This is a genomic window from Pseudofrankia coriaricola (assembly GCF_001854805.1).
In the GTDB taxonomy this organism is placed as follows: domain Bacteria; phylum Actinomycetota; class Actinomycetes; order Frankiales; family Frankiaceae; genus Pseudofrankia.
In genome coordinates this window covers 1-57,671 of the sequence record NZ_MBLO01000257.1, presented here as the reverse complement: position 1 = coordinate 57,671, position 57,671 = coordinate 1, and the positions used below count along the sequence as shown (strand labels likewise).

Genomic DNA, 57,671 nt, shown 5'->3' with positions numbered 1-57,671 from the left:
GGCTGCGGCGCACCGAGCTCGGTGTGCTGTTCCAGTTCGGGCAGCTGGTCTCGGAGCTGTCCGCGGCGGAGAACGTGGCCCTCCCACTTCTGCTGGCCCGCACCAGCCGCCGCCGCGCCCGCACCGCCGCCCTGTCCTGGCTCGAGCGGCTCGGTGTCGCCGAGGTGGCGGACGCGCTGCCCGGGGAGATGTCCGGCGGGCAGCGGCAGCGCACCGCGCTGGCACGCGCGCTGGTCACCGAGCCCCGGGTGCTGTTCGCCGACGAACCCACCGGCGCGCTGGACACCCTGGCGGGCGAGCAGATGCTGGGGCAGCTGGTGCGGCTCGCGACCCAGCAGAGGACGACGGTCGTCCTGGTCACGCACGATCCGAAGGTCGCCGGCTACGCGCACCGCGAGATCACGCTGCGAGACGGCCAGATCGACCCGACCGGGCTCGGCCTCGCCGGCGCCGGGCTGGCCATGGTGGACACCGAGGGCGTGGGATGAGGCCCGGAACGCTTGTGCGGCTGGCGTCCGTCGGCAGCCGGGCCGATGCCCTGCGCGTCGCGCTCACCGCGTTGTCCGCGACGCTGGCGACGCTCGCCGTTCTGACCGCCGCCACAGTGCTGGCCATCCCCGAGCTCGCCGGCCCGCTCGCTGGCACGGCGGCCAACAACACGACCTACCGGAGCGCCCTGCTGAACGAGCCCGGCCTGCGGCCCGGCGTGGTGATCGCCCTGATGCTGCTGACCATCCCGGTGCTGGCGCTCGCGGGCCAGTGCGGACGCCTCGGGGCGCCGGCCCGCGACAGAAGGCTGGCCGCGGTTCGGCTGGCGGGCGCGACCCCTGGTCAGACCGTCTCGCTGACTGCCGCGGAGACCGGGCTGGCGAGCACGCCCGGCGTGGGTATCGGGTTCGCGGCCTATCTGGTGGGCCGGCGGGTACTGGACCGGCCGAACCAGGACGGCCGGCTGCCGCTGCCGACGGATGTTCTGCCGCCCTGGCCGGCGTTGCTCGCGATCGCCCTGGGGCTACCGCTCGTCGCCGCCCTGACGGCGGCGCTCGTGCTGCGGCGGGTCCGGGTCACGCCGTTCGGCGTCGTGCACCGGCAGCGGCTCCCGGCTCCCCGGCCGTGGCCAGCCTTCCTGATCGTGCCGGGGGTGGCCTGCTTCGCCGTGTTGCGACCGCTCCTGCGGTACGCCGAACGCCACCGGCTCGACGTGCCAGAGGGCGCCTTCATCGCGCTCCTGTTCGCGGGCGCGCTGGCCGCACTCGTCGGGCTCCTGCTGGGCACCGGCTGGATCTCCCACGTCGCCGGCCGGGTTCTGCACCGGGTCGCGCGCCGGCCAGCCGCACTGCTCGCCGGGCGCCGGCTCATCGCGGACCCATGGGCCAGCAGCAGGGTCTTCGCCGCGGTGCTCGCCTGCGTCCTGTTCGGCGGCGGCGCGGCGGGGATGCGGGCCTACTTCGCCACGGAGGCCGACACCCGGCGGGCCTACGACCAGTGGTGGACCGTCCAGCAAGGATTCCGATACACGCCGGGTGGCGATGATTCCTCCCTACGGGACATGGACCTGGTCTACGCGGCGGTGCTGGTGGGTCTGACGATCGCGACGCTCGGCCTGCTGGTCGGCCTCGCCGAGGGGATCGTCACCCGCCGCCGGACCTACGCGGCCCTGGTTGCCTCCGGGGTGCCTCGCGGCGTTCTCGCCCGCTCGATGTTCTGGCAAACCCTTACACCCGCCGTGCCCGCGGTGCTGGTAGCGCTGGCGGTCGGCGTGACGATGACCTGGTCGCTGACGATCGAGGCGAGTACCGGAGGCCAGGTCGGGACGCTCCCGGGCGGCCCCACCGCCGTGGCACCCGAGCTCACTCGCGGGGTCCCGATCCCGTTCGCCGACCTCGGGCTTTTCGCCGGCGGCACGATCCTCGCGATCGTCGCGATGACCGGCCTCGCCCTGCTCTTCCTCCGCCCGAGCGTGTCCACGGAGGAGCTGCGCACCACGTAACGCGACGCTGACCTCGCCCGCCGGTCTGGCGGACGAGGTCAGCGGTGACGACGTGCCACCGTTGTCCCCGCGGTCATCTGTCCCCGCGGTCGCCGCCCGCCTGGGCGCACGGCGACCGCGGGAATCCGGTCACCCGATCAGATGGTCAGCGGGTCAAACGACTACTTGGCGCGGACGTAGGTCTTCGCGTTCGGGCCCTCGTAGAGCGGAGCCACGATCTTGAGGCGGACGTCTGCGGTCGCGTCTGGCTTGACGACGAAGGACTGCCTGGTCGGGGAGATGCCGGGCTTCGAGTAGTCCAGCTTGCCGGTCAGGCCACCGGTGTCCAGCGTGGTCAGGCCCTTCTTGGCGGCGACGATACCGGCGGGGGTCAGGTCGCCGGCGGCGCAGGCCGCTTCCAGGATCTTGGCCATCACGGTCGCGGTCGCGTAGCCCGTGGAGAGCGCGGGGGTCGGGATCGCGTCGGCCTTGCCCACCGCCTGCCGGTAGGCGGCCAGCACGGTGGCGGCCTCGGCCGTCGGGAGGGTGCCGTTCCCGCCGGCGAAGTAGAACCGGTCCAACAGGACGTCCTTCGCGTCGCCGGTCAGCAGGTCCGGCGTGTAGGTCGGGCCGTTGCCGAGGAGCGGCACGTTCAGGCCCTGGGTCTTGGTCGCGGCCGCGAGCGCGGCGGTCTGCGTCGGCGTGCCGGTGATCGCGATGACCCCGACTCCCTGCCCCTTGAGGGCAGTCACCTGCGAGCTCAGGTCGTTCTGTAGGGGGCCGACCTTCTGCTCGAAGACCTGGGACCCGTTCTGCGCGGCCCAGTACTTCACGCCGGCGTCGGCGTTGATGCCGTACTCGCTGTCGTGGTAGATGTGGCCGATCTTGACGCCCTTGGAGATGACGCCCTTCTCGAGCAGGTAGTCCAGGCCGTTGATGGACTCGACGTCATAGGTCGAGCCGACGATCGCGTAGTTCGGGTTGTCCGAGAGGGACTGCGACCAGGCCAGTGGGATCCCGACCAGGTCGTCGGCGGTGAGGTCCTCGGACAGCGCGGTGGCGATGGCCGAGCCGAGCACCATCTGCATCGCCGCCACCTTGGGCTTCATGGCGGCGTACGCGGTGGTGGCCTTCTGAACGTTGTAGCCGCTGTCGGCGTTCTCCAGCTTGACGGTGTACGTCCCGCAGATCCCGCCGTTCTTCTGGTTGTAGTCCTTCCAGAAGAGGTCATAGGCGATCGCGAGGTCCTTGCCGCTGGCGGCGAAGAATCCGGTCACGTCGTTGAGGTTGCCGAGAGTGAGCTCGGTTCCGCTGATCCCTTGGCCGGTCTTGACGACCTTCGCGCTTCCGCTGGCCGCGGGCGCCGCGGGTTTGTCGTCGTCGCCCTTGGTACTGCAGGCGGCGGCCAGCAGGGTGACCACCGAGAGGCCTAAGGCCAGCGAGACGCGGCCAGCTGACCGCCATCGCGGCCCGCGGCCCCGCCCAGCCATGACTGGAGACATAGAGGTTCCCTTCTTCCCCCGGCTCACCCGAATGGCGAGTCCGACACACGGCGTCTGGCAGGTTCCGACCCGGTGGTCCGTCAGCCGCCGGAGGTCGCGTCGGCCGGCGCGCCCACCGGGACGGATGTGGCGGCGCCGGCCGCGTCCACGTCGGCGGTGCCGCCCGCCGAGGCGCGTTCGCCGCGCGGCGGAGCGGTCCCACCGCCGTCAGGTGGTAGCCCGTCGTCTCCACGGCGCAGCGCCGCGGCGCGGCGGCGGCGCACCAGTGCGTAGGCGATGCCGGCGAGCCCGCGCGGCTGGAAGAGGACGAAGAGGATCACGGCGATGCCGTAGGCGTACTTGGCCGCCTCCGCGGAGGTGACGCCGCCGCTGCCGGGCTCTGCCAGGAACGGCAGGCTTTCGCTGTACTGCTCGAGCAGCAGGGGCAGCCCGATGACGAAGACCGCGCCGGCCATGGCGCCGCCGACCGAGCCAAGACCGCCAAGCAGGATGATCGCGAGGTACTGGATCGAGACCTCGACGGTGAACGACTCGGGCGCGACGCTGCCGATCGACAGGGCGTACAGCACCCCCGCCAGCCCCGCGTACATCGAGGACACGAGGAACGCCCTGGCCCGGTAGCCGGTGACGTCGATGCCGGTGACCGCGGCCGCGATCTCGCCGTCCCGGACCGCCCGCAGCGCCCGCCCGGGCCGAGACCGCAGCAGGCCGTAGGCGAACCAGGCCGCGAGCACGACGAGGACGAGGCCCAGGTACCACAGCCGCTCCGCGCGCCCGAACGGTACGCCCAGCACCTTGAGGCCGGAGTTGTCATCGTCGAAGACGAACCCGAACAACGAGAAGTCCGGGGTGCGCCGGCCGTTGTAGCCGCCGGTCAGCGGGGACGCGGAGTTCAGCACGTGCTGGCCGACGAACACCAGCCCCAGCGAGGCGATGCCGAGGTAGATCCCGCGCAGCCGCGCGGCGACCGGGCTGAACAGCAGGCCTGCTATCCCGGAGATCAGGACGGCGAGCACCATCGCGAGAAGCGGTGGAAGGCCGAGCCCGCCCAGGTGACGGCTGCCCAGCGTGCTCGGCTCGCTCGCCAGCCAGCAGTAGCTGATCGCGCCGACGGCGAGGAAGAAGGCGTGCCCGAGCGAGAGCTGGCCCGTGGTGCCGACGAGGATCGTCAGGCCGATCGCGCCGATCACCGCCGCGAAGATCGAGAAGCCGACCCGCAGCCAGAACTCCTCCAGATACAACGGCAGCGCCGCGAGGATCAGCAGGGCCACCAGCAGCGACACCAGGAGGAGCCGGGTGGCCAGCGCCGCGCGCGGCCCGTGGGAGACACGAACGTCAGACACGGGTCAGCTCCCTCGTGCCGAACAGGCCGGCGGGACGCGCCAGCAGGACCGCCAGCATCAGGACGTAGGGCACGGCCCCGCCGAAGTCGCCGCCGAGGAACTGCAGATGTTCGGCATAGCCGGCGATCAGGGACTGGACGACGCCGACGAGCACTCCGCCCGCCAGCGCGCCGGTGGTCGAGTCCAGGCCACCGATGATGGCGGCCGGGAAGGCGAGGAACGCGACGGTGCGGATCGACGGATCCAGGCCGGGCGTCGGGCTGCCGGTCAGGAAGACGGCGGCCACGGCCGCGAGCCCGCCGGCGACCAGCCAGGCCAGGGCGCTGACCTGCCAGTGCCGGATCCCCATCAGCGCGGCCGCCTCCGCGTCCTCGGCGCTGGCACGCAGCGCCACTCCCCAGCCGGTGAAGCGGAACGCGGCAAGGAACGCCAGGATCAGGACGGCCGCCGTCCCCATGGCGATCAGCCGGTTGTAGGAGAGGCCGACGCCGCCGACCGAGAAGGCTCCGGTCCCCCAGGGCTGGTCCAGGGAGAGCACCCTGGAGCCGATCCGCCGGGTCAGGTCGGTCGCGATCACGATGTCCAGGCCCAGCGTCATGATCGTCAGGGCGGCGACCTGCCCCTGGCTGGCCAGCCCCGTGCCCCGGCCCACCCGGGAGAACAGCAGCCGTTCGAGGACGACGGCCAGCAGCGCCGTCCCGGCGACGCCGATCGCCACCGCCGCGGCGAACCCGATCGACGGCACGAGCCGGGCGGTCACATAGGCGCCCACGAAGAGCATCGAGCCGTGCGCGAAGTTGAGCACCTCACTCGCCTTGAAGATGATCACAAATCCGAGCGCGATGAGCGCGTACACCGCGCCCTGCGAGATCCCGTTGACCAACAGCGAGACGAACGTCGTCACGGCTGCTCCTTCCCTGTGCTGACCGCGACGGTTCCGACGTCCCCGCCGTCCGCGGGCGGGTCCTTCGCCTCCGCGCCAGCGCCGGCGCTCTGGGTGCCGGTACCGCGCACGCCGGTGTTCTCCTTTTCGGCGCTCTCCTCCGTGGCGCCGCCCTCGGCTCTGTCGCCCGCGGAGCTGGCGCCTTCGGGGCTGGCGCTCGCGGGGCTGGCGCTCGCGGGGCTGGCCGCGGGGTCGTCCTCGTCGCCGGTGCCGAGATAGGCGCGGATCACGGCCGGGTCGCGGCTCACCTCGGTCGGGGTGCCGTCGGCGACCACCCGGCCGAAGTCGAGCACCGTGACCTGGTCGGCCAGCGACATGACCATGGTCATGTCGTGCTCCACCAGCAGGACCGTGATCCCGAGGGAAGCCCGGATCGCCCGGATCGTCGCCGTCATCTGGGCGGTCTCCACCGCGTTCATGCCGGCGACCGGCTCGTCCAGCAGCAGCACCCGCGGCTCCGTCGCCAGCGCCCGCGCCACCTCGACCCGCTTGCGGTCGCCGTACGGAAGGATTCCGATCGGCACGTGCAGGCGCTCTCCGAGGTCGAGGAACTCGGCGATCTCGCGCGCCCTGGCCCGGTGCAGCCGCTCCTCGTGGCGCGCCGAGGGGATCCGCAGGCCCGCGCTGAGAAAGCCCGTGCGCATCAGGTGATGCCGGCCGATCATGATGTTGTCGAGCACCGACTCGTACGGTGAGCCGGCGAGGTTCTGGAACGCGCGGCCGACCCCGAGTGCCGTGACCCGGTGCGGCCGCTGTCCGGTCAGCACCGTGCCCCCGAGCAGCACCCGGCCGGACGTCGCCCGGTACACCCCGGAGATGACGTTGAACAGCGTCGACTTGCCGGCGCCGTTCGGCCCGATCACCGCGTGGATGGTCCCTGGCTCGGCCCGCAGTGACACGTCGGCGAGCGCGGCGAGCGCCCCGAAGCGAACCGTCACACCCTCGACCGCCAGCGGTTCGGCCACCGCCAGCGAGTCGGTCACCTCCGTGGCCACGACGTCGCTCACTGTGCCTCGGGTTCGCTCCGTCGCCGCACTCGCTCCGCGGCCGTCCTCGTCCCTCGGACGACCACTCCGCTCGATTGCTCCTGCGCTCACTTCGGCTCCCCCGCGGGCACGCCGCCCTGGTCAGCTGCGGCACCGACCCGGCCCCGGGGCCGGGGCAGGAGCCGCCGGGCCGGCGACGGCTGCCACCGGGACAGCGTCCGCGCCGGGCTCGCCGGCCGCGGGGGTTCGGGATCCGGAGATGCGGGGCTCGCGGGATCACCGGGGGCGGGAGGTGCGGCGCCCGGAGCGGCCTCACCCGCCACCGCCAGGTAGCGCCGCGCGACCTCGTCGGAGGCTGCGAGCTCGGCCGACGGCCCCGACAGCGATGTACGCCCGAGCTCCAGGACGTAGGCCACCTCGGAGAGCGCCAGCGCCATGGCGGCGTTCTGCTCGACGAGGACGACCGAGACGCCCTGGGCGTTGATCTCCCTGATCGCCGCGCCGATCTTGCCGATGATCTGGGGGGCGAGCCCCAGCGACGGCTCGTCGAGCAGCAGCATCCGGGGCGCCGACATCAGGCCGCGCCCGATCGCGAGCATCTGCTGCTCGCCGCCGGACAGCAGCACGGCCCGGGAGTCGCGCCGTTCGGCCAGCAGCGGGAAGAGCTCGTAGACCCGGTCGCGGGCCTGGGTGCGGGCCGCCCGCCCGCGCACCGACATCCCGCCCGCCCGCAGGTTCTCCTCGACGGTCAGCCGGCCGAAGATCCGGCGTCCCTCGGGCACGTGCACCAGGCCTAGCCGGACGATGTCCGCGGCGCCCCGGCCGGCGAGGTCCTGACCGTCGAACCGGAGCGCGCCGGCGGTGACCTTCCCGCCGTGCATCCCCAGGGTGCCGGACACGGTACGCAGCAGCGTCGACTTGCCGGCGCCGTTGCTTCCCAGCACCGCGACGACCTGCCCTGTGCCGACCGACATCGTCACGCCGCGCAGCGCCCGGACCACGCCCGCATAGACAACCTCGAGTGAATCGACGACTAACAACTCCGGCTGGCTTCCAGCAACCACGCAGGACCTCCGCGGCACCCAGGACCCGTCAATCCAAAGATCAACGAGAGACAGTTGCACAATGAAACGTGTCGCAGGTCACCAGGATTGCGGTATCAGGCCGACAACACAAGCGACTCGGGCAAACACGCACAGCGCCGGCCAGGCCGGGCAACCGGCCGCCCGACTCGCGCCGGCCGAGCCAGGGCAGGCCGAACGTCCGGCCTGCCCAACCCGCGCCGACAACGGAACGGAGCCGGGCGTGAAACGGGTGGTCGCACCCGTCGCGACCCCGCCAGCGAAGATCGGCAAGCTGATGGAGACCGCGCGCCGAGACCGCCAGGGGACTGTCGCGAGTGAGCAGCCGGGCACCGCGCGTTGCCGTTGTCGCCCGCGCGAGACCGATCAGTGCGAAAGCAGCCGACCCAGGTCGGCACGAAACGCATTCACGACACCACCAGTGACTAGTACGACACCCGAGTAGCTGTGCCGTGGGTCACAAGAATCACCGCATGCGGCGGCAAGCGCAAGTGATCCGGAGCGGTGAGGCGCGAGACCGCCCGGCCGTCGGTCACCAACGGGCGAACGGCCACCCGTCACACCCGCACGGCCCGCGCAGGCATCTGACACGTTCGGCGCGCGGCCCGCCGCTCCCGGATCCGTCGGAGATCGCTGGCCGGGTATGCGTATCGACGCGGCGCCTGGCCAACGAGGACTCGCGGAAGCGGCTTGGTGCCGCTTCCACCAAGATTCGGCCGGTGGCATCGCCGCGCCGCGGGCTAGACCAGCGGTTCTGTGTCCGGATCCGAACCGGCGAGGGTTCGGAGTCCGGATCCGGATACAGCCCCGGCGATCCCCCGGGCCGAGGGCGGGCGAACGTCGCCGGGGACGGCCCTAGCCGCGCAGCGGGCGGCCGAACTTGTCGCGGACGTTGCCGGTCAGCATCATCACGCCGTCGATGAGCGACCAGATACCGAGGCCGCCACAGGTGAGCAGCTGGGCGACCGCGATCCCATAGTCGCCCATGTACCAGCGGCCGGCACCCACTCCGCCGAGAAGAAGCTGCAGCAGACCGGCCGTCAGCTTGTCCTTGTCCGAGAGCGGCTCACCGGTGATCTGGTGCCGGCCGAACGGCGCGGACGGGTCGGCTCCGTACGGGTAGCCGGGCCCGTAGCCAGGAGCCGGCGGATAGCCCGGGGCTGGCGCGAATCCGGGGCCTGGCGGATAGCCCCCCGGCTGCGCATACCCGGCATTGGGGTCGGCGCCGGGCGGGTAGCCCCCGGTGGGCGGGTACCCCGCGTTCGGGTCCCCATAGCCCGGGGCGGGCGGATATGCCGCGTTCGGATCCCCATAGCCCGGGGCGGGCGGATATGCCGCGTTCGGATCCCCGTAACCGGGGGCAGGCGGGTATCCCTGGCCGGGCTGCGGGTAACCCGCGCCAGGCGGCGGCTGATCGGGCCCGGGCTTCGCGAACGGGTCCGGCATCTGGCCAGGCGCTGGGGTCGTCATAGGGGCTCCAAGTGTTCCCGGACTGGGCGGAACCGTACCAGCGACGATCCAGGCGCAGTGCGGCGCCGTCCCCGACGCGACACCGAGCCGTACGGACGACCAACAAACGGCTATCGGTACGGAAGGCGCACTACCGGGCCACATCCGCGGTGGCGCGTCCCGCCGGTCGACCGTGGCTCACGGTGACAAGGTCACCGCGAAGAGGGGCCGGTGCCGAACGGACATCCCGGCCGACCCGACAGACAGCCGGTGGCCGGAGCTCACGCATGGACAACCTCTCGGTGATCCCAGCCGCACGCGGCGAGCGGCCGCCCCCGCCCGGCTCGCCGACGGTACCGGTCACGATGAACCGCCCGACCACCACGAGGCACGTCGCCAGTGCGACTGCCGGCACCGACGCGGCTACCGGCACCGACGCGCCCGTACCGTCGCCACCGCGCGACCGGACTCTCGCCGACGCCGACGCCGACGCCAATGCCGAGGCGCCGACCATCACCATCGCCCTGCCGATGCCGAGACGCGACGAGTCCTCGCGGGTGAGGGGCGGGCCGCCCGCGGACACCGTTCCCGACGCCGGCAGCGCGTCGGACCCGCGTCGGCCGCCCCGTGCGCGCGGCGGCGCCACGGCGGCGCGGCGCGCGGCGGCGACGGCGTCCAGCTCGGCCAGGGCGACGTTGGAACCGCTGGGCGGCCGGGTCGAGCACCTGCTGCGCGAGCGGCTCGGGGTGACCCTTCGCACGCCCGGTCGAGGCGGCCGGATCTTCCTGACGATAGCCGGCGGCACGGTCATCCTCATCGCCCTCGGCTCGGTGGTGCTGGGCATCGGCGGCGGGCCGGCGGCGCTGCGCCCGCTCACGCCGGCCACCACCACCGCCCCGATCGCGACGACGAGTGAGCCCCGCCAACCGGTGAACGAGGTGGCGGGTATCCCGATCACCGCCACGCGGACCTACCTGCTGACCTCCTACGCGCCCGGCCGTGGCTACCGGAGCCGGGTGGAGGCCTCGCCGCGCGAGCTAGCCGTCGGTCGGCAGTACCGGCACCTACCCCGCCGCGGTGACGACCACATGTCCACCGCGGAGATCGTCTTCCCGCTGCTGCCGGCGCCGGCGGCCTGCGTGAGCCGGGTGGAGCTGCGGCTCACGCTGCTCGGGACCGAGGGCGACCTGGACAACGAGGGGCCCTACCCGCTGGCCGCCTACCCGTCGGCGCTCACCGGGCTCGCCGCCGGGAAGGTTCCGGCCAGGGTCCCCACGCTCGACCTGGTCGCGAACCGCCCGCGTGGCAGCCTCGACTGGACCCGCTACGACGGGACGCAACCGGCCGGCGACCTGGCTGCGCCCGACCAGCCCGCCGACGACCTGGCGGCGGCCGATCGGCCCGCCGGCGGCGATGCCACGAGACAGGCGCCGCCCGCCGGGCCCCGAGAGGTCAGTGCGGATGTCACCGAGCTCTACCTGCGCTGGGTCGCTGGCATGCCGACGGCGAAGGGAGAGATCAGCGTCCCGCTTGGCACGCCGCTGGTGCTGGCCGTGCGCCCCGCCTTCACCAACATTCTCGGCACCTGGCGGCACACATACGGCGGCAGTGACACCAGCGCCCCGCCACGCCTGGTCTGGAACCGCCTCGTCCACTGTCCTCCCCGACCGGCGGCACCTTCCCCACCGATCGCGCCCTCCCACCGATCGGCTAGGTAAGGCACGAAGCAGGCGACGCGTTTCAGGCGTCGATGCTCAGCGCCGCGATCCGGTCCAGGTGCTCGCCGGCGTCGCCGAACGTGCCCACGAGCCGCTTGGCCCGCTTGTAGAAGAAGTGCGCCTCGTGCTCCCAGGTGTAGCCGATCCCACCGTGATACTGGATCATGGCCCCGGTCGCCCGCTCGGCCGCGTCGTTGGCCTTGGCCTTGGCGACCGCGACGGCGAGCGCGGCGTCCGGTAGCGCGGCGTCGACGGCGTGCGCCGCGTAGAGCGCGGCGTGCTCGGCCATGAGGACGCCGACATGCAGGTCGGCGAGCGTGTGCTTGATGAACTGGAAGCTGCCGACCGCCTTGCCGAACTGGACTCGGGTCTTGTCGTACTCGATGGTCCTGGTCAGCGCGGCCCGGGCGGTGCCGACCAGGTCGGCGGCCGCGAGGACGGCACCGCGTCGGCTCAGCTCGGCGAGGACGGCCGCGTTCGACTCTGGCAGCCGCTCGCCGGCGGCGCCGTCGAGGGTGAGCGCGCCGAGGCGGGTGGTGCCGTCATAGGTGTCGAGCGCCGTGACGGTGACGGACGCGGACGTCGGGTCGACGAGGTAGAGGCCGATCCCGCCATCCGGCTCCTTCGCGGCGACGACCGCCGTCCGGGCGACCCCCGCGTACTCGACCGGAGACGCCGTCCCGGTCAGCCGGGTACCTCCCGGATCGATGTCAGCCGTCACGCCCACCCCGGACTGGTCGAACGAGCCGCCGGGGGCGCGCAGCGCCACGGTGGCGACCAGCTCGCCGGCCGCGAGCGGGCCGAGCACGGCCGCCCGCTGGGCGGGTGAGCCGGCGAGCCGGACGGCCTCCCCCACGAGCACGGTCGGCAGCCACGGCCCGGGCACGGCGCCGGCGCCGAACGCGCGGGCGAGCACCTGCGCGTCGAGCAGGCCGAGGCCCATCCCGTCGTTCTCCTCGGGCACGAGCACGGCGAGCCAGCCCTGCTCGGCGAACGCCTTCCACAGCTCGGCCGGGTGGCCGTCGCCCGCGGTGTCCTCGAACACGGCGCGCACGGCCGTCAGGTCGAACCGGTCGGCGAGAAAGTCGCGGACGGTCTCGGCAAGTGCCCGCTGTTCGTCGGTCAACGCGAAGTACACGGCGATTCCCCCTACCGCGGCAGGCCGAGCACCCGCTCGGCGACGATGTTGCGCTGCACCTGCGACGAGCCGCCCCAGATCGTCACCGACCTGGTCCAGAACGCCTCGAACTGCAGCGAGGCGAGGTCGAGGCCGTCGACCGGGCTGGTGACGACGCCATCCAGGCCGAGCAGATGGTCGAACGTCTCGAAGAGCTTCTGGTAGGTCTCCGACCACTGCAGCTTGGTGATCGACGACTCGGAGCCGAGATCGCGGCCCTGCTCGACCTGGGTGAGCACGTGCATCGCGTGGTAGCGCAGGCATTCCAGCTCGACGAGGCGGCTCGCGAGCTCGCGGCGCAGCGTCGGATCGGTGTCCCGGCCCAGCCGGCGCGCGGCGGCGACGATCTCGTCGTAGCCACGCCGGTACGTGGCGTACTGCGAGATGCCGGACGCGCCGCGCTCGAACGACAGCAGCAGCATCGCGGTCTTCCAGCCGTTGCCGACGCCGCCGAGGCATTCGGACGCCTTCACCCGGGCGTCGGTGAAGAACACCTCGCCGAACTCGCTCGCGCCGCTGAGCTGGCGCAGCGGGCGGGTCTCGACGCCCGGCTGACGCATGTCGACGAGCAGCATCGAGATGCCGCGATGCATCCCATGGCTGCGCCGCGCTTCCGGGTCGCGTCGCGCTGTGCCCGCCTCCAGAGCACCCGATTGATCATTATTTGTGCCGACTGGCGAGATCCCACCCTCTGCCTGCCGGCCCGGGCCCGGTCCCGGCTCGGTACGCACCAGGGTGAACAGCTTGTCGCCGTGCATGGCGTTGGTCGTCCAGATCTTCTGGCCGTTGACGACGTACTCGTCGCCGTCGAGCACACCGGACGTGCGCAGCGCCGCGAGGTCGGAGCCGGCACCCGGCTCGGAGAAGCCCTGGCACCAGATCACCTCGTTGCGCAGCATCGGGCCGATGATGTCGCGCTTCTGCTGGTCGGTGCCGATCGCCATCACCGTCGGCGCGAGGAACGTCAGGCCGAGCGCGTTGGCCGACTGCGGGGCGTGGGCGAGCGCCATCTCCTCGTCGTAGATCGCCTTCATCCCCGGGGTGCCGCCGCGGCCGCCATACTCCGTCGGCCAGGCGATGCCCGCGAAGCCCGCGTCGTGCTTGCGTCGCTCCCAGTCACGGCGCAGCTCGAAGCCCTCGTCGTCGGAAACGCTCCGCCAGAAGCTCGGGTCCCGCCAGGCGGCCGGGATGTTGGCGTCGAGCCAACCGCGCAGCTCCGAGCGGAACTTCTCCTCCTGCGGGGTGAACGTCAGGTCCATGGTGCTCGCTCCGCGACTCGTCGGTAACGTCGACTCGTTAGCAATGTTGACTCGTTAGTAACATGACGGCGGATCAGGTGGCAGCTGACGGGCCCGTCGCCGGCCGTGCCGCGCCCCTGCGGGCCGCCGCTCCGTCCGGACGGGGCATCTGCGGGTCAGGTAGCTCGTTGTAGCGCGCGAGCAGGCGGCCGAAGACGGCCAGGTCCTCGTCGGGCCAGCCGTCCAGGCGGGTCTGCATCCGGGCGCGCAGCACCTTGTCCACGGCGTCGAGCGTCGCCTGGCCGACGACGCTGACCCGGACGAGCTGGACGCGGCTGTCGGCGCGGTCGGGCTCGCGGTCCACCAGGCCCGCGGCGACCAGCTCGCTCAGCTGTCGGCTCACCGTCGACTTGTTAAGCCGGAAGAAGGCGACCAGGTCGGCGGCCCGCGCCTCACCCACCTCGGAGAGGTACAGCAGCAGCGAGTACGCCGCCAGCGACAGCCCCGGATGCAGCTCGCTCGCCTCCCCCCGAACCCGCCGGACCAGCTGCGCGAGTTCGCTGTAGATGGCCGCGGCCAGATCCTCGCGCCCGGACCCGGCGGCCCGTTCCGTCATGCCTGCTCCCCTGGTATGGCCATCCTTGCCCCCTACTGCCCGCGACGGGCTCCAAGCGCGCCAGGCGGCGCCGTCGTGGCGCCCTTCCCCCGAACAATGCCTGGACGGGCTCCAAGGGTGCGAGGCCGCGCCATCCGGCAGGTCAGCACGCCTTCGCCCGCGGCCACGTGCACGCGGGAAATTTGGTTGAGTTAGGCAACCGAAACGTATGACAGTCTGCCGGGTCGCGGCCCGACAACGGCGCACTATCCCGGCCGGAGTGGGCCGGAGTGGACGGCCCCGACGGCGACTGTCGGCGCCACCCGGCACGATGGTGTCGGGCGGCCCACCCGCCCGCCCGCCCGCTCCCCGGTCGCAGGAGCCAGGAGGTAGACCCGATGACCGGATCGGCCCGTTCGGCCGGCCCCGCCCCCATATCGAGCGCCCCGACCATCGAGGTGGCCGGCAGCCCCGGCCGGCTCGGCCCGGCCGGGCGGGCGGCTGCGCTGCGCCGCCTCGCCGAGGAGACGTTCGACGTCCTCGTCATCGGCGGCGGTGTCACCGGCGCGGGCACGGCACTCGACGCGGCGTCCCGCGGCCTGTCCGTCGCCCTCGTCGAGGCCCGCGACCTGGCGGCGGGCACCTCGAGCCGCTCCAGCAAGCTGATCCACGGCGGCCTGCGCTACCTCGAACAGCTCAACGGCGCGCTGGTGCGCGAGGCGCTGCGGGAGCGGACGCTGCTGCTCGACACGCTCGCCCCGCACCTGGTCCGCCCGGTGCAGTTCCTGCTGCCGCTGACCCACCACGGCTGGGAACGCGCCTACATCGGCAGCGGGGTGCTGCTGTACGACACCCTCGGGCAGGGCCTGTCCCGGATCGGCCCCGGTGCCGGCGCTCCACGCGTTCCACGGTCTGCCTCGTCGACCGGGGAGGGACCCCGTGCCGGCGGCCTGCCGATGCACCGGCACCTGACCCGCAAGGCGGCGCTGCGCGAGTTCCCGTCGCTGCGCCCGGACGCGCTGGTGGGCGCGATCCAGTACTGGGACGGCCAGGTCGACGACGCCCGGCACACGATGTTCGTCGCCCGCACCGCCGCCCGGTTCGGCGCCGCGGTCGTGACGTCGGCGGAGGTCGTCGGCCTGCTGCGGGAGGACCGGGACTCGTCCCCGATCGGCGAAGACGGTCCGGGAGATCCGCGGGTGACCGGCGCGATCGTGCGCGACCTGGAGGCGGGCGAGGCAGCCGGCTCCCCCGGAACCCGGGAGATCCGCGTCAGGGCGCGGCAGACGATCAGTGCGACCGGCGTGTGGACCGACGACCTGCACGCGCTGATGGGCCGGCCGGGGCCGGTGTCCGTGCGCGCGTCCAAGGGGGTCCACCTGGTCGTCCCGCGTGGCCGCCTGCTGGGCGCCACCGGGCTGATCCTGCGCACCGAGCGCAGCGTCCTGTTCGTCATCCCCTGGGGCAACTACTGGATCATCGGCACCACCGACACCGACTGGGAGCTGGACCTCGCCCACCCGTCCGCGACGCGCGCCGACATCGACTACCTGCTCGACCAGGTCAACCGGGTGCTGCGCACCCCGCTCACCCACGACGACATCGTCGGCGTCTACGCCGGCCTGCGCCCGCTGCTCACCGGCGAGTCCGACGACCCGGCGCAGCTGTCCCGCGAGCACGCCGTCGTCGCCGCGGCCCCGGGGCTCACGACCGTCGCCGGAGGGAAGTACACGACCTACCGGGTGATGGCCGCCGACGCGGTCGACGCGGCGGTGGCCGGGCTGGCGAATACAGTCCCGCCGTCGTGCACGGAGAAGGTCCCGCTGCTCGGCGCCGACGGCTACCACGCGGTGTGGAACGGGCGTGAGCGGCTGGCCGGGCGCGCCGGCCTGCCCGTCGCCCGGGTCGAGCACCTGCTGCGCCGGTACGGGACGCTCGCCGAGGAGCTCGTCGGCATGATCACCGCCGATCCGCGGCTGGCCGCGCCCCTGCCCGGCGCGGAGGCCTACCTGGCGGTCGAGGCGGTGTACGCGGCCTCACACGAGGGCGCGCTGCGCCTGGAGGACGTGCTGACCAGGCGCACGCGGATCTCCTTCGAGGCGGCGGACCGGGGCCTGGCGGCCGCCCGCCCGGTGGCGGAGCTGATCGCCCCGGTGCTCGGCTGGGACGAGACGCGGACGCACGCCGAGGTCGAGCTGTACGAGGCCCGCGTCGCCGCCGAGCGCGCCTCCCAGCAGGAGGACGACGACCCGTCCGCGGACGCCGCCCGCCTCGCCGCCCCCGACGCCCGCCGTCTCCCCTCCGTCCGCGCCACCGCGCACCCCGGGCTGGCACCCACCCCCGCGCCGGCGGGCCCTGAGCCCGAGCCGGCGACCCCCGCCGCCGGGGTCTCGATCAACGCGGCCGCGGCCAGCGCCGCGGCCGGCCTGCGCGCGGCCCGCCGCGTCGTCGTCGGCAGCATCGCCGGCTCCCGCGCACATCCGCCGATCGGCCCGACCACCGACGGGACAGGCCCCGACCGCTCCGGCGGCACCGACGACGCTGGTCCCAGCACGATGACGGATCTGGCCTCCTAGCGGAGTCCCGCTGTCTGGCGGCGCCATGCACCCCATGTCGCCGCCAGACAGCGTCCCGTGCCAACGCCACGAGCGGTTCCGGGTTCACACTTTACGCGCACTGCAGTGCGCTTGCCAACATGGACAGACATGCGCTACCTTCATCCGTAGCGCATGATCTCGTCCGGTCAAAGCCGGTACCTGCACCAGGGCGGGAGCAGTCGCTCCACCGGGCCCAAAAAATGCCGTGCCCCGGGCGGCATGCGATGCAGAGGCGTGCCCGGGGCGTACAGCGCGACCATACCACGCGGCCAAGAGCCGCGTCACGACCTCGCATGCCTCGGAGAGCGCCATGAACACCGCGCCACCCCTCTGGATCCACGACATGCTCTCGGCCCCGCGCTTCGCCCGCTACCTTCAGACAACCAACGGGGACGCCGAGCAGGCGATGCGCCTGTACTGGTGGAACGTCGAGGTGTCCGCGGCTTTCTACGGGCCGCTGCACTGTCTTGAACTGGCGCTACGTAACTCCATGAACACCCACCTACGCGCTCGCTATGGAGTGGCAGACTGGTGGACAGTCGCTCCGCTCTCCGAGGCGAGCATGCGGAAGGTAAATGAGGTCCGAGCCAGTCTCGCCGCACGACGCTCGCGGCCCAGACGTGCCGACGACGTCGTTGCCGCGCTCACCTTCGGTTTCTGGGTGTCCTTGCTGAGTAGGAGCTACGACCGACACCTATGGGTCCCCGTCCTGAACAGGGCATTCCCCCGATACTCCGGCAGGCGCGACCAGCTTCACGACAATTTTCTCTCCATGCAGCTCTTCCGTAACAGGATTATGCATCACGAGCCCATTCATCACCGCGACCTGATAGCAGATCATGCGAAGATATACCGTCTAATTGGTTATATCTCGCCGAATGCGGCGCAATCCGTAGCGGCCCTCGACCGTGTGCCTGACGTACTGGCGCGGAGGCACACGCTCCTCAACGGCAGCCACCGATCCAGCTTCTAGCTCAATTGTTGCCGTTCGTTCGCCCGGAGGCGAACCTCTCACATTTAGGTTCCTGGATGCCGACGGAAGAGAAGCGTGTCTCAGCGGCCGACATTGCGCGGCTCGCCGGGGTGAAACTATCAGCCGTCAGCAACTGGCGAAGGCGGCATCCAGACTTTCCCTCGGCCATTGTCGAGAACGGGCGCGAGACGTTTGCCGGCATCGAGGTCTCGGCGTGGCTCGATCGACGGAAGATCGCAGCTGGCGATCTCCGGCCGAACGAGAAGCACGGCATGACGTACGGCGACCGGTTTCAACGTAGGATACCGACCCCTACTCCCGTGGACACAGTCGCAAGCCAGTCCCAATCCCTTTGGCGGCCCTTGGACCACCTTCGCGGGCTGGGAGTCCGCCGCGCTCTCCCACTGGTTCTCACGATGCTGTGGATACGCTTCTACGCGCCGGAGGCATGGGCCGACGTCCGGCTGTCCGCCCTTGTCAACGGCGACTTGAATAGAGCGCTCGAGCGCTGCCTCAGGATCGACGAGCAAGCCCTGTCGGAAAGTCGGCGCCTCTTCGACCCCGTACATGACGCCGGAGAGGCACGCGCTCTTCAGCAGGTCATAGGGGCGGTCGACCGCATCGATCCAGGGGACATGAGCGGCAACGCGGCTTTCGTGCGCCTGCTCACCGATGAGATCATCACCCGCTTTGCCGCCACGGAAGGGCGGGCGGGCGACACCCTGACACCGAACTTCCTGGTCGATCTTGTCATGCGGTTGACCGACCCTACACGCGACGAGAAGATCTACGATCCATTCTGCAGACTGGGTGAATTCCTCACGGGAGCGGCCGCGTACATCAGATCGACGGACGGCGGCAACGAGGCGGTGCATCCGACACTGTGCGGCTTTGCCTCGAATCTCGATGTTCTCACGCTCTCCAGGCTGCGCCTTCGCCTGCACGGTCTTCCCATCGGCGAGCTTCGCCTGGCTGGAGCACCGGCGGAGAGCAACGATCGGCGCCTGTTCGATGTCATCACGACGAATCCCCCCTTCAACGTGCGGAACTGGGCCTATGAAGATCTGGTTGGAGACGAGGGCTGGCCCTATGGACCACCTCCTTCCAGCAACGCCAACTTCGCGTGGATCCAACATGCGGTGGCGCGTCTCGCTCCGGGCGGGCGAGCGGCGATCATCATGGCCAACAACGCCGCCTCGTCGGAACACGGTATAGAAAAGGCGATACGGTCTTCCCTCGTAGAGGATGGTGCCATCGATGCGCTCATCTCACTGCCAGGAAAACTTTTCTTCTCCACCTCCATACCAATCATGATATGGATTCTCAGGAGAGCGGAGAAAAATACCGGAGAAGATATTCTTTTCGTCGACGCCAGCGGCATCGGAAAGATGGTCGACCGCACGCATAAAAAATTGGACGAGAACGACATACGGCTTGTCAGTAAAATTTTTCACGATCGAAGTACGGCCAGTTCTGGGTCGACAGCTTCGCGACTTGTCCCGATCCAGGAGATTCGCGAGAAAAACTATAATCTGAACCCCGGAAGATACGCCACCCGCACCACGAACAAGGTCGACATCAAGTCGACGATCGACTCGGCGGAGCGGCTCCACCGGGATATTCTGGACCAGATCACGGAGTCAAACAGAATACGTGATCATGCGAACCGGACGATGGTGGCGGTCAAAGAATTGGTACATGCACCCAGGGAGCCGGGGCAGCAGGCTCGGCTGGGCGATGTTTGTGACGTGCTCGCGGGACCGTCGGGTGCCGCGCTACGGCGCACCGGCCCTCGCGGTGGGGTACCGGTCATCAAGCCGAAAAACATTGGAGAAAACCGACTTGTTCTGGACGGGGTTGACCACGTCGACGCCGACGGTGCCGAGCAACTCAGCCGCTATCGCCTACTCGCCAACGACATCGTTTGCACGAGGACCGGCGAACTCGGCCGGCAGGCGCTTATAACCGACAACCAGGCAGGCTGGCTATTCGGCACCTCGTGTATCCGGCTCCGCCCGACGCCCGTTCTTAGCGCACACTACCTTCTCTATTATATTGGGCATCCTGCGACGCGGGACTGGATACTCCGGCACTCAGGTGGATCGGCGATACCCACGCTGACGACATCCACTTTGCGGGAACTCCCGATTCGGGTACCTTCCAGGGCCACGCAGGACGCAGTCGAGGATCTACTCGGGACGCTGGACAGAGAAATCGCTCTCCACCACAAAATCGAACGAAGCGCCACCTCGCTGCGCGATACGCTCCTGCCACTGGTTGTGCCCGTAGCGCAGGACCACCTCAGTCCCGCGGACTGACCGTCCGCGGACGCGGCCTTGACGGCCTCCGACAAGAAGGCCATGGGACCCATTCCCGACACGGTCCACGGGCCTGCAGATGGGCCGGATACCCGCGCGGTCGCAGGGGTATGAACTTTGTCGGTCTTGTGCCACCCGACGGCAAGCTCATCGACAAGGGGCAGGGACCAGCGGAAGATGGCCGGGGTGAGCTGACGGACCGTGAGCCGCCGCTTTGAGCGACCGGCGGCGGGAAGACGTCGATGCGAAGCGTGGCGGACGAACACGGGTGGAGCGTCGGTCGAGCACGGTCGGGCCGGAGACGAGGTGGCGTCGGATGAGCAACGCGGACGCGGGTGGCGTGGAGACGTTCGACGTCGTCGTCGTCGGGACTGGGCCGGCCGGGGAGGTGACGGCCGGCCGGCTCGCCGAGGCGGGGCTGTCGGTCGCGGCCGTCGAGCACGAGCGGGTGGGCGGTGAGTGCTCCTTCTGGGGCTGCATGCCCAGCAAGACGCTGCTGCGCCCCGGCGACGTGATCGCCGCGGCGCGCCGCGTGCCGGGCGCGGCCGGCGCGGTGACGGGAGAGATCGACGCCGCCGCGGCGTTCGCCCGCCGGGACGAGATCGTCGGCGGCTTCTCCGACAAGGATCAGGTCCCCTGGCTGCGCGACCGCGGGGTGACGGTGATCCGGGGCCGCGGCCGGCTCGCCGGCCGGCGGCTCGTCGACGTCGACACGACCGAGACCGTGGTCCCGGAGGAGTCCGACGGGAAGCCCCGCCGGCTGGCCGCGCGCCGGGCGGTGGTGCTGGCGACCGGGACGACGGCGGTCAGGCCACCGATTCCGGGCCTGGCCGAGGTGGAGCCATGGGACAACCGGTCCGCGACCGGTGCCACGACCGTGCCGCGCCGGATGGTCGTACTGGGCGGCGGCGCCGTCGGCACCGAGCTGGCGCAGGGGTTCCGCCGGCTCGGCGCCGTCGAGGTGACGATCGTCGAGGGCCAGCCCCGGCTGCTCGCCCACGAGGAGCCGTTCGCCGGCAAGGAGGTCGCCGAGGCGTTCGAGTCCGAGGGGATCACCGTCCGGACCAGTCAGAAGGTCACCGCCGTGCGCCGCCAGCAGGCGGCGCACGACGAGCACCGCGGCCCGGTCATCGTGACGCTCGACAATGGCGACGAGGTCGAGGCCGACGAGATCCTCGTCGCCGTCGGCCGGCATCCCGCCACCGACGACCTGGGCCTGGAGACGGTCGGCCTGACGCCCGGCCGCCCCGTCGAGGTCGACAGCCACCTGCGCGCGATCGGCGTCAGGACGGCGGCCGAATCCGGTGACGGCGCAGGCGCCGAGGACGCGGGAGCCGAGGACGAGGGTTGGCTGTTCGCCATCGGCGACGTGAACGGGCGGGCGCTGCTCACCCACATGGGCAAGTACCAGGGCCGCGTGGTCGCCGACATCGTCGCCGGCCGCCGCGACGCCTCCGGCGCCGAGCCGGTCGAGGTCGCCGGCAGCCACGCCATCCCCAGGGTGACGTTCACCGACCCGCAGGTCGCGGCCGTCGGTCTGACCGAGGCGGCGGCACGCGAGGCCGGCCTGCGGGCCCGGGCCGTCTCCGTCCCGACGAGCGGCGTCGCCGGCTCGTCCGTGCGCGGCGTCGGCCTCGTCGGCACGTCCCACCTGGTCGTCGACGAGGACCGCCGGGTCATCGTCGGCGCCACCTTCACCGGCCAGGACGTCCAGGAGCTCCTCCACTCAGCCACGATCGCCCTAATCGGGAAGGTCCCCCTCGACACCCTCCGGCACGCCGTCCCCTCGTTCCCCACCGTCAGCGAGGTCTGGCTCCGCCTGTTGGAGACCTACGGCCTCTGAGCGTCACCTCGCTTCCTGATCTCCTCGCCGCGAGCCCCTGGCCGCGAGGCGAGGCGACGCGGCCAGACGTCATACCCTCGCGGTACGGACGGTCACCGGTGGACAGGGAGGGATCCGATTCCTGCGCAGAAACGGCACAGCGCGGGCCTGTTGCTGTACCGGAACGCGGCGGACCGGCTCGAGGTGCTCATCGCCCACATGGGCGGGCCGTTCTGGGCGCGCAAGGACGAAGGCGCCTGGTCCATCCCGAAGGGCGAGTACGAGCCGGACGAGGACCCACGGACCGCCGCCGCGCGCGAGTTCGCCGAGGAGCTGGGATCGGCGCCGCCCGACGGCCCGTGGATCGGGCTCGGTGACGTGCGCCAGTCCGGCGGCAAGGTCGTCACCGCCTTCGCGCTGCGCGGCGACTTCGACCCGGCCACGGCGGTGAGCAACACCTTCGAGCTGGAATGGCCCCGCGGCTCCGGCCGTATCCAGGCATTCCCCGAGGTGGACCGGGTCGCGTGGTTCGACCTCCCGACCGCCGGCGTCAAGCTCGTCCGCGGCCAGCTCCCCTTCCTCGACCGTCTTTTGGACCAGCTGACCTCCCAGCCATGATGTCGACCGTTCGGGGCCTCGTGATCAGACGAGGCCGCGGACGGCCAACATGCCGCCGCCGACCAGGGCCGTGACGCCGCGGCCCGCCGAGCCCGGGCGCGGCGCGCCAGTGGCCGATCCGGCGGCGAGCGGCGGCGACGCCGGTGGGTCGTGGCCGGTGGTCGTGGCCAGGTCTGGTAGGGCTAGCTGGCGGGCTTCTCGTGGTGGCCGCCGAACTGCTTGCGCATCGCGGACAGGATCTTGTCGCCGTAGAGGGACTCGCCGCGGGAGCTGAAGCGCTCGAAGAGGGACGCGGTGAGCACGTGCGCCGGGACGCCCTCCTCGACGGCGGCGAGCACCGTCCAGCGCCCTTCACCGGAGTCCGACACCCGGCCGCCGAAGGTGGCCAGCTCCGGGTCCTCGGTGAGGGCGACGGCCGTGAGGTCCAGCAGCCAGGAGGCGACGACGCTGCCGCGCCGCCACACCTCGGTGACCTCCGGGATGTCGAAGTCGTACTGGTAGTACTCGGGATGCGTGAGCGGCGTGGTCTCCGCGTCGTGGCCAGCGGCCGACGTCCTGCCGATGCCGGCCTTGTTCAGCACGCCGAGGCCCTCGGCGAAGGCGGCCATCATGCCGTACTCGATGCCGTTGTGGATCATCTTGACGAAGTGGCCCCCGCCGACCGGGCCGCAGTGCAGGTAGCCCTGCTCGGCCTGGCTGGGCGCGCCCGAGCGGCCAGGGGTGCGCGGTGCCGCGTCGACGCCCGGGGCGATGGTGGCGAACAGCGGCTCCAGCCGCTTCACCACGTCCGGCTCGCCGCCGATCATCAGGCAGAAGCCGCGCTCCAGGCCGAAGACGCCACCCGAGGTGCCGACGTCGACGTAGTGGATGCCCTTGGGGGCCAGCTCCTTGGCCCGCTCGATGTCGTCGCGGTAGTACGAGTTGCCGCCGTCGATGATGGTGTCGCCCGGCTCGAACAGGTCGGCGAGCTTGAAGACGGTGTCGCCGGTCAGCCCGGCCGGGACCATCACCCAGGCCGCGCGCGGGGTGGTCAGCGCCGCGGCGAACTCCTCCAGCGAGTTTGTCCCCGTCGCCCCCTCGGCCGCGAGCGCGGCGACGGCGTCCGCGTTGACGTCGTAGACGACGCACTCGTGGCCGCCTCGCGTGAGCCGGCGCACCAGGTTGGCGCCCATCCGGCCCAGGCCGATCATCCCCAGCTGCATGTCGCGTCTCCGCTCGTCCCGTGACGGGCGCCGCGTCCGCCGCCCCTGTCGCCTACCGACCTACCACCGGCTCGGCCGGCCCTACCCTCACTATCGCCACCACCCGTGCCTGCCTCCGCCACGACCCGCGCGGCGCGGGGGCGGCGTGGGGCCACCGGTTTCGCCTCGGCAAGGAGGACAGGGCCGGCCAGGTGTGATCGCCTCGGATCTCTTCATACTCCGTCCGCCGCCGCTCCATCGGTCGGCTAGGCCAGTGGACCCATCGACGTAACCGGTTCGCCACTCGCCTCCGCCCAGACGACCGGGCGCGGGCTCGGGCAGCGGGCCTGAACCAGGGGCTCACGCGTCCACACCGCGCAATCGGGATGATGGCGCTCCACTTGTCCCGAACGTCTGGGGAGCTCGTAATGGACTGGATTGGCCGCCCACCGCGTCACGGTTCGCCAGCGCCCTGACCGGCGGGAACTTCACCTGGGTGAGCGTCCGACGCGTCGCGCATGGCGGCGGCACCCACGGCGGTGGCGGTGGCGGTTCGGGCGGCGCCGACGACTGGCCGGGGCGGTTCTTGATCCCGTGGCGGGCACGGGTGTAGACCCCGGGAGAGCCCTCCCGCGTCGCGGCGGGTGCCTCGCCGCGGGCGTCGACCCAGGACAGTGCCCGAGTTGCCCGAGTTGCGTGAGACCCCGAGTTAGGTGAGACGGAGTGTCGTCGACGATGACCGCTCAGGACGCGATACCGGACCAGATCATCGTCAGCACACCGCGCCGGCAGTTCGTCAACCATCCGGACGACGTCGTCGAGGAGGCGCTGGAGGGGCTGGAGGCCGCCTACCCACGGCTGATCCGCTGGAATCGGGATCCCAGCTTCGTCGCTCGCGCCGAGCCGGCGCCGCCCGGGCGGGTCGCGGTCATCTCCGGCGGCGGCTCCGGCCACGAGCCGTTGCACGTCGGCATGGTCGGCGAGGGCATGCTCGACGCCGCGGTCCCCGGCGCGGTGTTCGCGAGCCCCACCGCCGGCCAGATCCTGGCCGCCACCCAGGCCGTGTCCGGCGGCGCGGGAGTGGTGCACGTCGTCAAGAACTACACCGGTGACGTGCTGAACTTCGAGATCGCGGCCGAGTTCGCCACCGACGACGGAATCACCGTCAGCCAGATCCTCGTCGACGACGACCTGGCGACCGCGTCGATGACGGGCGACGGTCCCGGCCGGCGCGGCACGGCCGCCGCCGTCGTGGTCGAGAAGGTCGTCGGCGCCGCCGCGGCGGCCGGCGCCGACCTGGAGCGGATCATCGCGATCGGCCGGCGGGTCGCGGCCACGTCGCGGTCCATGGCCGTGGCGCTCGCCGCCGGCGCGCATCCCGGCTCCAACCGGCCGTCGTTCGGCCTGCCCGCCGACGAGGTGGAGTTCGGCGTCGGCATCCACGGAGAGCGCGGCGTCGGCCGGCGCGCGTTCGCGCCCGCCGACGACCTCGCCGACCAGCTGGTCCGCCCGCTGGTCGCCGACCTGGCGATCGGCCGGGGTGACCGGGTCATCGCGATCACCAACGGCCTGGGCGCGACGACCGGGCTGGAGCTCGCCGTCATCCACCGCCGGGTGGCGAAGATCCTCGACGCCGCCGGCGTCACGGTCGAGCGGGCGCTGGTCGGCCCGTATGTGACGTCGCTGGACATGGCCGGCTGCTCGGTGACCCTGACCAGGGCCGACGACGAGCTGCTCGCCCTCTGGGACGCTCCCGTCCGCACGATCGCGCTGAGCTGGTAGCCCGCATGGCGCGACTGAAACCCGCCGGGCCGGCGGGTCCTCGACTCAGGTGAGGCAGGTCGACATGGCCGGTACGGCGATCGGTGAGGGCGCGGGCGAGTGGGTCCCCGGCCAGGACGGTGCCCGGCCGGCGGACGACGCGCCCGAACGCGTCCACGCGGAACCCGCCGGGCCCGACCAGGCCTGGCGGGAGGAGGCAGAGCGAGGGCTGGGCCACCCGGCCGACCAGGGATCCCACCAGATCGGCGACAGGGTCCCTGCCCGGGAGGTCTGCCGGCAGGTCAGTAACCTGGGAGGTTTGGGGCTCGACCTCGATGGGGCATACGCGTGGATCGCGTCCTTCCAGCGACGGTTGGAGGCGGAGGCCACCGAGCTCGGCGAACTGGACCGCCGGGCCGGCGACGGGGACTTCGGCGCGAACATCCGCCGGGCGCTGCGCCGGGTCGAACGGCGCCTCGACGAGGTGCCGCCGACGACCCCCGGCGAGCTGTTCCTCGGCGTCGCGCACGGCTTCCTCAACACCGGCGGCACCAGTGGCCCGCTGTTCGGCCTGTGGTTCCGCGGCATCGGCCAGGCCAGCGACGCACCGGTGATGACGCTGGCCGCGCTGGCGAAGGGTGTCGACGCCGGCACGGCGACCGTCCAACGCCTCGGCAAGGCCCGTCCCGGCGACAAGACCATGGTCGACGCCATGGCCCCCGCGGCCGACGCGCTCGCCGCGGCCGTCGCCGATGGCCTGAACGTGGCGGGAGGCATCGCGCTGGCTGCCGACGCCGCGCGCGCCGGCGCGCTCGCCACCGAGTCCATGCGCGCCCGCCGCGGCCGTGCCGCCTACGTCGGCGACGTCGCCCGCGGCGTCCTCGACCCCGGCGCCCTGACCGTCGCTCTCTTCTTCGCCTCCGCCCTCGCCTGAGGCGCTCCCGTCGCAGACGCTCCGCGCCCGCGACCGGGCGGCGCCTGCCAGACGCTCCGCGCCCGGCGATGTGGTTCCGGGCTTGGGGCGTATGCCGGTGGTCCCACTTGGTCCGGGTCGGGGACGTCGTTGAGTTTGCACTGCGATGATGCGCAGTCACCTTCTGTGGCCCGGTTGCGCGCATCGCTCGCCAGAACGACGTCGACCCCGCACAAACAGCGTCACCATGCCGATGGAAGTCCGAGGGCGCTTCAGCTCGGCCCCATCGGATGATGGGATTCCGCAGGCGTCCTTCTGGTCAGATGCCCGACCGGAAGCACGCGTCTGTCCGGCGAGTGGCATATTCAGCCGTGCGCGGTGTCATTCCGCGCGCTACCTCGCGGAACGGACAGGTGGGGGCACCGTCGACGATGAGCGAAACCGGTGTTCGGGTTCAGGAGCTACGGCCGGGCGATCCGGAGGAACTCGGCCGTCATCGTGTGGTGGGCCGGCTCGGCGCCGGCGGCATGGGCGTCGTCTTTCTCGCCGAGGGTCCTTTCGGGCGCGTCGCGGTCAAGCTGGTCCGTGAGGACCTGGCCGACGACCCGGAGTTCCGCCGCCGGTTCCAGCGTGAGGTCCAGGCCTGTTTCCGGGTCAGCGGCGCGCGCACGGCGCGTCTCGTCGACTTCGATCTCGCCGCCGTTCGCCCGTGGCTCGCGACGGAGTTCGTGGACGCGCCGAGCCTCGCCGACCAGGTGCGCGCCGACGGGCGGCTCAGCACGGATGACCAGCTCCTGTTGGCATCCGGACTGGCCGAGGCGCTGGTCTCGATCCACTCCACCGGCATGGTCCACCGCGACCTCAAGCCGTCGAACGTGCTGTGGACGCCGCATGGGCCCAAGGTCATCGACTTCGGGATCGCGGCCGCGGCCGACGCGGCCGCGCTGACGACGAACGGGCACTTCGTAGGCACTCCCGGTTGGCACTCGCCGGAGCAGGTGTCCGGCCAGGAGGCGACGGGCGCCGCGGACGTCTTCGCCTGGGGCTCGCTGATCTGCTATGCCGCGAGCGGCAGGGCACCGTTCGGCACCGGCCCGGTCGAGGTAATCCTGCATCGGGTCTCGTCGGGCGAGCCCAACGTCGACCGTGAGCTGATCGCGCCGGCGCTGCGCGGGCTCGTGGTGAACGCGATGGCCCGCGAGGCGTCGGACCGGCCGACGGCGGCGGACCTGTACACGGCCCTCGTCGGCTCGGCACCCGGGGACGCGAGCGTCCCGGCGACGAGGGTCCTCGCGGGCGGTCCCGGCGACACCCCACCGTCGACTCCCGTGCCCATCTCGGCCGCGGTCCCGCCCACGCGGCCGTGGTCCGCGACCGTCGTCGGCGGAGCGGACGGACAGCCGCCGGCGGCGCCGGCGACCCGGCGCCGCCGCCGGCTCGCCGTCGTTCTCGGGACCACGGCCGTGGTCCTGCTCGCGGCGGCGGGAACCGTCATCGGCCTCCTGCTGACCAGTGGCGGCGGGGATGGCGACGACGACGGCGGGAGTAGCGGCACCGACAACGGCGTCCAGTTCAGCGCGACCGCGCCCTGGCGGCTCACTGTCGACGACCAGGTCGAAGGGGATGACCCTGGCTGCACCATCGACCTGGTCGACACCGTCAGTGGCCAGACGGGGCGTTTCACCGATCTCTACGGACGCAAGACCATGCAGATCGCCGCCACCGGCGAGTTCCGCTGGACCGTCAGCAACGACTCGTGCGTCGTGACCGCCACCGCGGGTTCCGGCAGCGTCGCGCTGCCGTTCGCCCAGCAGGGATATTCCGGCGACACGGACGCTTTCCAGGCCGAGGGACCGATCCTGGTCGACCCCGTCGACCTGGAGGAGGGCGGGGAGTGCGAGCTGACGATGCGCGCGGTCGACGGCCGGACGCTGGACTTCGTCACGGCGCACCAGGGCGCGGGCCCGGTCCAGCTCGACCCCGGCCAGCCAGGCATGGTCTACCTGGCCGAGCCGCCTTGCGGCGTGAAGATCTCCGCGAACTGGTGATCCCGTCCCCGGAGGTAGCTGTCAAGCGAGGCGGTCGAGCGCGCCTCGTCCCTATGAGGCGTCAACACAACCCAGCCACCGCAGGCGACAGCGCACATGTGAAGCTCTCCGCCAACTAGTGACCCGTTCCCGGACGTAGCTGCCAAGCGAGCAGGTCGGTCCCGCCTCGTCCTCGCGCGGCCTCAACAAAACCCAGCCACCGCAGGCGACAGCGCATTGGCGCACCGCCACCGCAGCCACATCCCGACCCCGCCCCACACCAGCCCCGGCCATACACCTCAACCCCGAAACCAGGCCGGGAGGGCGCCCTAGGCGCCCGCGGACCTCCCAGATCGGCTCCGCAAGCTCCGCCGATCCGGCAGGAACCCCGGGCGCCGCGGCGAGCGGTCGCGCAAGCGACCTTCGAGCCAGCGACGCCCTAGGTGAGGTTCCGCGAGGCCAGGGAAGGGGCGTCACCCATGATGATCATGGGGTGGCTGGCGGGCTGGAGCCAGCGAAGGACCGACTCCAGTCCGTCCTGCGGAAGGCTGACGCAGCCCTTGGTCGGGGCCTCGTGGTCGACGTGCAGCCAGATGTCGCCCCCCGCCCGCTCGCCGAGCGGGCGGGCCGGGTCGGACGGAGGCCGGCCGGGGATCCGGTTGTAGTCGATCGCGACGACATAGTTGAACGCCGCGGTCAGCGGGTCGTCGAGGTCGCCGCTGCCGGCGGCGAAGAAGCTCGGCTGGTACTCGTAGGGCAGCGCGGTCCCCGGGTCGGGCAGCTTGCCGCCGGCCGCCGTCAGGCTGAACACACCGATCGGCGAGCGGCGGTCGCCCTCGTGATGGCTGGTGGTCCAGCCGTTCGCGCCGTTGCGGCCAGCGAGCGGGAGCCCCCGGCGCGTCCAGGGCGACGTCTCGTCGGCCCGCTCCCACAGCGTCACCGTGTTGGTGGTCGACACCCGGTCAGGGGCGCTGACGAGGATGACCTGCCGGGTCTCGGCGGGCAGCCGCGAGGCGGCCCATTCGCCGACACCTGGGAGGGCGGCGCTGACGATGCCCGTGGCCGCGCCCCCCTCTCCGGAGCCGTCCGGCCCACCAGACACCATGGTGCCGCCCGCGCCGCCGTTGTCGAGACCCCCGGAGGTGCCGGCTCCCGAAGCCGCGCTGGCGAAGGCGCCCCCGCCCGGCGCGGCGAGCGCGAAACCGGCCGCGGCGGGCGAACGCTGCTCCGTGGACTGCTGGGCGGCCGGCTCGTGGTCCGGCCCGACAAGTTGGAACGCGCCCGCGGTGCCCACGACGAGGGCGGCACCGACGGCCGCCACGCTGACCACCATTCCGCGGCGGGAACGCGGCCAGCGCCGGTTGATCTGGCGATCACTCCGGTGCGAGGCCATTCCAGCGACTCCCTCACGTCAGTCACGGGCGGCCCGGCAAGCCACCCGGTCCCGCTTCCGGCGTTCCTTCCGCCCCGGACGGGGCCTCGTCCTCCCCGCCAGCCTCCCACCTCGGCAATTCGCTCGCTGAGGTGCCCGACTTCAGCCAGGCACGGCTCCGGATACCGGACGAACGCGCCGGCCCATGTGTCACGCGCCATGTATCACGGCACCGGCGGCGCTATCGACACGAACGGCATCAGCGACGCTGCCTGCGGAAACCTACACGGTCGACGTTAACTCGACGAAAATCTGTCACCGACGATACGCAACCAGACACGCTGAGACAGCACCGACTCGCCCGCGCCTACGTCACCAAGCCGAAGATGACACACGGGGATCACAGCGGACGGACCGGCAGCCATGGCGCTCCGCGCGACGAAACACACCGGGAAGATGATCAGCCGACGAGCATGCACACCAACAGCCGCGGCGGCTTCACATATCGCGACAAACAGCGCCAGCGCCACTCGAGCACCCTCGTTTCACCAGGTCACCATGATCCCTTTCTCAACCCGTCGGCCACGCCCGGGCAAGCGGCGACGGCCGGCATCCCCTACACCCGCAACATCGGCCGATCTACGGTCCGGTAAGGTCAACAAGACCCCACGTGCGGGCAAAATAAGCGCCATGGGCAAAGGCGAACGACTGCCACCGGGGAACAGGCAGGTGACCGGGTGACCACTCCGCGGGCCGAGGCGCTCAGGGAGGATCTCCTCGCCAGGCTCTTCGAGCCGGCCGAGCGCTGGGGCTGGGAGTTCGCCCCGCCGCACGACGCGGCCCCGTCCCCGGAGGCCGGCCAGCCGCCGGTCTACGTGGACCCACCGGGGCCGTATGTCGCCGGCCTGGAGCACCTGAGGACGGACTCCCTCAGCAAGATCTGGAAGCCGATCACCGGCGGTCTCTTCGTCCTCGGTGGGCTCGCCATGCTGGGGATCTCCGTCGGCGCCGGGCTGTTCAGCCTGCTCGTCGGCGCCGCGTTCTTCGCCTGGTGGTATCTGCCCTACCGGTCGGCGGACACCAAGCTCAAGAACATCATGGACGCCTACGCCGCCGAGGTCGCCCAGCAGCGCGACGACTACCGACGCGTGTACGGCGACTGGCAGCGGCGGGTCGCCCACCATGACGAGGCCGAGCAGGACCGGATCGCCTCGGGACTGGACTTCTACCCTCTCGACGCGTCGACGGCGCCGCGGGTGGACGTGTTCGGCGGCACCGCCGCCGGCTGGACGAGCCTGCTCGCCACCGGTGGCGCCTCCCTGCTCGCCACCGGGGCCGGCGTCCTGCTGGTCGACCTCAGCGAGCTGGCCGTGGGCGCCGGTCTCGTGATGGTCGCGAACGGAGCCGGCGTGCCCGCCGAGGTCCGGGAGCTGCCCCGATCGCTGGAGACGCTCGGCCCGCTGGCCGGACTGGACCCGATCGACGCCGCCGAGCTGCTCGCCGACGCCTTCGACGCGGACCGTCGCGGTGGTAGCGACCCCACCCTGCGCGCGATCGACCTCAGCATCCTCAGGGCCGTCACCCGGTCGATCAGCATGCCGCTGACCTTTCCCCGGCTCGCCGCGGCGCTGCGCATCATCAACAACCAGAGCGCGGCCATCGACGAAGGCACGTTCGCCGCCTACGAGGTCCAGGCGCTGCAGCAGGCGATGTTCGACCTCGGCCAGCGTGACCGCATCGCCGACCAGGCCAGCTTCCTGGGCACGGAGCTGGAAACGCTCGCCGGGCGGGACGCGGCACGGCCCGCGGAGCCGGCGGAGTTGGCCGAGCTGGCGGGCGCCCAGACCTCCTGGTGGGGGACGCCGGGCCTGCGGGTCCTCGCGACGACAAGCCAGGGCCCCGGCGGCGCCCGGCGCAAGAACCTCACCGACCGCGTCCTCATCCAGGTACTGCTGCACCGGCTGCGGGACCGCGGCCGGGACGGCGCGCAGGACGCCCTGGTCATCGCCGGCGCGGACCACGTGGGCCGGGAGTCCCTGAAGGCACTGATCAAGCAGGCCGAGCTCGCCCGGATCCGCCTCGTTCTGCTGTTCGAGCACCTCAGCGACGACGCGGAGAAGCTGATCGGCACCGGCGGCAGCGCGACGATCTTCATGCGCCTGGGCAACTCCCGGGAGGCTGCGCTCGCGGCCGACCACATCGGCAAGGGCCACCGCTTCGTGCTCTCCCAGCTGACCGAGCAGATCGGCAGGAACTTCAACGAGGGCCTCAGCAACACCTACGGCGAACAGGATGGCACGTCGCACACCCTGGGCAAGAGCGGCGGGAAGCACTCCGGCCCGGGCGGGAGCGGCACAAACAGCGGCTGGAGCGACTCGACCACGACGTCGCACTCGTCGACGTGGTCGAACACGGTGAACGTCAGCGCGGGGATGTCGCACACCGCCGGCTCGGCCCTGCAGCGCGAGAAGGACTACACCGTCGAGCCAACCGTGCTGCAGAGCCTCGCGCCGACCGCGTTCATCCTGGTCGGCACCGGCGAAGGTGAAGCCCGCGTCCGCCCCGGCGACTGCAACCCCGGTGTGGTGCTGCTCCCCCGGGTCTCCGGGCAGGCTCGGGAGATCACCGCCGGCCGGACCGCCCCCGGGCCGAGCTACGTCAACGCCGGGGCACAGCAGATCCCGGCGCCGCAGCAGGGCTACCAGAACCCCTACGGGCAGCAGGCCTACCCGGGCCAGCCCGGCTACCCGCAGCAGGCCTACCCGACGGGCCCCCACCAGCAGCAGCCGCCGTACGGCTGGCCCGGCCGGCAGCGGTAGGCCAAGGCCGAGGTCCGGGAGCTACCCGATCGCTGGAGACGCTCGGCCCGCTGGCCGGACTGGACCCGATCGACGCCGCCGAGTTGATCGACGCCGCCGAGTTGATCGCCGACGCCTTCGACGCGGACGTCGCGGGGTGCGACCCACCCAGAGCGCGATCGACCTCAGCATCCTCAGGGCCGTCACACGACAGTGCGGATGCACGACTTGCCCCAGCCACGTGCCTACGGGTCGGAGACAGCACACCGGGACTACTGCGGCAGGTTCGGCGGGTATTCGGACCCGATGCCAAGCTGCCAGCACTCCTGCGAGCAGCTGTCTCGCACTCGGCCGCGGCCACGGCATTCGGGTCGGTGTTCTTCGACAACGGTCGCGCCTAACGGGAGCACGCCGAACAGCCTGCCCGCGTCTTCCTGCCCACGTCCTTGCCGACTGGCTCCATGCGCGACCGCACTGGCCCCTTACACACCCAAAGGCAGTCGATGTAACGTTCCATCTACAACAACCCTGGGCAGAGGCAAAGGAATGCCTGGGGATATACCTACTGCCCATTCGGGGGACTGGCAGGTGACCGCGTGACCATGCCACAAGCAGAGGCACTCGGCAAGGAGCTCGTTACCAGGATTTTCAGCCAAGATGAGCGCTGGGGCTGGGAGTTCGCCCCGCCGCACCCGGTCACCCCACACCCCGAGGCGAACCGGCCGCCGGCCCGCATCCCAGTGCCACCGCCCGACCTGCGCGGGCTGAAGTACCGAAAGATGCTCCTGAAGCAGAAAATCTGGAAGCTGATCGTGGGCGGGCTCATCCTGTTGGGCGGCCTGGGGACGCTGGCCGGGTCGGCCGCCGGCCTGTTCCCGGTCCTCATTGGCGCTGGACTGCTCGGCTGGTATTTTGCGCCGATCCAGATGATCAATAATCAGGTGAAGAGTCTCACCGAGCGTTACCAGGGCGAGGTCGCCCGCCGCGAGCAGGAGTTCCAGGCCGTATACGCCGAATGGCAGCGGCGCCTGTATAGCCACGACCAGTCCGAGCAGTACCGGGTCAGTTCCACGATGGAGTTCTATCCTCTGGACCCCGAGGCCCCGCCCCGCGTCGACATCTTCGGGGGCACCGGCGCCGGCTGGACCAGCATCCTGGCCACCGGCGGGGCGTCACTGCTCGCGGGCGGCTCTGGCGTCTTGCTGCTCGACCTCAGCGAGCTCAGCGTCGGTGCCGGCCTGGTCATGTTCGCCAACAATGCCACACCGTCCCTGCCTGTCGGGGTCCGGGAGCTGCCCGGTTCGCTGGAGCGGATCGGCCTACTCGAAGGGCTGGACCCGCGGGAGGCGGCCGAGCTGCTCGCCGACGCCTTCGACGCGGACCGCCGCGGCGGTGGCGACGCCAGCCTTCGTGCCATCGACTTCAACATCCTGCGGGCGGTGGCATCGTCGATCAGCGCGCCGTTGACCTTCGCGCGGTTCGCCGCCGCACTGCGCATCCTGGACAACCAGAGTTCGGCGATCTATGAGGGTGTGTTCAGCGAGTACGAGGTCTCGGCCCTTCAGCAGCGGATGCACGACCTCGGCGGGCGCGAGCGGACCGCGGATCAGATCAGCTTCCTGCGCACCGAGCTGGAGACGCTCGCCGGTCACGACCCGGCGGCCCAGCCCGGCGCCCCTGTGGGCACACCGGCACAATGGTGGCCAGACGCCGGCACGCTGCGGGTGCTGGCGACGACGAGCGCGGGACGGGGCGGCTCGGGGCGGCGCAAGCTGCTGACCGACCGGGTGCTCGTCCAGATGCTGCTGCACCAGCTGCGCAACAACGGCCAGGCTGGCTCCGGCACCGTCGTGATGATCGCGGGCACTGATCATCTCGGCCGTGACACCCTGACCGCGCTGACCCGCCAGGCGGAGGTCTCCAGGGTCCGGCTTGTCCTGCTGTTCAAGAACCTCAGCGACGACGCCGAGAAGCTGATCGGCACCGGCCACAGTGCGGCGATCTTCATGCGGCTGGGCAACTCGCGGGAGGCGGCGACCGCGGCCGAGCACATCGGCAAGGTCTTCCGGTTCGTGCTCTCCCAGCTGACCAACCAGGTCGGCACCGGCTTCACCGAGGGCTTCGCGAACAGCTACGGGGAGCAGGACGGCACCTCGCAGAGCTTCGGGAAAGGTGGTAACCGCGGCTGGGGGCCTGGCGGGCGGTCCAGCGGCGACAGCTGGAACAGCTCGACCACGACGTCGCACTCGTCGACCTGGACGAACACCGTCAACGTCTCCAACGCGGTGAACGAGAGCGTGGGCGCCACGGTGCAGCGAGAGAAGGACTACACGGTCGAGCCGACCGTGCTGCAGAGCCTGGCGGCGACGGCGTTCATCCTGGTCGGCACGGGCAGCGGCCCCGGCCGCGTCCGCCCCGGTGACTGCAATCCGGGCCTGGTCCTGCTGCCCAAGGTCGCGCCGCTGCCCAGGGAGATCGCCGCGGGGCCGAACCCGGCGGACCCGAACTCGAGCGTCGGCGGCACCACCCCCACCCAGCAGATCCCGGCGCCGCAGTCGGGCTATCAGCAGCAGCAGCAGCCGCCCGGGTACCCGCAGCAGCACCCGACCTACCCCAACCCCTACCAGCAGGCCTATCCGCCCGCGGGCGGGACCAGCGGCTACCCCTACCAGCAGCCGCAGCAGCCCTACAACTGGCCGGGACAGCAGTAGTCCGGGGGGACAATGATGTTGGAAGGGTTCCGTTTCCACCGGCTGCTCTCCGCTCCTCGCCCGCCGGAACCGGCGGCCCGGCCTGACCCGGCGCCGGCCCAGCTGTTCGCCGCGCTCATCGCGGCGCACGCCGACCTGACCGGCGACGCCGACGGCGGCGGGGACCATGCCGACGCGGGCGGCGCGGGCACGCCCGCAATCGCGGTCGCCTGGGTACGGGTCCCGGGCGATCCACACCTGCGGGTCCTTGTCGGCGGCAGCCCCTACTTCCCGCCGGCGCGGTCCACCGCGGGTCCGGCCGCGGACGGTCCGGCGCCGCCGGTGCTGTACCCACCGGGCAGCACCGGCGTACCGGTCGACACCGGCGACGTCATTACGGCGCTGACGGTCTTTCCGAGCTGGTTGCGCTGCGAGGGGACTGCCGACGCGCTGTGGGCGGCGGGCGGCGCGGGCGGTAGCGGTCGGGACGACCACGGCCCGGCGCGCCACGGCTCGTTCGACGACTACGCTGCTCACCTGCCCGGTGCCTATGCCTGGCTAGTGATCGCGCAGCCGGTGCCGACGGGTGTCGTCGACACCGACCGCCGTGACCTGCTGCGTATGATCCCGTTCCTGCGCCAGCGGGACCGTGACGAGCACGCCCGCCTCGAGTTGGAACGTGCCGAGGCCCGCTACCGCGAGCTCACCCGCTCGCTGGCGACCGGGATGTGGGATGTGCGGGTGCTCGTCGGCGCCCCGTCGGGGACCGAGGCGCGGCTGACCGGCGCGCTCCTGTGCGGCGCCGGTGACCTCGACGACCTCCCCTACCTGCTCACCCCGGCGGGTGGCCGACCGACGTCGCTGGCCGAGGCGCTCGGCACGCCCGAGCCGCCGCGACCGGCCACCGCGCCGCGGGCCGTCGACGCAGGTCCGGGCGGTGCCGGTCCGGGAGGTGCCTGGGCGGGGGCACCCGCGAGTACCACCGGGCGTCCCCCCTTCGCCAGCGGGCCTACGGGCCAGGCCGGATTCCCCCGCGCACCCGGCCATCCCGGCCCGGTCAGGCCGGTCACCGTCGTGCCGGACGGCTCAGGCGGGGCCGCCCGGACGGGCCCGGGCATGGGCGCCGGCCAGCCGGGCCCGGCTCGGGCTCCCGGCACGCCCGCCGGCGGGCCGGCGGTCGTCGGCGGGCCGGCGACCGCCGGGGTCGCGCCGACGTTCCCGTTCCGCGCCGGCGGCGAGCTGGTCGCCGCGCTCGCCCGGCCGCCGCGCCGCGAGCTGCCGGGGATCATGCTGGTCACCCCACATACTTTCGATGTCACCCCCGAGGGGGCGCTCGCGGCCGCCGCGCCGATGGCGCCGGCGCCGAGCCTGAACGGTTCTCCTTTCGCGAAGGGCTTCCTCGGCGACGGGTTCGTGCTCGGCCAGGTGCTCGACGCCGGATGGTCGCCTGCCGGGGTGCTGCCGGTGCCGCGCTCGACGCTCAACCGGCACGCCTTCGTGTGTGGCGCGACTGGCTCCGGAAAGTCGCAGACCGTCCGTTCCCTGCTCGAGTCCCTCACCCGGGCGACGAACCCGGTGCCGTGGCTGGTGCTGGAGCCGGCGAAGGCCGAGTATGCCCGGATGGCCGGCCGGCTGGCCGGCCACAGCGAGGTGCTCGTGATCAAGCCGGGCCAGTACGACGCCCCGCCGGCCGGGCTCAACCCGCTGGAACCCGAGCCCGGGTTCCCGGTGCAGAGCCATATCGACCTGGTCCGCGCGCTGTTCCTGGCCGCGTTCGAGGCGCAGGAACCGTTCCCGCAGGTGCTCTCCAAAGCGCTGACCGTCTGCTACACCGAGGCAGGCTGGGACCTGATCGCCGACCGGATGCGCCCGCAGCACCGGCCGCGTTTCCGCGACGACGAGCCACTGGAACCAGCGCGCCGGCGCTACCCGACACTCGGCGACCTGCAACGCACCGCCACGGTCGTGGTCGAGAACATCGGCTACGGCAAGGAGATCACCGACAACGTCCGCGGCTTCGTCGACATCCGGATCGGCTCGCTGCGCGAGGGCCGGCCGGGCCGGTTCTTCGAGGGCGGCCATCCGCTCGACATCGCCGAGCTGCTGACCCGCAACGTCGTGTTCGAGCTCGAGGACATCACCAACGACCAGGACAAGGCGTTCCTCATCGGCGCGGTCCTGATCCGGATCGTCGAGCACCTGCGGGTCAGGTGGGGCAACACCGGGACCGACGAGCTGCGTCACGTGCTCGTCGTCGAGGAGGCGCACCGGCTGCTCAAGAACGTCGAGGACGGCCCGGCGGCCGCCGCCGTCGAGCTGTTCGCATCGCTGCTCGCCGAGATCCGCGCCTACGGCGAGGGCGTGCTCGTCGTCGAGCAGATCCCGTCGAAGATCCTCCCCGACGTCCTGAAGAACACCGCGTTGAAGGTCATGCACCGGCTGCCGTCGGCCGAGGACCGGCTGGCCGTCGGCGCGACCATGAACCTGCGCGAGGAGCAGTCCGAACTGGTGGTGTCGCTCCCGCCGGGTGTGGCCGCGGTCGCGGTCGACGGGATGGACCGCCCGGTGCTCACCCGGATGACGCCGGGCGCCCGCCGGGAGACGCCGGCCGGCGCCCGCTACGACGACGCCCCGCTCGGAGGACGACGCAGCGAGCTCTGCGGCCAGGACTGCCAGAGCACTGCCTGCACGCTCTGGCAGATCAACGACGCGTCCCACGTGGCCGAGGATCCGCGCCTCGTCGTCTGGGTCGAGGCGGTCGCCGCCCACCAGGTCATCGGCCTCGCGCACCTGATCGGCCAGCAGCCACCCGCGCCCGTGACCGCGCTGCGCGACGAGCTGCTGGCCCTGCCGGAACGCACCCGGGACTGCCTGCTCGCGCACGCCGTCGACCGGGCGGTCGCGGCCCGGGCGAGGCTGCTACGCGGCTACGTCGACCCGGACGACTTCGCCACCCGACTCGCGGACACCCTCCGGCGGCTCCTCGTCGGCGCCCCGATGGACGACGCCGACACCCGCCGCTGGACCGCCGGCCAGTACCGCTGGATGGACGTCCGCCAGACGCTGGCCGCGGCACGCCATCAGCCCGGCGCGGACCGCCCACACCCAGACACGCCCAGCTGGCGTCGCCGTGGTCTGTCGCTGCTCGCGGCGACCGTTCCCGCGCAGTTCGACGAGCTCCGCGGCAGCGTGCACTACGCCCCCGGTACGAACGCCGTCGCCCTCGGCGACCTCACGACCAGCGGCTTCGCCACCGCCGTGCGGGTGCTCGCCGGCGGGACGTCCGCCGAGCACCTAGGCACCGCGCTGCGGCTCGCCTGCGCGGCGGACGACTTGGAGAAGCTGCACCTCCAGATCGCCCACCTGATGGAGAAGCACGTGGCCGGCGGCGGGAGCTGACCGCGAATGGCAACCGACTCGTCGACGACGACCGACGCCCCGCCCCCTCCCCCGCCACCACCGCCCCCGGACACATCCAGTGAACGCCCAGAAGCAGCCTTCGATGGCGACAGCCCGACCGACACCACGGATCAGAACAGCTCCACCGACGATACAGCCGACGCCGCCACCAATGAGAACGACCAAGGCAATACAGACGGCCACAACAGCACCGCCGAACACGCGAACACACAAGACAGCACAAAAGAAACTCCACACACCCCGCAGCCAGAAACGGCCTTCGACGGCGACGGCCAGAACGACACCACGAACCGGAACGGCTCCACCGGCGACACAGCCGACGCCCCCACCGTCGAAAACGACCAATCCAGGACAGACATCGACAGGGATAATAACTCGGTCGAAGACACCACAAATACACAGGACCCCACGAACAAAAATCCGCACACTCCGCAACCAGAAACGGCCTTCGACGGCGACAGCCCGACCAACACCGTCGACCACGATAAGAACACCCAGAACGACACCGCCTCCGAGGGCCCCGCGAAAATCCAGAACACCGACAATCTCGACGGCGACAGCCCGACCGACACCACGAACTGGAACAGCTCCACCGACGACACAGCCGACGCCGCCACCATCGAAAACGACCATAACGGCGATCACTCTGCCAACTCGGATAACCGGACCGAGACCGAAGCCGACGGCGAGAACAGCTCTGTCGATCAGAGCAAAAATACACCGGACCGTACGGAAGAAACCCCACCTACCAGCCAGGCCGAGACCCCGAACGCCGCCGCCGACAGCGCAACGGCGACCAGTTCCGACGGCCTCACACAGACGATAGAAATTGCCGACCCGGCCGACGCCGATCCCACCGTGCATCCTGAGCACGAAGGCATCACCCCAGAAGCTCAGGCCCAGACCGCGAACGAGATCGACGAGTCCGCCGACGACATAGACCAGGCCGAGGTGGTCGACGTCGCCCCCGCCGAGAACCCGCCCCCTGACATGGGCGAAGACCCTGGCGTCACCGCGTCCGACGACAGCGTGTCTATAGGCAGCGCCGACGACGGCGCCCAGAGCGGCGGCCCGGGGGACGGCGATTTTGGCCGAGGCGGTGGCGATGGAGGCTCCATCGGTGACGGACCCGCAAGCCCCGGCAAACCCGCCACCGGCATCGACGGGGACGAGACCGGTGATGTCCAGACACCCGGCGACCGGCAGGATGCGAACGACACACCCATCGACCCTGACGCAGTTTCGACCAAGCCGGACGGTTCACCGTGGCCCGAGTCGCCGCTCAGTAAGACAGACCCACTTCCGAAACTGGACGAGGCGGACGTCCAGCGGGGCGAGAATGGCCTTGTCGAATCGGTCGATGGGAGGCCCGTCCGCGACTACCTTCACGGACTCGCCGATGAACGGACGGATGGATATCGGGACGCGCGTCGGGACGGAAGTATAAGGAAGGATGAGGTGGCTCCTGTTACGTCCGTCCTTTTGGACACCCGTACCGGTCGCGCATATGAAGCCATCAACCAGGGGGAGGTAGGTCCGGCAGATCTTCACCCGATCCTTCAGGAGCGTGTCGATGGACTGACAGCCGCGGCGGCAGAGAAACCTGATGCCTATCAGTATGGCGATGGCGCGCAGGGCGGATTCCCTCACTTCTCCGTCCCGGGCACTCACGCCGAGGTACTCAATGCCAGTCGCGCACTGTACGACCGGGAGGCGATGGGATATCAAGTGACCCCCGAATCGCTTGGTGAAATGCTCGTGGACAATCGTTTTCCCTACCGGCCGGACGACAAGACGGCCGCTCCTTGTTGCCCGAACTGTACAGCTATCCTCGGAGGCGAGGGCGGGGGCGTGGAGTCCATCCCCGGGAAGCTTCCGATTGACGAATGGAGAAGACAGTGATCGAAGCAGATCCAGTTCGTTCGGTAGATATCGACGACATCGACTACACGGACGATCTTTTTGTCGTCTATGAAGGGGAGCTTTTCACTGGCGAGGCGGTCGGTTACCACGCAAACGGTCAGCTCCGTAAGATTGAAACTTATGGAAACGGGCGCCTCAGAGGGCCGGAGCGTACGTTCCACCCCGACGGATCGATCAAATCCGAGTACTGGAACGTCGACGGTGCCCGGGACGGCATCGGTCGGACCTGGTATCCGAACGGCCAGCTGGAATCCGAGACACAGTACGACCATGCCAAAGTCGTCCTCAGGAAGCGCTGGTCCGAGGACGGGACCGAGCTAGGCTGACCCTCACTCGGCTCGGTCGCGCGAGTTGGCCTTGGGGCAGGACGAGGGGTTGTGGTGAGGCGGATCGAGGATGCTGAGGCGCTGCAGGCCGAGCTACGTCGGCTCGTCCAGGTTGACGCGCCCGGCCCGGACCTGGTCAGAAGGGTGGCTGGCTTTGACGTCGCATACGACACTGACTCCGATTTGGTCGCGGGCGCGGTCGTCGTCCTCGCCGTACCAGGTTGGGATGTGGTCGCATCGGCCACGGCGGTTGGCCGGGCCGCCTTCCCCTACATCCCGGGCCTGCTGTCATTCCGGGAACTGCCGCCACTGCTCGACGCATGGGACACCGTCCTCCCACAGCTGACCTCGCCGCCCGATCTGCTGGTGTGCGACGGGCATGGCATAGCCCACCCCCGACGGTTCGGGCTGGCCTGCCATCTCGGCGTCACCGTGGACCTGCCGACGATCGGCGTGGCGAAGACGCAGTTCGTGGGTGAGCACTCCTCGCCCGGGGGGCGTCGGGGCGAACGGACGCCAATCATGGTCGACGGCGAGCCGGTGGGAGCTGCGCTGCGGACTCGCGACGGTACCCGCGAGGTGTACGTGTCGGTCGGGCACCGGACCAATCTTGACTCCGCTTGTCGGTGGGTGCTGGAGCTGTGCCCTAGATATCGCCTGCCGGAGACAACCCGGGCCGCCGACCAGCTCAGCCGAACGGCGCTCGCCGAAGCCCGGGCCGCGTCTCGCTGACAGAGCATCACCTGCGGCTCGGCCACGCGGTGCGTGGCTCGGGCGGGGGCCGGCCCGAAGTCGACGCCCTCGTCCCTCGAATACCTGGGTGGCCACGAACGGACGCCGAGCGCGAGCCGTACGCGAGCCGTACGCGAGCCGGCCGGCGCCCCTGATCCCCACCCGTGTGGGGCGGGAAGACAAGCGTGCCCGGCCGGCTCGCGGGGGATGCGAACCGCGTCAGCGGGTCCGCGGGGTGGGGGTCGGCGGGTAGAGCTGCGAGCCGTGTGCCGTGAATTCGGCGGCCTTTTCTCGTAGCCCGGCCTCGATTGCCTCGGTGGAGTCGAGGCCGTGTTCCTCGGCGTAGCGGCGGACGTCCTGGGTGATCTTCATGGAACAGAAGTGCGGGCCGCACATGGAGCAGAAGTGGGCCGACTTGGCCGGAGCGGCCGGCAGGGTCTCGTCGTGAAAGGCCTGCGCGGTCTCCGGGTCGAGAGCCAGGCTGAACTGGTCGGTCCAGCGGAAGTCGAACCGGGCGGCGGACAGGGCGTCGTCCCAGGCCTGCGCGCCGGGGTGGCCCTTGGCGACGTCCGCCGCATGCGCGGCGATCTTGTAGGCGATGACGCCGGCCTTGACGTCGTCGCGGTCCGGCAGGCCCAGGTGCTCCTTCGGGGTGACGTAGCAGAGCATCGCGGTGCCGTGCCAGCCGATCATCGCGGCGCCGATCGCCGAGGTGATGTGGTCGTACCCGGGCGCGATGTCCGTGGTGAGCGGCCCGAGCGTGTAGAAGGGCGCGTCGTGGCACAGCTCGCGCTGCAGATCCACATTTTCCTTGATCTTGTTCATCGGGACGTGCCCGGGGCCCTCGATCATGACCTGGACGTCGTGCTCCCAGGCGATGCGGGTCAGCTCGCCGAGCGTCGCGAGTTCGGCGAGCTGAGCGTCGTCGTTCGCGTCGGCGATCGAGCCGGGGCGCAGCCCGTCGCCGAGTGAGAAGGTCACGTCGTAGGCGCGCAGGATCTCGCACAGCTCGGCGAAGTGGGTGTAGAGGAAGTTCTCCTCGTGGTGCGCCAGACACCAGGCGGCAAGGATCGACCCGCCACGGGAGACGATCCCGGTGCGCCGGCGCGCGGTCATCGGTACGTAGCGCAACAGCACCCCGGCGTGGACGGTCATGTAGTCGACGCCCTGCTCGGCCTGTTCGATGACGGTGTCCCGGTACAGGTCCCAGGAGAGATCCTCGGCACGGCCGCCGGCCTTCTCCAGCGCCTGGTAGATCGGCACCGTGCCGACGGGGACGGGTGAGTTGCGGATAATCCACTCTCGGGTGGTGTGGATGTCGTGACCGGTGGACAGGTCCATCACGGTGTCCGCGCCCCAGCGGGTCGCCCAGACCATCTTCTCGACCTCCTCCTCGATCGAGGAGGAGACCGCCGAGTTGCCGATGTTGGCGTTGATCTTCACGAGCAGGTTGCGGCCGATCGCCATCGGCTCGGACTCGGGGTGGTTGATGTTCGCCGGGAGCACGGCCCGCCCGGCGGCGATCTCGTCGCGGACGAACTCCGGCGCGAGCCCCTCCCGGACGGCGACGAACTCCATCTCCCGGGTGATCTCGCCACGTCGGGCGTAGGCGAGCTGCGTGACCGCGACGCCGGGCGCCGCCCGCCGCCGGAGGGCCCGCGGGACCGGCGAGACCCGGGGCTCCCGTCGGCCCGCCAACGGATCGGCGGCGCGCCGGCCAGCGGTCTGGCCGTCGGCCGCGAGCGGCCGGCCAGGTGCCTCGACGGTGTCGCCGCGGGCCTCGATCCACGGTGCGCGGCCCGCGGCGAGGCCATGCCGGACGTCGATGGTGACGTCCGGGTCGGTGTAAGGGCCGGAGGTGTCGTAGAGGACCACGGACTCGCCCGTGGACAGCGGCACCTCCCGCATCGGGACACGCAGCGCGCCGCCGGCGCCGGACGGGCCTATGAGGTAGGCCCGCCGGCTGCCCGGCAGTGGGGGGTGGGTGGTGGGCACGGCGGTGCCGGTGGACACAGGGGTGGGACGGGCGGACTGCGCCATGAGAAAGCTCCCTACGCCGGCATTACCCGGACAGGTTCGGCGGTCGGCGGCCCCGGGCCCGATGCCCAGCCGCCCTCTCAGCCCCATGAGGTGGAAGCTCCCGCGGTTCGTTCGTCCCGGACGGTACGACAACCCACGGGCCGCCGTCACGGCTTTCCTCGTCACGCCCACGCACGCGGCACGGTGGCGGAGTCCGCGAGCGGGCCGAACCCGGCCGAATCCACGCCCAGCGCCGGGCCGAACGCCTGGTCCAGCTTCGGCGTGAGCGCGGACGCGAAGCCGGGTACGCGAACGCCGGTACCTCGAGCAAGCCGGGAGTGCGCGCCGGTCCAGCCGCGCTGGCGCAGCGCACTCGCCACCGCGGCGCCGACGCGATCGGGCTCTTCGCGCAGGATCCGGATGGGCACGCGCAGCACCAGTTGGCCAGCACGCCGGCCGGTCTGGCCCGGATGGGTGACCAGCTGGATTCCGGCCGGCACCGACCGCGCCACCCGGCCGCCCCGCGAGCCTGGGGCCGTCGCCGTCGCCGTCGCGGGCGGGGGCGGGGGCGCGGGCGGCACGGCGGCGGTGCGGATGCCCGTCGCCGCGATCATGCCCAGCTCGACGTGGACCCGCCAGGGCTCGTAGCAGACGTCGAGTCGACCCGCGCCACGCGAGTCGGGCCGGCCCCGCCGGCCGGGCGGCAGCCCAAAGCGGTCCTCGATCCGCTGGTAGAGCAGGTCGGGCACCCACGGGGCGTCGGCGTCGAGATCGTCGAGGGCATCGCTGATCACCTGCCGCCGGCTGATCGGCCCGCGGCGGGCAAGCGCCGAGCGCACTTCGTCGGACTCGACGATCCCGCTGGCCACCGCGAGCGCCAGGATCCTGCGAGCCTCGTCGTGGCTGGGCGCCCACTCGGCCATGTCGACCACCGAGCGTGGGAGCGCCGTGCGCGGCGGCCAGCTGTCGAGGTGGAGATCCTCGTCGCCGAGCCGGGCGGTCGCCCGGATCCTCACCCCGGGGCGCGGGGTGACGCGGCGGCCGGACGCCAGCAGGACGGTCAGCCACGGTTCCTCACAACCGCGCAGCCCGCCCAGGGCCGCGGCCGACGAGCCGCCGAGCAGGGCGTCCGGGCCGATCGACACGAGTGCGCACCACAGGCGCTGGATCAGTGTCAGGGGGCCGGGCTGGGTGACGACGACGTCGCCGGAGTACAGCTGCCAGTAGCCACTGTCGACGCGGCGGCGGATCTCGGCACGAGTGAGGCCGGCGGCCAGCGCCTCCTTGACGGTCAGCACACCGGCGCGCCCGGCGGCGAGCCCCGCCGCCGGTTCGTCGCCCGCCTCGCCGGCGCGCGGCGCGGGCAGCAGCCCGCCGGCCGGCGTACCCACCTCGCCCGTGGAGCTGATGTCGACGAAGGACGTCTCGTTCTGGACGGCATGGCCGCGCTGGGCCCGGTCGGTAGTCATGAGAAGCACGATGAACACGGCTAATGGCGCATTCAAGCCCAACATGACATCTGTGGATAACCAACCCCAAAGCAACAGTTCTCCGATAACGCCATCAGACGACCGAAGGCGGGGGCTGGCGGGACGCCCAGCGCCCCCCAAGCCCCCGCCTCAAGCGTCGAGGCGAGCGACGACGCGGTAGGTGTTGGAGCGTTCGCCCTTGCGCAGGAAGGACACCAGTACGGCACCGGCGAGACCCGCGAGGATCGCCGGCGCGGCGGCGGCCGTCAGCACCACGCCGCGGGCCAGCCAGCGGACCGGCGAATACGGCGATCCGGGCAGCCAGGGCAGTGTAGGGCTCGGGATCAGCGCCTGGGTGGCGAGCCCGACCGCGGCGAGCAGGTCGCCGGGCTCGTGCGCCTCGCCGAACTGGATCAGCACGGTGCGCATCCCGCGGTCCGCCAGCGCGGCGACCAGGTTGTCGACCGGGATGAGCTGGCGCACCCCCGGCACACCCCAGCCCCGCCACAGCCGCCCGAGCAGGCGGGCCCCCAGGGCGGCGGGATTCACGATCTCCATCACCAGATAGCCGCCGGGGCCGAGCGCCTTCGCCGCCGCGTCGAGATCCTCGGACGGGTCCCTGCTGCGTTCCAGGTAGCCGAACATGCTGATGACGTCGTACTGGCCGGTGACCGCCTCGGCGATGTCGGCGAAGCTCGCCGGGTAGGCCCGGTCGACCCAGCCGCGCCGGCGCGCCTCGCCGATCGTGTCCGCCGGGCCCACCCCGTCGAACACGGTGCGCGGCCACACCGAGCGGGCCACGTTGCAGAACGAGCCGACGCCGGCGCCGACGTCGAGCCAGGCTCGCGGCAGCACGAACGGGCGCATCAGCTCGGCTCTGGCGCGCAGCCGGGCCGCGCCCGCCGCGACGGCGGCCTGGGCGCGCGTCTCGTTCATGCCGTCCTGGCGGTCACGCTCGTAGAGCACCCGCCCGGCCGGTGTCAGCCGCGGGTTCTGGAAGACATGCGCGCAGACAAGGCACTCGTCGAGCTGGAACCGGCCGGGCTTGCGCAGCTCGAGGTCGCGAGAGGCCAGCCGGACCACCAGCTCGAACGAACCGCACCACGGGCAGTCAGGACGGCGATCCGCGAAGAAGGGCTCGGGGCCGGCCGCGAACGCCCGTTGATAGCGTTCGCGCCGGGCGGTGGCCTGTGCCTTGGCCTGTGCCTTCACCGGGTCGGGCGGCAGGCCGGCCGCCTTCGCCTCCGCGGCGGAGCGCTGGGCCTTCCGCCAGGCCCGCACCGTGCTGACCGTGTACTCCAGCCCGGCGGTAATCCGCACGATCGGGCTGCGGATCAGGTCGCGCGGCGCGACCGGCACCCGCCCGGCACAGACGAAGAACGGCTGGCACCAGAACAGCGCCGTCGCGGCGAGACCCCACGGCCGGTTGAGGTGCACACCGATGCCGGTCGCGACGTCGCGCACGGTCGGCAGGTACATGTTGACCGGTTTGATGGCGTTCCACGACCGCCGTTGCACCCGTACCCGGGTGGCGCCGTCGTCACGGGCGGCTCCCAGCCCTGGCAGCACGGCGAGGTCGGTGCTCGCCGGGGCGTGCCGCTTGAGCCGCTCGGTGATCTCGACGAGCTCGACCGGGGTGTAGTCCTCGCGTGCCTCGACGCCGGCACGGTGGGCGACCTCGGCACGCACCAGCAGCGCCTGGAACGCCCCCCGCCCCGGCGCGAGCCGGTCGTTCCGATAGGTGCGGGTGTCGACCATCCGGGCCACGTCCAGCGCCCGTTCGATGGTCAGGTCGGCGGGCACCAGGTCGAGCACGTCGAGCCGTTCCCGACTGGCGTGGTAGCTCGCGGCCCGCCTGGCCGCCTCGGTGAGCTGGACGCCGGCGGCACAGACGAAAAGGTGGTCCGGGTCGACGGGCCGCCCGGAGGCGGGCAGCGTGTCCAGCCTGCGCAGCCGGCCGCGCAGCCGCACCCCGTTCGTCAGCAGGCCGACGACGACGAGGATCGGCGCCCACCAGAGCAGCGTCGCCACGATCTATCCCGCCGCCGGCGCGCCAGCCTGTAGTGACACCGGGAACAAGAGCCGCCGGGCGCGCGAAGGAAGATCATTTTCGCGCGCCCTTTGGCCCTCCTGTAGTGACACCGAGAGCAAGAGCCGCCGGATGCGCGAAGAAAGAGCATTTTCGCGCACCCTTTGGCTGGCCGCCGCTCGCGCCGTTCCCCCCGTCACGGCAGCAGCTTCTCGATGTGCGCGGCGCCGGCGGCGACACCTCCGGCCGAGGCGAAGTCGTCGCGCAGCCGCCGCGCGGCCGACCGGTACGCGGGGTCGTCGAGCACCGAGGCGACGGCGGCGGCGACGCCGGCGGCGTTGACCAGGCCGAAGCGGACCCGAAGCCCCGCGCCCGCCCGGGTGACCTGCTCGGCGATCATCGGCTGGTCGTCGCGCACGGGCGCGACCACCAGCGGGACGCCCTGGGACAGGGCCTCGCAGACGGTGTTGTTGCCGGCGTGGCAGACGACGGCCGACAGATGGCCCATCAGCTCCAGCTGCGGCACCTTGTCACGGACCAGCACGTCGGCGGGCGCCGCGGCGGCCAGGTCGTCGACGATGCCGGGCGGGGCGACGATGATGGTCTGCACCTGGCCGGTCATCCCGGCCAGCGCCTCGGCCGCGACGCGCAGGAACCGCCCGCCCGTCTCCCGGGTCACGGTGCCGAGCGAGACCAGTACCTTGGCCCGGGCCGGATCGAGCCACGACCAGGGAAAGTCGGCCAGCGGCTGGCGAAGCCCGGCGCCCGAGCCGATGAACACCGTCCCGGGCGGGAGCGCCGCCACCGCGTCCGGCATGCGCAGCAGCTCGGTCACCGAGCACACGAGTGTCAGCAGGTCGGAGAAGCGCAGGTCGCCGCGGCCGGCCTCCTCGGCCGGCACCCCGGACGCGAGCTGGAACTCGCGCAGCCGGTCGTCGACCCACTGGCCGACGGCGGCCATCACCCCATAGGGGTTGTCGAACTCGGCGGACGTGGTCGCGAGCGTGACCCACCGCAGCCGGCGGCGGCGGGCGAGCAGCGCGCCGCCGACCGCCTGCTGGTCGACGACGACGATGTCGGGGCGGAAGTCGTCGACAACCGGTTCCAGATCCCTGGCCATCGCCGTGCCCAGCGGCAGGAGAAAGTCCTCCCAGAGGAACTTGAACGAGCCGGTGCCGCGCTGGCGGCGCGACTTCTCCTCGATCTCGGCGCGCTCCCCCGAGGTGATCTCCTCGGGCAGCTCGACAAGCCGCAGCGGCGCGGGCACCAGCGGGCGCACGACGCTGGCGTGGCCGGCGATGGCGACCTCGTGGCCGCGGTCGGTCAGCTCGCCGGCGATCCCGACGGCCGGGTACACATGCCCGGCCAATGGCGGGACGACGAACAGGATGCGACCCACGTCGACATCACTCCCCGAGGATCTGGCCGAAACACCTCTCCAGCGGTCCGCCGGCGCGGGCTCGCTGGGGACCCGGGCGGAGCCCCGCGCGGCCGGAGACCGGCGCGGCCGGCACAGCGGACGGGCCCCGCGCGACCGCCATTCGCGCCACCCTCTGCGTCACTGTTCGCCCGACACCCCGGAGGACGCGGCGGAGGCCGCGGAGGTTGCGCCGGCCGCCACAGGCACCTCTGGGGACGCGTCGCCCGGCCCCTCAGCGTCGCCCGAGGCCGACGAGGCCCGCCGCTCGGCGTTGAGGTCCGACGGGACCGAGCGGGAAAGCACCCAGTCGGCGAGCTCGAACGTCTGGCCGCCGCGGTGGGTGTACTGCGGCATCTGCTCGTCGCGGTGCAGCAGCCACCAGCGCAGCAGCACGCGCAGGTAGTCGACGGCCTCCCGCAGCACCATGTGGGTGTGGCGCTCGAGCACCACCAGGGTGCAGTCCGGCACGAGCCTCGCCAGGCCGTCGCCCTGCTCCATGATCTCGGAGTTGCCGCCGTAGATGGCGAGCACCGGTACTGGCAGGGCACGCAGCCGGTCGGGCGAGAACGGCGCGGTCGCGAGCATGTCCTCGGCGATCGTGGTGTCACGCAGCAGCGACTGCGCGGAACGCATGATCCGGCCGACCGCCCGCCCGGCGCTGTACGTGAGCCACTCCTCGACTTCCTCGTCGGAGATGGCGGCGAGCACCTGGGTGAGCGAGCGGGCCATCTCCTCGCCGAGGCCCTCGATGCGGAACGGCGGCTCGATCAGGGTGAGGCTCGCGACCCGCTCGGGGAAGTCGGCGCCGTAGGTCAGCCCGAGGGTGGCACCGTAGCTGTTGCCGACGAGGTGCACCGGGCGGTCGACGCCGAGCTCGTCGAGCAGGGCGGACAAATCGGCCATCGCGGTCGCGATGCCGTAGCCGCTTGGCGTGCGCTCGCTCTTGCCGTGGCCGCGCAGGTCATAGCAGATGACCTCGCAGCCGGCGTCGGCCAGCGCGTTGCCAAGCGAGAAGTAGAAGCTCGCCAGGTTGTCGATCACCATGCCGTGCAGCATGACGACCACCGGGGCGTCGGGGCGTGGCCCGCCAGACGGCATGAGCCGCTGGACATGCAGGCGCACGCCGTTAGCAACGACCTCAGCCACGGTCGGACTCCTTCCTCGGCGACCCGCTCGGGCACACCGACATCGCCAGCCAGCCCCGCGGGCCGCGCCGGCCCTGCACCACTTCGTACCAGCTCGGCCGATTCCGCCGACAAGCGGCCCGGTCAAGCACCCTTGGCGCCAGCCCGCAGCGAGTCGGCGATGAAGTGGACGACCTCACCGACCCGCATGTTGATCACTCGGTCAACGTCCATCTCGGCCAGGAAGCCGACGAAGTCGACCTGGTCGCCGTAGGTGACCCGCATCCGGTCCGCCAGCGTCACGAACTCGATGCTCTCGAGCTCAAGGTCCTCGTTGAACGAGGTGTCCATGGTGATCTCCATGTCCACCACGTACTCCTCGCCGATCACGTCGCGCAGCATCTCGGCGATCTCGCCGAGAACCCTCGCTTCGAGGGCGTCCAGCGTCGGGTCGGCTGAGCGGAGGGTGTCCTGAATGGTCATGTCGTGTGTGCTCCTTCGTCACTGGTGCTCGGGGCCTCGGACCGAAGCGAACCTCGCTGATCGGCTTCGCTGATCGGCGAGGAGCCCCGGCGCGACAATGGCGAAACCTCACGCGGCCGGACGCCCACCTCGGGTGTCCGGTCCGAGACGACCGGGTCGTCCTCGGAAGGCCGCGAACTCGTGGATGGGGTCGCCGGGTCTCGGGGATGGCGGACGCGCGCGGCGCGCTCGACGGACAGTGATGTCCACGCGACGATGTGGTCACCGATACGCACAGGGTCGGCGCCACCGGTCTCCCGCCGTACGCGGCCCATGCTGTCAACCGTACGTAGCGCCACCCAGCGCTGGTGCGCTGGGCCGGATTCTGTGAGCACGGTGACGTGCAGCAGCAACGGCGGTTCCGCGGCGCTGGCCTCGACGGGGCGCGGCGGGGGCGACTTGATGCCGTCGGCCATCGCCTGCTCCGGCCCGAGAACGGTCCGATCCAGCAGGCCGGCGTCGAGGCTGGTCTCGACGGCAAGGTCGGTATCCGTGTCCGTGGAACCGGCGCCGACCGGAATGACCCGGTCGACGACGTAGCGGCGGGGCCGTCCCTGCAGGCCGGTGCCGTCGGCCTTGGCGACTGCCTCCTTGGCGGCCCACATCCTGGCGAACCAGGCCGCCCGCCCCACCTGGACGGACTCATCGGCGTCGTCGGCGGCGGCGGCGGTGCCGGCCTGCAGGGACACGGTGCGGTCGCCGGTCTCCGCGCGGGCGCCGGTCCCGGTGTGGGCGTCGTCGCCGGTTCCGTCGTCCGCGCCGTCGGCGTCGTGATCGGCGTCGGCGGTGTAGGAGGCCAGGCCGCCGGCGCTGGCGGGGTCGCCAGCGCCGCTGGTCAGCTCGGTGAGCAGGCGGCGCTCGGAGGCGGTGAGGCCCGCCGCGAGCGCGCCGGGCGTCCGCGGCGCCACCGTCTCCAGGTCGATGCCGACGTCGCCCTCGGTGTCGACCATCGCGACCGCGAGGTCCACCTTGTGCGCGATCGAGAGGTTGGGCGGCGGATCGGCGGGAATGCCGGCACGCTCGGGCAGGCGCGCGACGAACGGGCGGCCGGCGGGGTCGTTGTCGATGCCGACCTCGATGCCCCACACCGGGCCGGCCCCGCGCGTCCACAGCCAGCGGCGCACCGCGTCCTGGGCGGCGATCCGGCCGAGCAGCCACTGCCTGGCCGCGCGGGGGTTCTTCCCGGCAAGCACCCGGCGGCGCTCGGCGTCCAGGAAGTGGCGGACGACCAGCTCGCGGGAGGCGATGTCGCGCCAGTAGTCCGGGACGACGACCCAGCCATCCGGGCGGGGCTCGGCGACCGTGTTGCGCTCCGGGTCACGCATGAGCAGCCACAGCCACGCGTTCGCGGTGAACCGCCGGTCGGTCCAGCCGGTGACCTCGGCCCAGACCGTGCCGTCGGCGGCCCTTACCTCCAGGTCGGCGGTGACGGTCTTGGCCGCGATGTCGCGGATGCGCACCACGCACGACATCTGCTCGCCAGGCCCCGGGTCCGGACCATAGAAGCGCATCTCGGTGACGGCCTGCGGCAGCAGCAGCGAGTCGACGTCGAGATGCTGGGTGGCCCAGTAACCGTAGAGCTGGCCGATCGTGTCGAGCAGCGCGCCGGGCGCGCCCGTCACCACCAGCTGGCCGCGGGCGCCGAGCGGCGCGATGCCGTCGACGTGGGTGATGCCCTGGTAGCTCGGGCCGTGGAACATCCACCGCCCGCCGTACAGCTCGGCGGCCTGGTGCGGTGACGGCGTCTCGCCGGGCAGCGGACCCGGGACTCCCGTCGGCTCCGGGGTTCCTGCCGGATCGGCGAAGCCCGGGGTTCCTGCCGGATCGGCGACAGGGTCCCTGCTCGATCGGCGGAGCCGATCGGGGAGGTAAGCGATCTGGGAGGTCTGCTGGGAGGTCCGGAAGCCGGGCCGGGAGGTGTGCGGGAGCAGGTCGGCGGACGAGGACGTCTGGGTCGGAGCCGGCGGGTACGCGTCGGCGAACACCACGGTCACCCGGGCGTAGCCGTCCATCGACACCCGGACCGCGCCGTCGGGCAGCGTCGTACAGGAGATCGTCACTTCGACCGGCGGCTCGATCGCCACCCAGCGCAGCGCCCGGACGTCGCGGACGGCGGCGACCACTATGTCCCCGGGGGTCCCTCCCGGATGGGATTCCCCGAGCCGGGAGGTCTGGAACGCCCGCGCCTCGTCGATCATCATCTGCAGGACGGCCGTCATCGGCATCACCGGGAACCGGTCGGACAGGTCCGTCCAGCCCGGGGGCTGCCGGTAGAAGCAGTGGTCGATGACGTGTGGCAGCTCGGCCAGCGACAGCGTCCGGCGAACCGTCGTGGTGATCGGCCCGAGGCTCCCCGTGCCGCCGCCAGCGACTCCCGCCCCGGCGCCGGCACCACCCGCGAGGCTGGTCCGGGCGCCCGTCCGGCCGGCGGCATCCTGTCCGGAGCCAGAGCCGGCGCCATTCCCGCCGGCGAGGGCCGGCCGGTGGTCTCGAGCCGCGGGCGCCGCCACCGGGGGTGCCGGCGACGCGGCGGACGACGGCGCGGCGGCGCGCGCCAACGCACCGGGCACGGACGTCAGTGCCCTGGTTGACGCCGGTACAGGCAAGCCCGCGGTCCGGCCGTCCCACCGTGCCTGGACATCCGCGAGCACCGCCGCGGTCTCGGCGATCGCCAGGCCGAACTCGGCCAGCACCGGGTGACTGCCGCGGCCGGCCACGGCACCGGCCAGGGCGAGGAGATCGGCATCCGCGGACCGGGCCGCCGCCGCGCCCGCCGGCGGCAGGTGAGACGTGGCGGCGCCTGAGCGCGCCGTGGGCACGGCCACGCCGGCCGCCGGACGGGCGGCCGGCGCAGCGGCCGCCGGCTCGTCGGGCCGGGCGTCCGCCAGCAACGCGGGGGCGTCCGCCCCGAGCCGGACCATCGGTGAACCCAGCCGCAGCAGCATGGGCCGTCCGCCACGACGCGGCGCCGGAGCCGAGCCCGTCGGCACGGCTGGCGCGGCCGTGGCGACCGCCGGCGTGGTCGCGGGCTCCGCGGCGGCGGGACGGTGGCGGCAGGGCAGCAGGTCGAGGCGCGGCGCACCGCCCTCGGCCCATACCGCCGCCGCGACCCGGCGCAGCTGGTCCAGCCCGGAACGCTTCGGGGAGTTGGACACGACGGTCACGTGGTCCGGCCGGCCGGCCAGCGTGTCGTCGACGAAGCCGGCGATCGTGCCGACGCCGACCTGCAGGAACATGCGGACACCGGCATCGTGCAGCCGCTCGGTGAGCGCGCGGAACCGCACCGGCTCGAGCAGGTGGCGCACGGTCAGGTCGCGGATCGCCGCCGGCTCGTCCGGGTAGGGCGCGACGGTCGTCGCCGACCAGATCGGCATGTCCGCCGCCGCGAGCGGCATCGTGGCCAGCGGCGAGCGCTCGATGTCGAGGTAGGGCCGCAGGAACGGGGAGTGGAAGCCGGAGCGGAACGGCAGCACCTGCCCGAGGACACCCCGCGCGCGCAGCCGGGCCAGCGCCTCGGTGACGCTCGCCTCGCGCCCGCAGATGACCGACTGGTGCGGGCAGTTGTCATGCGAGACGACGACGTCGGGCAGACCCGCGATCGCTTCGTCGACCATCTCGACGCCGCAGCCGACCGCGCCGAAGCACACGCCAGGCACTTCGAGCGACGCCGGGTCGAACCCGCCGATGAACGCGTCGACGAAGTCGTTCGGGACCATGCCCGACGAGATCATCGCGTTCCACTCGCCGACACTGTGCCCGCCGACCACGTCGGGGACGATCCCGAGCCGGCGCAGCACCAGGTCGAGCACCCGGCCCACCTCGACGCTGGCCCTGCCGTGGCCGCCGAGCACGCCGGTCTGGCCCAGGTCTGGCAGTGGCAGGCCGAAGTGCGCGCAGACGTCGTCGATGCGCGGCTCGAACTTGTCCTCCAGCCCGCAGAACAGGAAGGCCAGCTTTCCCGCCTGCGCGGGCTGGGCCGCCGCGGCCGGGCCCGGCCCGGCGAGCAGCGGCGACGGGGTGAACCAGAGGTCGTTGCGGCCGCGCCACGGGGTGCCGCGGGCGACGATCGTGCGGGCAAGCGCGAGCCGGCGCGGGGTCGGCGCGACCAGCGCGAGCCGGCACGGGCCGCCCGTCGGTGCCGCGGCGGCGTCGTCGCGGGCGAGCAGCTCCTCGTCCGGCACGTCGAGCTGGGCCGCGAGCTCGGCCGGCGTCGCCGCCGCGAGCAGCAGGACCGCTTCGGCTCCGGGGTCGGCCGCGAGCCCGGCTGGCGCGACCGTCGCCGTCCTGGCCGCCGTCGCGCCGGCCATTGCCACTCCGGCCACCGTCGGCGACGGCGAGCCCGCGGGCGTCGCGGCGGCGGACACCGCCGAGGCGGCGGGCCTGGCGGCCGGGACGGGAAACGTGGCCGCCGGGGACGGCGCGGGCCGGTCGGTGGCCTGCTCCAGGACGGCGTGCGCGTTGATGCCGCCGAAGCCGAAGGCGTTCACCCCGGCGCGGCGCGGCCCGCCGCCGGCGGGCTCGTCCCAGGGGGTGGCCGCCAGCACCGGGGCGAACCGGGTGCCGGCGAAGGCGGGGTGCGGGTCGTCGCAGTGCAGTGTCGGCGGCAGCGTGCGGTGGTGCAGCGCGAGGGCGGCCTTGATCAGGCCGGCGGCGCCGGCGGCCGGCATAGTGTGCCCGATCATGGACTTGACCGAGCCGACACCGATCACCTGCGCGGCCGGGTCCAGCGGGCCGAACACCTCGCCCAGGGTGGCGAGCTCGGCGGCGTCGCCGTTCGGGGTGGCGGTGCCGTGTGCCTCGATCAGCCCGACGGCGCCCGGGGCGCGCGGGTCGAGGCCGGCGTCCGCCCAGGCGCGGCGCACGGCGAGCGTCTGGCCGGCCGAGGCGGTCGCCATGAGCGAGGAGGTACGGCCGTCGCTGGCGATCCCGGTGCCGCGGATCAGGGCATAGACACGGTCGCCGGCGCTCTGCGCATCCGAGAGCCGGCGCAGCATGAGCAGGCCGACGCCCTCGCCGATCAGCACTCCGTCGGCCGTCCGGTCAAACGGGCGGATCTGCTGCGAGGGTGAGAGCGCCCGCAGCATCGCGAACGTGCTCCAGAAGGTCGGCTCGTGCACGATGTGCGCGCCACCGACCAGCATCGTGTCGGCCCGGCCCAGGCGCAGCTCGCGGATGCCGGCGTCGACGGCGATCAGCGACGAGGCGCAGGCCGCGTCGACGGTGTACGCCGGGCCGCGCAGGTCGAGCCGGTTGGCGATCCGGGAGGCGGCGAGGTTCGGCACCAGCCCGATGGCCGCCTCGGGCCGCTCCGGTCCCAGCTTCGCGACGAACGCCGCGTGGACCCGCTCGATCGCCTCCTCCGGCAGGTCCGGCAGCACCTCGCGCAGCGTCACCGCGACCTGGCGGGCGGTCTTGACCCGCTGCTCGATGCGGGCGAACCCGGGGCCGAAGTAACCGCCGCGACCGAGGACGACGCCGACCCGCTCGCGATCGCCGAGGGCGTCCTGGCCGCCGCCGTCGGCGATGGCCTCGGCGGCGAGCCGCAGCGCCAGCATCTGGTCGGGCTCGGCCCACTCGACCGCGAGTGGCATGATGCCGAACTCGGTCGGGTCGAAGGTGGCGAGCTCGTCGACGAAACCGCCGCGGCGGGTGTAAAGCCGGTCAGCCCGCGGCGTCCCCGGCGGCGGTGGGGCGGCCGCCTCGGGCCGGTGGAACTCGTCGTCCCACCGGCCGGGCGGGGCCTCGCGGATCGCGTCCACGCCGCCGACGATGTTGGACCAGTACTGGTCCAGGCCGCCCGCGCCGGGGAACAGCGCGGCCATGCCGACGATCGCGATCGGATCGTCGGCGACAGAGGCCCCCGATGCGCCTTCCCTGAGATGATCAGCCATAGAAGGCGTCCACCTCGCCGCACATATAGACGACCTGCGCCGGGCCGGTGGGTGCGGCGAGCTCGCGCAGCAGCGCGTCGACGCCCTCGGCCGGCTCGATCAGGCCGATGCCCCGCCGGGCGTACTCGCGCTCCAGCTCGGCGGAGACCATGCCGCCGCCTTCGGCGCGCCACGGTCCCCAGTCGACGCTGACGACCCGGCCCGGGGTTCCCGCCAGATCAGCGGAGGTCGTGAGGACACCGGCGTGCGCGTGCGCCAGCGTGTCCAGGGTGTCGTTGGCGGCCGCGTAGTCGACCTGACCGCGGTTGCCGAAGACTCCCGCGACGCTGCCGAACAGGGCGACGAAGCGCGGGCCCCGGTCACGGCGCAGCGCGGCGAGCAGCGCCCGCGCCCCGTCGACCTTCGTCGAATACACCCTCGCGAACGAGTCGGGCGTCTTGTCCTTCACCAGCCGGTCCTCGAGCACCCCGGCGCCGTGGACGACGCCGTCGAGCCGGCCGTGGCGCGCGTAGACATCGGCGACGACGGCCCGCACCGCGGCGCCGTCGCGGACGTCGACGGCGTGGTAGCGCACGCTCGCCGCGGTCCGGCCGAGCTCGGCGAGGGTGGCGCGCACCTCGCGCCCGGCGAGCAGCCGGGCGACGCGCGCCTCGATCTCGGCCGGGCGGCGCATGCCAGTGGCGATGAGCGCCCGGCGCAGCGCCGGCGCGTCCGCGGCGGCGGCCGTGGCCGGGTCCTCCGGGCCGGCTGGCGGCGCCGTCCGGCCGACCAGCTCGATGTGCGCGCCGTGCCGACGGGCGATCTCCAGGGCGACCTTGGCGGTGATACCGCGGGCGCCGCCGGTCAGCAGCACCACCGAGGACGAATCCAGCACAGGCGGCTCGGCGCCCGGGGACTGGGCCGTCAGCTCGGCGGGCAGGACGCGCAACGCCGCGCGGGTGCCGTCGCGGTAGCCGACGACGAGCGGGGCGTGCTCGGCGACCAGCTCGGCGAGCAGAGACTCGGCGATCCGGCGGGGCGCGTCCTTGGGGTCGACGTCGACGACCCGCACGGTGACGTCGGGCAGCTCGTGAGCGAGGGTGCGGGCGAAGCCGGCGAACCCCGCGCCGGCTACCGGGGCCGGGTCGGTCGCCGCGGCGCCTCCCCGGCGGCCGAAGTCGCCGCCCAGACCGCTGGCGAGGACCAGCCGGCGGGTACCGCCGAGGGCCGCCGCCCGCAGCGCGGCGAACGCGCCGGGCAGCTCCGCCGCGGAGCCCGCGGCGGCGTCGAGCGCCGCGACCCACAGCAGCCCATCCGCGGCCACCCCGCCGGCGACGACCTCGGCGAGGTCCGCGGCGCCGGCGTCGAGGAGGCGCACGGTCGCGCCGGCCTGCTCCAGCAGGTCCGCGATCTCCAGACCGACGCCGAGTCCGCCCTCGACGACGGCGAAGCGTCCGCCCGCGAGCAGCGCGCCGTCGCCCGGCAGTCCTCCCGGCAGGGCGGAGCCCCGGGCTCCCACGGCCGGGAGCGGCCCCGGCTCGACGACGAACCGGCGCAGCGGGAATCGCGCTCCCCCGACCAGTTCGCCCTCGGCGGCCGAGCGCTCCGCGCCGGTCTCCTCCGAGTTGGCGGCCTTGGCGGCGGTGTGCTCGACGATCCAGTCGACGATGCCGTCGACCGTCTTGATCGCCGCCAACTCCTCCACCACCGACTCGTCCAACTCACCACCCGCGCCACCAGCAAGA

General features: G+C 72.1%; 36 protein-coding genes (1 of these 36 running past the window's edge). 17 read left to right on the top strand and 19 right to left on the bottom strand.

The features are described from left to right. Both BCD48_RS37255 and BCD48_RS37250 read left to right on the top strand, forming a co-directional pair. A protein-coding gene (locus BCD48_RS37255; protein ID WP_071053101.1) for an ABC transporter ATP-binding protein crosses the window boundary here: on the top strand, positions 1-488 show its 3' portion. The gene continues 235 nt to the left of window position 1, outside the view; the window shows 488 of its 723 coding nt (coding positions 236-723); its start codon lies off the left edge, out of view; its stop codon occupies positions 486-488. Next, a complete protein-coding gene (locus tag BCD48_RS37250) occupies positions 485-1,990 on the top strand; it encodes an FtsX-like permease family protein (protein ID WP_071053100.1) in 1,506 nt (501 codons plus the stop codon). Before BCD48_RS37255 ends, BCD48_RS37250 begins: the two co-directional genes overlap by 4 nt. 161 nt (positions 1,991-2,151) lie before the next feature. On the opposite strand, the gene BCD48_RS37245 is transcribed toward BCD48_RS37250, so the two are convergent. The 6 genes from BCD48_RS37245 to BCD48_RS37220 all read right to left on the bottom strand — a co-directional run bounded on the left by BCD48_RS37245 (position 2,152) and on the right by BCD48_RS37220 (position 9,295). Continuing rightward, positions 2,152-3,390 carry an ABC transporter substrate-binding protein gene (locus BCD48_RS37245; RefSeq protein ID WP_157910608.1) on the bottom strand — a complete coding sequence of 413 codons (1,239 nt, stop codon included), beginning with the start codon at positions 3,388-3,390 and terminating at the stop codon, positions 2,152-2,154. A gap of 161 nt (positions 3,391-3,551) precedes the next feature. After that, positions 3,552-4,814 carry a branched-chain amino acid ABC transporter permease gene (locus BCD48_RS37240; RefSeq protein WP_071053099.1) on the bottom strand — a complete coding sequence of 421 codons (1,263 nt, stop codon included), beginning with the start codon at positions 4,812-4,814 and terminating at the stop codon, positions 3,552-3,554. Continuing rightward, entirely contained in the window at positions 4,807-5,718 is a 912-nt protein-coding gene (locus BCD48_RS37235) for a branched-chain amino acid ABC transporter permease (RefSeq protein WP_071053098.1), read from the bottom strand. Before BCD48_RS37235 ends, BCD48_RS37240 begins: the two co-directional genes overlap by 8 nt. After that, complete coding sequence (locus BCD48_RS37230; RefSeq protein ID WP_241842297.1) at positions 5,715-6,752, bottom strand: ABC transporter ATP-binding protein; 1,038 nt, start codon at positions 6,750-6,752, stop codon at positions 5,715-5,717. The genes BCD48_RS37235 and BCD48_RS37230 overlap by 4 nt, the downstream gene beginning before the upstream one ends. A gap of 98 nt (positions 6,753-6,850) precedes the next feature. Next, complete coding sequence (locus BCD48_RS37225; RefSeq protein WP_116271798.1) at positions 6,851-7,807, bottom strand: ABC transporter ATP-binding protein; 957 nt, start codon at positions 7,805-7,807, stop codon at positions 6,851-6,853. Between the two features lie 873 nt (positions 7,808-8,680). Beyond that, a complete protein-coding gene (locus BCD48_RS37220) occupies positions 8,681-9,295 on the bottom strand; it encodes a TM2 domain-containing protein (RefSeq protein WP_071053096.1) in 615 nt (204 codons plus the stop codon). A gap of 266 nt (positions 9,296-9,561) precedes the next feature. Here BCD48_RS37220 and BCD48_RS37215 point away from each other — a divergent pair, with 266 nt between their 5' ends. After that, positions 9,562-10,992, top strand: coding sequence for a hypothetical protein (locus BCD48_RS37215; RefSeq protein WP_071053095.1), 1,431 nt, complete (start codon positions 9,562-9,564; stop codon positions 10,990-10,992). Positions 10,993-11,014: 22 nt separating this feature from the next. On the opposite strand, the gene BCD48_RS37210 is transcribed toward BCD48_RS37215, so the two are convergent. From BCD48_RS37210 to BCD48_RS37200, 3 genes are all read right to left on the bottom strand, one after another. After that, the gene (locus tag BCD48_RS37210; RefSeq protein WP_071053094.1) at positions 11,015-12,130 is read right to left on the bottom strand and encodes an acyl-CoA dehydrogenase family protein; all 1,116 of its coding nucleotides are present in this window, start codon (positions 12,128-12,130) and stop codon (positions 11,015-11,017) included. Positions 12,131-12,141: 11 nt separating this feature from the next. Beyond that, complete coding sequence (locus BCD48_RS37205) at positions 12,142-13,428, bottom strand: acyl-CoA dehydrogenase family protein (protein ID WP_071053093.1); 1,287 nt, start codon at positions 13,426-13,428, stop codon at positions 12,142-12,144. Between the two features lie 73 nt (positions 13,429-13,501). Next, positions 13,502-14,023, bottom strand: coding sequence for a MarR family winged helix-turn-helix transcriptional regulator (locus tag BCD48_RS37200; RefSeq protein WP_071053092.1), 522 nt, complete (start codon positions 14,021-14,023; stop codon positions 13,502-13,504). Between the two features lie 377 nt (positions 14,024-14,400). Here BCD48_RS37200 and BCD48_RS37195 point away from each other — a divergent pair, with 377 nt between their 5' ends. From BCD48_RS37195 to BCD48_RS37175, 5 genes are all read left to right on the top strand, one after another. Further along, positions 14,401-16,578, top strand: a complete 2,178-nt coding sequence (locus tag BCD48_RS37195) for a glycerol-3-phosphate dehydrogenase/oxidase (RefSeq protein ID WP_071053091.1) — start codon at positions 14,401-14,403, stop codon at positions 16,576-16,578. A 331-nt stretch (positions 16,579-16,909) separates the two neighbouring features. Then, positions 16,910-17,572: a hypothetical protein gene (locus BCD48_RS37190; RefSeq protein ID WP_071053090.1), complete on the top strand. Its 663-nt coding sequence runs from the start codon at positions 16,910-16,912 to the stop codon at positions 17,570-17,572. Between the two features lie 56 nt (positions 17,573-17,628). After that, the gene (locus BCD48_RS37185; protein ID WP_071053089.1) at positions 17,629-19,890 is read left to right on the top strand and encodes a type I restriction-modification system subunit M/S; all 2,262 of its coding nucleotides are present in this window, start codon (positions 17,629-17,631) and stop codon (positions 19,888-19,890) included. A 316-nt stretch (positions 19,891-20,206) separates the two neighbouring features. Further along, complete coding sequence (locus BCD48_RS37180) at positions 20,207-21,733, top strand: dihydrolipoyl dehydrogenase family protein (protein WP_071053088.1); 1,527 nt, start codon at positions 20,207-20,209, stop codon at positions 21,731-21,733. Between the two features lie 117 nt (positions 21,734-21,850). After that, positions 21,851-22,330 carry an NUDIX hydrolase gene (locus BCD48_RS37175; protein WP_071053087.1) on the top strand — a complete coding sequence of 160 codons (480 nt, stop codon included), beginning with the start codon at positions 21,851-21,853 and terminating at the stop codon, positions 22,328-22,330. A gap of 182 nt (positions 22,331-22,512) precedes the next feature. On the opposite strand, the gene gnd is transcribed toward BCD48_RS37175, so the two are convergent. Continuing rightward, on the bottom strand, positions 22,513-23,532 hold the full coding sequence (gene gnd / locus BCD48_RS37170) for a phosphogluconate dehydrogenase (NAD(+)-dependent, decarboxylating) (protein WP_071053086.1): 1,020 nt from the start codon (positions 23,530-23,532) through the stop codon (positions 22,513-22,515). Positions 23,533-24,246: 714 nt separating this feature from the next. Between gnd and BCD48_RS37165 the strand changes: the two genes are divergently transcribed. From BCD48_RS37165 to BCD48_RS37155, 3 genes are all read left to right on the top strand, one after another. Then, positions 24,247-25,293 carry a dihydroxyacetone kinase subunit DhaK gene (locus BCD48_RS37165; RefSeq protein ID WP_071053085.1) on the top strand — a complete coding sequence of 349 codons (1,047 nt, stop codon included), beginning with the start codon at positions 24,247-24,249 and terminating at the stop codon, positions 25,291-25,293. A gap of 64 nt (positions 25,294-25,357) precedes the next feature. Further along, complete coding sequence (dhaL, locus tag BCD48_RS37160; RefSeq protein ID WP_116271797.1) at positions 25,358-26,206, top strand: dihydroxyacetone kinase subunit DhaL; 849 nt, start codon at positions 25,358-25,360, stop codon at positions 26,204-26,206. Between the two features lie 410 nt (positions 26,207-26,616). Continuing rightward, positions 26,617-28,233, top strand: coding sequence for a serine/threonine-protein kinase (locus BCD48_RS37155; protein WP_071053084.1), 1,617 nt, complete (start codon positions 26,617-26,619; stop codon positions 28,231-28,233). A 418-nt stretch (positions 28,234-28,651) separates the two neighbouring features. On the opposite strand, the gene BCD48_RS37150 is transcribed toward BCD48_RS37155, so the two are convergent. Further along, on the bottom strand, positions 28,652-29,533 hold the full coding sequence (locus BCD48_RS37150) for a hypothetical protein (protein ID WP_241842295.1): 882 nt from the start codon (positions 29,531-29,533) through the stop codon (positions 28,652-28,654). 788 nt (positions 29,534-30,321) lie between these two features. Here BCD48_RS37150 and BCD48_RS37145 point away from each other — a divergent pair. From BCD48_RS37145 to BCD48_RS37120, 6 genes are all read left to right on the top strand, one after another. After that, the gene (locus tag BCD48_RS37145) at positions 30,322-32,403 is read left to right on the top strand and encodes a hypothetical protein (protein WP_071053083.1); all 2,082 of its coding nucleotides are present in this window, start codon (positions 30,322-30,324) and stop codon (positions 32,401-32,403) included. A 581-nt stretch (positions 32,404-32,984) separates the two neighbouring features. Continuing rightward, positions 32,985-35,093, top strand: a complete 2,109-nt coding sequence (locus tag BCD48_RS37140) for a hypothetical protein (protein ID WP_491677197.1) — start codon at positions 32,985-32,987, stop codon at positions 35,091-35,093. A gap of 15 nt (positions 35,094-35,108) precedes the next feature. Further along, positions 35,109-38,471, top strand: coding sequence for an ATP-binding protein (locus BCD48_RS37135; RefSeq protein ID WP_071053081.1), 3,363 nt, complete (start codon positions 35,109-35,111; stop codon positions 38,469-38,471). Positions 38,472-38,477: 6 nt separating this feature from the next. Next, positions 38,478-40,394 carry a YwqJ-related putative deaminase gene (locus BCD48_RS37130; protein WP_071053080.1) on the top strand — a complete coding sequence of 639 codons (1,917 nt, stop codon included), beginning with the start codon at positions 38,478-38,480 and terminating at the stop codon, positions 40,392-40,394. Then, the gene (locus BCD48_RS37125; protein WP_083419777.1) at positions 40,379-40,741 is read left to right on the top strand and encodes a toxin-antitoxin system YwqK family antitoxin; all 363 of its coding nucleotides are present in this window, start codon (positions 40,379-40,381) and stop codon (positions 40,739-40,741) included. The genes BCD48_RS37130 and BCD48_RS37125 overlap by 16 nt, the downstream gene beginning before the upstream one ends. A 54-nt stretch (positions 40,742-40,795) precedes the next feature. Continuing rightward, a complete protein-coding gene (locus BCD48_RS37120; RefSeq protein ID WP_071053146.1) occupies positions 40,796-41,473 on the top strand; it encodes an endonuclease V in 678 nt (225 codons plus the stop codon). Between the two features lie 219 nt (positions 41,474-41,692). Here BCD48_RS37120 and thiC read toward each other — a convergent pair whose 3' ends face one another. From thiC to BCD48_RS37080, 8 genes are all read right to left on the bottom strand, one after another. Continuing rightward, positions 41,693-43,513, bottom strand: coding sequence for a phosphomethylpyrimidine synthase ThiC (thiC, locus tag BCD48_RS37115; protein ID WP_116271796.1), 1,821 nt, complete (start codon positions 43,511-43,513; stop codon positions 41,693-41,695). Positions 43,514-43,674: 161 nt separating this feature from the next. Beyond that, positions 43,675-44,961: a hypothetical protein gene (locus BCD48_RS37110; RefSeq protein ID WP_083419789.1), complete on the bottom strand. Its 1,287-nt coding sequence runs from the start codon at positions 44,959-44,961 to the stop codon at positions 43,675-43,677. 150 nt (positions 44,962-45,111) lie between these two features. Beyond that, positions 45,112-46,992, bottom strand: a complete 1,881-nt coding sequence (locus BCD48_RS37105; protein ID WP_198543556.1) for a class I SAM-dependent methyltransferase — start codon at positions 46,990-46,992, stop codon at positions 45,112-45,114. Positions 46,993-47,186: 194 nt separating this feature from the next. Further along, positions 47,187-48,389, bottom strand: a complete 1,203-nt coding sequence (locus BCD48_RS37100) for a glycosyltransferase (protein WP_071053077.1) — start codon at positions 48,387-48,389, stop codon at positions 47,187-47,189. 159 nt (positions 48,390-48,548) lie between these two features. After that, positions 48,549-49,556 carry an alpha/beta fold hydrolase gene (locus BCD48_RS37095; protein WP_071053076.1) on the bottom strand — a complete coding sequence of 336 codons (1,008 nt, stop codon included), beginning with the start codon at positions 49,554-49,556 and terminating at the stop codon, positions 48,549-48,551. 122 nt (positions 49,557-49,678) lie between these two features. Then, positions 49,679-50,017, bottom strand: coding sequence for an acyl carrier protein (locus BCD48_RS37090; RefSeq protein WP_071053075.1), 339 nt, complete (start codon positions 50,015-50,017; stop codon positions 49,679-49,681). After that, complete coding sequence (locus BCD48_RS37085) at positions 50,014-55,947, bottom strand: type I polyketide synthase (protein WP_083419776.1); 5,934 nt, start codon at positions 55,945-55,947, stop codon at positions 50,014-50,016. Before BCD48_RS37085 ends, BCD48_RS37090 begins: the two co-directional genes overlap by 4 nt. Beyond that, positions 55,940-57,671, bottom strand: a 1,732-nt coding sequence (locus tag BCD48_RS37080; RefSeq protein WP_116271800.1) for an SDR family NAD(P)-dependent oxidoreductase, incomplete at its 5' end; no start/stop codon positions are given. The genes BCD48_RS37080 and BCD48_RS37085, both read right to left, overlap by 8 nt.

Coding starts and splice junctions, on each gene's coding strand:
- BCD48_RS37085 (WP_083419776.1), bottom strand. CDS start 55,947: ATGGCTGATCATCTCAGGGAAGGCGCATCGGGGGCCTCTGTCGCCGAC.
- BCD48_RS37135 (WP_071053081.1), top strand. CDS start 35,109: ATGTTGGAAGGGTTCCGTTTCCACCGGCTGCTCTCCGCTCCTCGCCCG.
- BCD48_RS37185 (WP_071053089.1), top strand. CDS start 17,629: ATGCCGACGGAAGAGAAGCGTGTCTCAGCGGCCGACATTGCGCGGCTC.
- BCD48_RS37125 (WP_083419777.1), top strand. CDS start 40,379: ATGGAGAAGACAGTGATCGAAGCAGATCCAGTTCGTTCGGTAGATATC.
- BCD48_RS37200 (WP_071053092.1), bottom strand. CDS start 14,023: ATGACGGAACGGGCCGCCGGGTCCGGGCGCGAGGATCTGGCCGCGGCC.
- BCD48_RS37220 (WP_071053096.1), bottom strand. CDS start 9,295: ATGACGACCCCAGCGCCTGGCCAGATGCCGGACCCGTTCGCGAAGCCC.
- BCD48_RS37250 (WP_071053100.1), top strand. CDS start 485: ATGAGGCCCGGAACGCTTGTGCGGCTGGCGTCCGTCGGCAGCCGGGCC.
- BCD48_RS37155 (WP_071053084.1), top strand. CDS start 26,617: ATGAGCGAAACCGGTGTTCGGGTTCAGGAGCTACGGCCGGGCGATCCG.
- thiC (WP_116271796.1), bottom strand. CDS start 43,513: ATGGCGCAGTCCGCCCGTCCCACCCCTGTGTCCACCGGCACCGCCGTG.
- BCD48_RS37205 (WP_071053093.1), bottom strand. CDS start 13,428: ATGGACCTGACGTTCACCCCGCAGGAGGAGAAGTTCCGCTCGGAGCTG.
- BCD48_RS37130 (WP_071053080.1), top strand. CDS start 38,478: ATGGCAACCGACTCGTCGACGACGACCGACGCCCCGCCCCCTCCCCCG.
- BCD48_RS37195 (WP_071053091.1), top strand. CDS start 14,401: ATGACCGGATCGGCCCGTTCGGCCGGCCCCGCCCCCATATCGAGCGCC.
- BCD48_RS37110 (WP_083419789.1), bottom strand. CDS start 44,961: ATGACTACCGACCGGGCCCAGCGCGGCCATGCCGTCCAGAACGAGACG.
- gnd (WP_071053086.1), bottom strand. CDS start 23,532: ATGCAGCTGGGGATGATCGGCCTGGGCCGGATGGGCGCCAACCTGGTG.
- BCD48_RS37140 (WP_491677197.1), top strand. CDS start 32,985: ATGCCACAAGCAGAGGCACTCGGCAAGGAGCTCGTTACCAGGATTTTC.
- BCD48_RS37180 (WP_071053088.1), top strand. CDS start 20,207: ATGAGCAACGCGGACGCGGGTGGCGTGGAGACGTTCGACGTCGTCGTC.
- dhaL (WP_116271797.1), top strand. CDS start 25,358: ATGGCCGGTACGGCGATCGGTGAGGGCGCGGGCGAGTGGGTCCCCGGC.
- BCD48_RS37165 (WP_071053085.1), top strand. CDS start 24,247: ATGACCGCTCAGGACGCGATACCGGACCAGATCATCGTCAGCACACCG.
- BCD48_RS37090 (WP_071053075.1), bottom strand. CDS start 50,017: ATGACCATTCAGGACACCCTCCGCTCAGCCGACCCGACGCTGGACGCC.
- BCD48_RS37215 (WP_071053095.1), top strand. CDS start 9,562: ATGGACAACCTCTCGGTGATCCCAGCCGCACGCGGCGAGCGGCCGCCC.
- BCD48_RS37190 (WP_071053090.1), top strand. CDS start 16,910: ATGAACACCGCGCCACCCCTCTGGATCCACGACATGCTCTCGGCCCCG.